Annotated in this window: 40 protein-coding genes (1 of these 40 cut by a window edge); 20 read left to right on the top strand and 20 right to left on the bottom strand. The window is 71.9% G+C overall.

The genetic code is table 11. The annotated features are described in order from the left end of the window. From ilvC to ABD883_RS13555, 3 genes are all read right to left on the bottom strand, one after another. A protein-coding gene (gene ilvC, locus ABD883_RS13545) for a ketol-acid reductoisomerase (RefSeq protein WP_137320196.1) crosses the window boundary here: on the bottom strand, positions 1 to 484 show its 5' end (the start). Its footprint begins 545 nt before the window's first position; 484 of the gene's 1,029 nt are visible here — the first part of the coding sequence; the start codon lies at positions 482 to 484; the stop codon falls past the left edge of the window. A 93-nt stretch (positions 485 to 577) separates the two neighbouring features. Then, positions 578 to 1,090 carry an acetolactate synthase small subunit gene (gene ilvN, locus ABD883_RS13550; RefSeq protein WP_137320197.1) on the bottom strand — a complete coding sequence of 171 codons (513 nt, stop codon included), beginning with the start codon at positions 1,088 to 1,090 and terminating at the stop codon, positions 578 to 580. Then, a complete protein-coding gene (locus tag ABD883_RS13555) occupies positions 1,090 to 2,973 on the bottom strand; it encodes an acetolactate synthase large subunit (RefSeq protein ID WP_345032794.1) in 1,884 nt (627 codons plus the stop codon). The genes ilvN and ABD883_RS13555 overlap by 1 nt, the downstream gene beginning before the upstream one ends. A gap of 356 nt (positions 2,974 to 3,329) precedes the next feature. Here ABD883_RS13555 and ABD883_RS13560 point away from each other — a divergent pair, with 356 nt between their 5' ends. From ABD883_RS13560 to ABD883_RS13595, 8 genes are all read left to right on the top strand, one after another. After that, positions 3,330 to 5,078, top strand: a complete 1,749-nt coding sequence (locus ABD883_RS13560; protein ID WP_295688804.1) for an ABC transporter ATP-binding protein — start codon at positions 3,330 to 3,332, stop codon at positions 5,076 to 5,078. After that, positions 5,075 to 6,892 (top strand): ABC transporter ATP-binding protein, encoded by a 1,818-nt coding sequence (locus tag ABD883_RS13565; protein ID WP_247423893.1) that lies wholly within the window; start codon positions 5,075 to 5,077, stop codon positions 6,890 to 6,892. The genes ABD883_RS13560 and ABD883_RS13565 overlap by 4 nt, the downstream gene beginning before the upstream one ends. Before the next feature lie 202 nt (positions 6,893 to 7,094). Beyond that, positions 7,095 to 9,221, top strand: a complete 2,127-nt coding sequence (locus tag ABD883_RS13570; protein WP_345032797.1) for a hydantoinase/oxoprolinase family protein — start codon at positions 7,095 to 7,097, stop codon at positions 9,219 to 9,221. Next, positions 9,218 to 11,266: a hydantoinase B/oxoprolinase family protein gene (locus tag ABD883_RS13575; RefSeq protein WP_345032800.1), complete on the top strand. Its 2,049-nt coding sequence runs from the start codon at positions 9,218 to 9,220 to the stop codon at positions 11,264 to 11,266. The genes ABD883_RS13570 and ABD883_RS13575 overlap by 4 nt, the downstream gene beginning before the upstream one ends. After that, positions 11,263 to 12,204, top strand: a complete 942-nt coding sequence (locus ABD883_RS13580) for a carbamate kinase (RefSeq protein ID WP_137320201.1) — start codon at positions 11,263 to 11,265, stop codon at positions 12,202 to 12,204. Before ABD883_RS13575 ends, ABD883_RS13580 begins: the two co-directional genes overlap by 4 nt. A gap of 77 nt (positions 12,205 to 12,281) precedes the next feature. Next, positions 12,282 to 13,847 carry an NTP transferase domain-containing protein gene (locus tag ABD883_RS13585; RefSeq protein WP_345032804.1) on the top strand — a complete coding sequence of 522 codons (1,566 nt, stop codon included), beginning with the start codon at positions 12,282 to 12,284 and terminating at the stop codon, positions 13,845 to 13,847. Further along, entirely contained in the window at positions 13,844 to 14,968 is a 1,125-nt protein-coding gene (locus ABD883_RS13590) for a VWA domain-containing protein (protein ID WP_345032807.1), read from the top strand. Before ABD883_RS13585 ends, ABD883_RS13590 begins: the two co-directional genes overlap by 4 nt. Next, positions 14,961 to 16,094, top strand: coding sequence for an XdhC family protein (locus ABD883_RS13595; RefSeq protein ID WP_345032810.1), 1,134 nt, complete (start codon positions 14,961 to 14,963; stop codon positions 16,092 to 16,094). Before ABD883_RS13590 ends, ABD883_RS13595 begins: the two co-directional genes overlap by 8 nt. A 7-nt stretch (positions 16,095 to 16,101) precedes the next feature. Here ABD883_RS13595 and ABD883_RS13600 read toward each other — a convergent pair whose 3' ends face one another. Next, entirely contained in the window at positions 16,102 to 19,083 is a 2,982-nt protein-coding gene (locus ABD883_RS13600; RefSeq protein ID WP_345032813.1) for a bifunctional FdrA/YlbE family protein, read from the bottom strand. Between the two features lie 11 nt (positions 19,084 to 19,094). Further along, entirely contained in the window at positions 19,095 to 20,027 is a 933-nt protein-coding gene (locus tag ABD883_RS13605; RefSeq protein WP_345032820.1) for an oxamate carbamoyltransferase subunit AllH family protein, read from the bottom strand. A 94-nt stretch (positions 20,028 to 20,121) separates the two neighbouring features. Here ABD883_RS13605 and ABD883_RS13610 point away from each other — a divergent pair, with 94 nt between their 5' ends. From ABD883_RS13610 to bar, 7 genes are all read left to right on the top strand, one after another. Next, on the top strand, positions 20,122 to 21,780 hold the full coding sequence (locus ABD883_RS13610) for a PucR family transcriptional regulator (RefSeq protein WP_345032822.1): 1,659 nt from the start codon (positions 20,122 to 20,124) through the stop codon (positions 21,778 to 21,780). A 177-nt stretch (positions 21,781 to 21,957) separates the two neighbouring features. Next, entirely contained in the window at positions 21,958 to 23,451 is a 1,494-nt protein-coding gene (locus tag ABD883_RS13615) for a uracil-xanthine permease family protein (RefSeq protein WP_345032825.1), read from the top strand. Further along, a complete protein-coding gene (locus ABD883_RS13620) occupies positions 23,448 to 24,353 on the top strand; it encodes an FAD binding domain-containing protein (protein WP_345032828.1) in 906 nt (301 codons plus the stop codon). Before ABD883_RS13615 ends, ABD883_RS13620 begins: the two co-directional genes overlap by 4 nt. Then, complete coding sequence (locus ABD883_RS13625; protein WP_295689583.1) at positions 24,350 to 24,850, top strand: (2Fe-2S)-binding protein; 501 nt, start codon at positions 24,350 to 24,352, stop codon at positions 24,848 to 24,850. Before ABD883_RS13620 ends, ABD883_RS13625 begins: the two co-directional genes overlap by 4 nt. Further along, a complete protein-coding gene (cutA, locus tag ABD883_RS13630; protein ID WP_345032832.1) occupies positions 24,847 to 27,237 on the top strand; it encodes an aerobic carbon-monoxide dehydrogenase large subunit in 2,391 nt (796 codons plus the stop codon). The genes ABD883_RS13625 and cutA overlap by 4 nt, the downstream gene beginning before the upstream one ends. Positions 27,238 to 27,286: 49 nt before the next feature. Continuing rightward, entirely contained in the window at positions 27,287 to 27,949 is a 663-nt protein-coding gene (locus tag ABD883_RS13635; protein WP_345032835.1) for an SRPBCC family protein, read from the top strand. A 160-nt stretch (positions 27,950 to 28,109) separates the two neighbouring features. Further along, entirely contained in the window at positions 28,110 to 29,243 is a 1,134-nt protein-coding gene (bar, locus tag ABD883_RS13640) for a barbiturase (protein ID WP_345032837.1), read from the top strand. A 73-nt stretch (positions 29,244 to 29,316) separates the two neighbouring features. On the opposite strand, the gene ABD883_RS13645 is transcribed toward bar, so the two are convergent. Together ABD883_RS13645 and ABD883_RS13650 are read right to left on the bottom strand one after the other, a co-directional pair. After that, positions 29,317 to 30,804, bottom strand: coding sequence for a uracil-xanthine permease family protein (locus tag ABD883_RS13645; protein ID WP_217494870.1), 1,488 nt, complete (start codon positions 30,802 to 30,804; stop codon positions 29,317 to 29,319). 194 nt (positions 30,805 to 30,998) lie between these two features. Then, positions 30,999 to 32,198 carry a bifunctional alpha/beta hydrolase/OsmC family protein gene (locus ABD883_RS13650; RefSeq protein ID WP_345032842.1) on the bottom strand — a complete coding sequence of 400 codons (1,200 nt, stop codon included), beginning with the start codon at positions 32,196 to 32,198 and terminating at the stop codon, positions 30,999 to 31,001. 258 nt (positions 32,199 to 32,456) lie between these two features. Between ABD883_RS13650 and ABD883_RS13655 the strand changes: the two genes are divergently transcribed. Both ABD883_RS13655 and ABD883_RS13660 read left to right on the top strand, forming a co-directional pair. Beyond that, a complete protein-coding gene (locus ABD883_RS13655; protein WP_137320214.1) occupies positions 32,457 to 32,681 on the top strand; it encodes a helix-turn-helix transcriptional regulator in 225 nt (74 codons plus the stop codon). Continuing rightward, positions 32,678 to 33,232: a hypothetical protein gene (locus tag ABD883_RS13660; protein ID WP_345032848.1), complete on the top strand. Its 555-nt coding sequence runs from the start codon at positions 32,678 to 32,680 to the stop codon at positions 33,230 to 33,232. Before ABD883_RS13655 ends, ABD883_RS13660 begins: the two co-directional genes overlap by 4 nt. A 20-nt stretch (positions 33,233 to 33,252) precedes the next feature. On the opposite strand, the gene ABD883_RS13665 is transcribed toward ABD883_RS13660, so the two are convergent. After that, on the bottom strand, positions 33,253 to 34,350 hold the full coding sequence (locus ABD883_RS13665; RefSeq protein WP_345032850.1) for a C39 family peptidase: 1,098 nt from the start codon (positions 34,348 to 34,350) through the stop codon (positions 33,253 to 33,255). Between the two features lie 64 nt (positions 34,351 to 34,414). Then, positions 34,415 to 36,133 (bottom strand): dihydroxy-acid dehydratase, encoded by a 1,719-nt coding sequence (gene ilvD / locus ABD883_RS13670; protein ID WP_137320218.1) that lies wholly within the window; start codon positions 36,131 to 36,133, stop codon positions 34,415 to 34,417. A 160-nt stretch (positions 36,134 to 36,293) separates the two neighbouring features. On the opposite strand from ilvD, the gene ABD883_RS13675 reads away from it, so the two are divergent. Together ABD883_RS13675 and ABD883_RS13680 are read left to right on the top strand one after the other, a co-directional pair. Continuing rightward, entirely contained in the window at positions 36,294 to 37,772 is a 1,479-nt protein-coding gene (locus ABD883_RS13675) for a hemolysin family protein (RefSeq protein ID WP_345032852.1), read from the top strand. Further along, on the top strand, positions 37,769 to 38,818 hold the full coding sequence (locus tag ABD883_RS13680; RefSeq protein ID WP_247423904.1) for a hemolysin family protein: 1,050 nt from the start codon (positions 37,769 to 37,771) through the stop codon (positions 38,816 to 38,818). The genes ABD883_RS13675 and ABD883_RS13680 overlap by 4 nt, the downstream gene beginning before the upstream one ends. Before the next feature lie 103 nt (positions 38,819 to 38,921). Here ABD883_RS13680 and ABD883_RS13685 read toward each other — a convergent pair whose 3' ends face one another. The 7 genes from ABD883_RS13685 to cysK all read right to left on the bottom strand — a co-directional run bounded on the left by ABD883_RS13685 (position 38,922) and on the right by cysK (position 44,546). After that, the gene (locus tag ABD883_RS13685; protein ID WP_137320221.1) at positions 38,922 to 39,875 is read right to left on the bottom strand and encodes a 2-hydroxyacid dehydrogenase; all 954 of its coding nucleotides are present in this window, start codon (positions 39,873 to 39,875) and stop codon (positions 38,922 to 38,924) included. A gap of 34 nt (positions 39,876 to 39,909) precedes the next feature. After that, positions 39,910 to 40,431: a MarR family winged helix-turn-helix transcriptional regulator gene (locus ABD883_RS13690; RefSeq protein ID WP_175406993.1), complete on the bottom strand. Its 522-nt coding sequence runs from the start codon at positions 40,429 to 40,431 to the stop codon at positions 39,910 to 39,912. After that, positions 40,424 to 40,756, bottom strand: a complete 333-nt coding sequence (locus ABD883_RS13695) for an NADPH-dependent FMN reductase (RefSeq protein WP_295689605.1) — start codon at positions 40,754 to 40,756, stop codon at positions 40,424 to 40,426. Before ABD883_RS13695 ends, ABD883_RS13690 begins: the two co-directional genes overlap by 8 nt. Beyond that, positions 40,753 to 41,958 (bottom strand): LLM class flavin-dependent oxidoreductase, encoded by a 1,206-nt coding sequence (locus tag ABD883_RS13700; protein ID WP_247423912.1) that lies wholly within the window; start codon positions 41,956 to 41,958, stop codon positions 40,753 to 40,755. The genes ABD883_RS13695 and ABD883_RS13700 overlap by 4 nt, the downstream gene beginning before the upstream one ends. A 160-nt stretch (positions 41,959 to 42,118) precedes the next feature. Further along, positions 42,119 to 42,937 carry a class I SAM-dependent methyltransferase gene (locus tag ABD883_RS13705; RefSeq protein WP_345032857.1) on the bottom strand — a complete coding sequence of 273 codons (819 nt, stop codon included), beginning with the start codon at positions 42,935 to 42,937 and terminating at the stop codon, positions 42,119 to 42,121. Positions 42,938 to 42,963: 26 nt separating this feature from the next. Beyond that, on the bottom strand, positions 42,964 to 43,617 hold the full coding sequence (gene cysE / locus ABD883_RS13710; RefSeq protein WP_425548451.1) for a serine O-acetyltransferase: 654 nt from the start codon (positions 43,615 to 43,617) through the stop codon (positions 42,964 to 42,966). After that, entirely contained in the window at positions 43,617 to 44,546 is a 930-nt protein-coding gene (gene cysK / locus ABD883_RS13715) for a cysteine synthase A (protein ID WP_137320227.1), read from the bottom strand. The genes cysE and cysK overlap by 1 nt, the downstream gene beginning before the upstream one ends. Before the next feature lie 260 nt (positions 44,547 to 44,806). On the opposite strand from cysK, the gene def reads away from it, so the two are divergent. After that, on the top strand, positions 44,807 to 45,382 hold the full coding sequence (gene def / locus ABD883_RS13720) for a peptide deformylase (protein WP_137320228.1): 576 nt from the start codon (positions 44,807 to 44,809) through the stop codon (positions 45,380 to 45,382). A 125-nt stretch (positions 45,383 to 45,507) separates the two neighbouring features. Here def and ABD883_RS13725 read toward each other — a convergent pair whose 3' ends face one another. The 4 genes from ABD883_RS13725 to gatC form a co-directional block, all read right to left on the bottom strand. Then, the gene (locus tag ABD883_RS13725) at positions 45,508 to 46,800 is read right to left on the bottom strand and encodes a hypothetical protein (RefSeq protein WP_345032862.1); all 1,293 of its coding nucleotides are present in this window, start codon (positions 46,798 to 46,800) and stop codon (positions 45,508 to 45,510) included. 330 nt (positions 46,801 to 47,130) lie between these two features. Then, on the bottom strand, positions 47,131 to 48,612 hold the full coding sequence (gene gatB / locus ABD883_RS13730; RefSeq protein WP_137320229.1) for an Asp-tRNA(Asn)/Glu-tRNA(Gln) amidotransferase subunit GatB: 1,482 nt from the start codon (positions 48,610 to 48,612) through the stop codon (positions 47,131 to 47,133). Between the two features lie 8 nt (positions 48,613 to 48,620). After that, positions 48,621 to 50,216, bottom strand: a complete 1,596-nt coding sequence (gene gatA / locus ABD883_RS13735; protein WP_345032865.1) for an Asp-tRNA(Asn)/Glu-tRNA(Gln) amidotransferase subunit GatA — start codon at positions 50,214 to 50,216, stop codon at positions 48,621 to 48,623. Position 50,217: 1 nt separating this feature from the next. Next, positions 50,218 to 50,523 carry an Asp-tRNA(Asn)/Glu-tRNA(Gln) amidotransferase subunit GatC gene (gene gatC, locus ABD883_RS13740; RefSeq protein ID WP_247423923.1) on the bottom strand — a complete coding sequence of 102 codons (306 nt, stop codon included), beginning with the start codon at positions 50,521 to 50,523 and terminating at the stop codon, positions 50,218 to 50,220. Positions 50,524 to 51,402: the final 879 nt, after the last annotated feature.

Consider the following 51,402-nt stretch of genomic DNA (forward strand, 5'->3'; position numbering starts at 1 on the left):
AGGCCTTGCCCGAGGCGTCCTTCTCCACGGCGACGAGCACCGGCACGCCGCGGCCGTCGACGTACTCGCGGCGCACGACGTGGCCGGGGCCCTTGGGGGCGACCATGATGACGTCGACGCCCTCGGGAGCCTGGATGTAGTCGAAGCGGATGTTGAAGCCGTGGGCGAACAGCAGGGTGTCGCCCTCGCCGAGGTGCTGCTTGATCTGCTCGTTGTAGATCTCCGCCTGCACCTGGTCGGGGGCGAGGATGACGATGAGGTCGGCCCACTCGGCGACCTCTGCGGGGGTGCCGACCTGCAGGCCCTGGGCCTCGGCCTTGTCGCGGCTCTTCGAGCCCTCGGCCAGGCCGATCCGGACGTCGACTCCGGAATCGCGCAGGCTCAGGGCGTGGGCGTGGCCCTGGCTGCCGAAGCCGATGACGGCGACCTTCTTGCCCTGGATGATCGACAGGTCGGCGGCATCGTCGTAGTAGCGCTCTGCCATGGGGTTCTCCTTCATTGGGGTTGTCTCGATACTAGATAGGGAATGCGGGACGCCGACAGCGGTGTCCGCATCGTGTCCTGCTCCGGGAGCGGCTCAGCCGGCGCGGGGCGCCTTGTCAGTGATGGACTTCGGACCGCGGGCGATCGCGACCGTGCCCGACTGCACGATCTCCTTGATCCCGAACGGCTCGAGCACGAGGCGCAGCGCGTCGAGCTTCGACTGCTCGCCGGTCGCCTCGATCGACACCGCATCGGGGGCGACGTCGATGATGTGGCCGCGGAACATCTCCACCGCGGCCGCGATCTGCGCCCGGGTCGCGGCGTCGGCGCGCACCTTGAAGATCATGTGCGCGCGCCGCACGGACACCTCGGGTTCGAGCTCGACGATCTTGATGACGTTGACGAGCTTGTTGAGCTGCTTGGTCACCTGCTCGAGCGGCACGTCGGCGACGTCGACGACCACGGTGATCCGCGAGAACGCCTCGATCTCCGTGGTGCCCACCGCGAGCGAGTGGATGTTGAAGCCGCGGCGCGCGATGAGTCCGGTGAGGCGGGCGAGCACGCCGGGCTTGTTCTCGACCAGGACCGACAGTGTGTGACGGCTCATCAGACGCCCTCCTCCAATTCCTCTCCGCCGAAGTCCGGGCGGATGTCGCGTGCGTACTGGATCTCGTCGTTGCTCACACCGGCGGCGACCATCGGCCACACCATGGCGTCGGCCGGCACGGTGAAGTCGATGACGACGGGTCGGTCGTCGATCTCGAGGGCGCGCTGCACGGCGGCATCGACGTCCTCGTTGCGCTCGACGCGGATGCCCTCGCAGCCGTAGGCCTCGGCGAGCTTGACGAAGTCGGGCACCCGCACCGAGTTGTGCCCGGTGTTGAGATCGGAGTGCGAGTAGCGGCCGTCGTAGAACAGCGTCTGCCACTGGCGCACCATGCCCAGGGAGGAGTTGTTGATGATGGCGACCTTGATCGGGATCCGGTTGATCACGCAGGTGGCGAGCTCCTGATTGGTCATCTGGAAGCAGCCGTCGCCGTCGATGGCCCACACGACGCGGTCGGGTTCGCCGACCTTCGCGCCCATCGCCGCCGGCACAGAGTAGCCCATGGTGCCGAGCCCGCCGGAGTTGAGCCAGGACCGCGGGCGCTCGTACTTCACGAACTGCGCGGCCCACATCTGGTGCTGCCCCACACCGGCGGCGTACACGCCCTCCGGCCCGGTCAGGGCGGAGATCCGGGAGATGACGTACTGCGGGTCGCACAGCCCGTCCTCGTTCTCCTCGTAGCCGAGCGGGAAGGTCTCCTTCCACTCGTCGAGCATCCGCCACCAGGCGGTGCGCTCGTCGGCGAGCACGGCCTCGTGCCGCGTCCGGAGCTCGGTGAGGAGCTCGGCCATGACCTCGGCGGCGTCCCCGACGATCGGCACGTCCGCGGTCCGGTTCTTCCCGATCTCCGCCGGGTCGATGTCGGCGTGGATGACCTTCGCCCGCGGGGCGAAGGAGTCGAGGTCGCCGGTCACGCGGTCGTCGAACCGGGCCCCCACCGCGATGAGGAGGTCGGCCTTCTGGAAGGACGCGACCGCCGGCACGGTGCCGTGCATGCCGGGCATCCCGAGGTGCTGCGGGTGCGAGTCGGGGAACGCGCCGCGGGCCATGAGGGTGGTGGCGACCGGGATGTGCGTCGCTTCGGCGAGCGCGAGCAGCTCCTCCTCCGCGCCGGAGCGGATGACGCCGCCGCCGATGTAGAGCACGGGCCGGCGGGCCTGCGCGATGAGCGCGGCGGCCTCGCGGATCTGCTTGGCATGCGGTTTGAGCACCGGGCGGTAGCCGGGCAGGTAGGGCTCCTCGGGCCAGACGAAGGGCGCCTCGGCCTGCTGCGCGTCCTTGGTGATGTCGACGAGCACCGGGCCGGGCCGTCCGGTGGTGGCGATCCGGTGGGCGCTCATCAGCGCCTGCGGGATGTCCTCGGCGCGGGTGACGAGGAAGCTGTGCTTGGTGATCGGCATCGTCATGCCGACGATGTCGGCCTCCTGGAAGGCATCCGTTCCGAGCAGCTTCGAGGACTGCTGACCGGTGATCGCGAGCAGCGGCACCGAATCCATGTGGGCGTCGGCGATCGCGGTGACGAGGTTCGTCGCGCCCGGGCCGGAGGTCGCCAAGCACACGCCGAGCTTCCCGGTCGCCGCGGCATAGCCCTCAGCGGCGTGGCCGGCGCCCTGCTCGTGGCGGACGAGGATGTGCGTGATCTTCTCGGAGTCGAGGAGCGGGTCGTAGGTCGGCAGGATGGTGCCGCCGGGGAGCCCGAAGACGGTGTCGATGCCGAGCAGCTCGAGGCTGCGGATGACGGCTTGCGCGCCGCTGAGGACCTCCGCGGTCGAGCGGTCCTGGCGGTGCGCCGGGGGCGCGGCGGTGGGGACGGGGGCGCCCGCGGAGGCGGGACCGGTCGGCTTGGCTGTCCGGCGGGACGCCGGGGCGGGGCCCGGCTTCACGGGCCCTCCCGGTCCGCCGGACGATGCTGAGGCTGCCAACTTGACTCCTTCATCGTGTACTGAACTGGTCCCCGCATGAGAAACGCCCCTGTCCGGTTTCCGGGAGGGGCGCGCGGGACGTCGTCGAAGCGACAGCTCTACGGGTTCACCGCGCGCTGCGTAATGACGACGACAAGGTTCTGCATGTGGCTGAGCATACCCGCGCCCCGGTGGTGCATGTCAAATGGCGGCCACTCCGTCTCGCATCGTGGATTCCGTGTCCGCGCTCACCGCCGCTCCGGTCACCGCCGCCGCAGGCCGCGCACCCGGCCGCCGCCCGGCGACAGCGGCGGGCCCGCGGAGTAGGCTTGACTGCCGTGCGCTCCCTCCTCCGCTTCTGGCCCGACATCCGGCGCAAGCTCCATGTCTACCTCACGATCATCGCGCTGACCTTCGCGGCGAACGCGATCTCGCTGCTCGTGCCCGCGCTCATGGGGCGGATCGTCGACGGGCCGATCGCGGAGCAGGACCTGTCCGCCCTGTGGCTGCCGATCGCGGCGGTGCTCGGCATCGGCGTCGTCGAGGCGGTGGCCCTGTGGGGACGGCGGATGATCGCGGCGAAGGTCGTCTCGCAGTGGGAGATCACCTGGCGGGCCCGGATCTACGACCGCCTCCAGTACCTGTCGATCGGCGTGCACGGCTCCTGGGAGTCCGGGCAGCTGCTGTCGCGCGCGATCAACGACATGACCCAGCTGCGCCGGTTCTTCGCGTTCGGCGCCCCGTTCATCGTCTCCACCCCGTTCGTCATCGTCACCGGCATCATCGTCCTCACGGTGATGGAGCCGGCGTTCGGGCTCATCGCGGTGCTCATGGCGATCCCCATGCTCGCCGGCGTCATCGTCTTCAACGCCCGCTACCAGCGGGAGTCCCGCGCCTCCCAGGACACCATGGGCGTGATCTCCACCCAGGTCGAGGAGTCCGTCCAGGGCATCCGGGTGATCAAGGCGTTCGGCCGTGCACCCTGGGTGACCGAGCGGTTCGAGGCGATCTCCGCCCACCTCCGCGCCATCGAGGTGCGGAAGGCCTACCTCGACTCGTGGATGTGGGCGGGCACGATGACCCTGCCGCGCCTCGCGATGGCCGCGGTCATCGCGGTGGGCTCCTGGGGCGTGCTCGCCGGCTGGACCACGGTGGGCACCGTCATCGCCGGCGTCACCCTGGTCATGGTGCTCCGCATCCCGGTGGAGATGCTCGGCTTCCTGCTGTCCGACGCGATCATGTCCGTCACCGCCGCCGCCCGCTACTGGGAGGTCATGGACACCGCCTTCGACATCACCGACGCCGACGGCGGCATCGATGACGCTCCCCCGTCCCGCGCATTCACCGGCGTCCTCGAGTTCGACGACGTCGCCTTCGGCTTCCCCGACACGGACCTCCTCACCCTGCGCGGGGTGAGCCTGCGGGTGGCCCCCGGTGAGACGCTGGCGCTCGTCGGTGCCACCGGCAGCGGCAAGACGGCGCTCGCCTCGCTCGTCCCGCGCCTCTACGACGTGAGCTCGGGGGCGATCCGGATCGACGGCACCGACATCCGCGAGCTCCCCCTCAACGAGCTCCGCCGGCTCGTCTCGGTGAGCTTCGAGGAGCCCATCCTGTTCTCCGCCACCGTGGCCGACAACGTCCGCATGGGCTCGCCGGGCGCAGGCGAGGCCGAGGTGTGGGAGGCCCTGGAGATCGCGCGGGCCGCCGATTTCGTGCGCGCCCTGCCCGCGGGCCTCGACACCGAGGTCGGCGAGCAGGGGCTGTCGCTGTCCGGCGGGCAGCGCCAGCGCCTCGCGCTCGCCCGTGCGGTGATCGGCAGGCCCCGGCTCCTCGTCCTCGACGATCCGCTGTCCGCCGTCGACGTCGACACCGAGGAGCGGGTGCAGCGCGCCCTGCGCGAGGTCCTCCACGCCTCGACGACCCTGATCATCGCCCACCGGCCCTCGACGACCGCGCTCGCCGACCGGGTCGCGGTGCTCGACGACGGCCGGATAGTCGCCACCGGCACGCACGAGGAGCTGCTCCGCACGAGCCGCACCTACCGCGACCTCATGGGCGCCTCCGCCCCCGAGGAGGTGCGCCGGTGACCCCCGCGATCCGCGCCGACGAGGACACCGAGGCCGAGGAGCTGCCGCCGGACATCGCGCGCCGCGCCCGGCGCCTCCTCGGCTCGCTCGCCCGCCCCTACCGCGGCGGGATCATCGCCTTCGCGGTCGTCGTCGCCCTGACGATCCTCGCCTCGGTCCTCGATCCGGTGTTCGTCGCGCTCGCGCTCGACGAGGGTCTCCCCCGCGCCGCGGACGGCGACGTCACCGCGCTCGGCTGGGCGATCGGCGGATTCGTCGGCGTCACCCTGCTCGGCGGTCTCGGGATGTGGCTGGCGAACCGGCTCGTCGGCGTGCTCGCGCAGAAGATCATGTTCGACCTGCGCACCCGCCTGTTCGTCCACACCCAGCGCCTCGACCTCGGCTACCACGAGAAGTCGACCTCGGGCCGGCTCGTGTCCCGGCAGACCTCGGACATGGAGTCGGTGCAGCAGTTCCTCGGCTACTCCCTCATGGATGCGCTGTCCGCGCTCGGGCAGATGACGTGCATCGCCGTCATCCTCGTCGTCCTCGACTGGCGGCTCGCGCTCGTCGTGTTCGCCGGGTTCATCCCGCTCGTGTTCACCACCCGCGCCGCCCAGCGCACCCAGCGGGCGGCCTTCCGCCGGACCCGCACCTCGATCGCGAAGGTCATCGTCCACTTCGTCGAGACGATGGGCGGGATCCGCGCGGTGCAGGCCTTCCGCCGCCAGCCGCACGGCCGGCAGCGGCTCGAGAGCGAGGACGAGCAGTACCGCGACGCCAACGTCCGGGCGCTGCGCGGGGTCGCGTGGTTCGCCGGCTCGACCCGGCTCATCGGCAACGTCACGCAGGCCGCGGTAATGGCCGTCGGCGCGTGGTTCGTCATCGAGGACTGGACGCAGATCGGTGTGCTCGCCGCGTTCGTCCTCTACCTGCGCCGGTTCTACGGCCCGCTCGACGAGCTCGTGCAGACCTTCAACCTCTACCAGTCGGCATCGGCCGCCCTGGAGAAGATCGCGGCGGTCCTCGACACCGAGCCCACGGTCGAGGAGCCGGACCACCCCGTCGCCCTGCCCGCGCGCCGGAGCGCGGACGCGGCCGGGCGGGAGCTCGCGTTCTCCGCCGTCCGGTTCTCCTACGGCGAGGGCCCGGACATCCTCCCGACCTTCGACCTGAGGATCCCGGCCGGCCAGACCGTCGCGCTCGTCGGGGCGACCGGCGCCGGGAAGTCCACGCTCGTCAAGCTCGTCACCCGCTTCTACGATCCGTCCGCCGGCACCGTGGCCGTCGACGGCGTCGATCTGCGCGATCTCGCCGACGCCGCGCTGCGCCGGTCAATCGTCATGGTGACCCAGGAGTCGTTCCTGCTCAGCGGCACGATCGCGGACAACATCCGGATCGGCCGCCCGGAGGCCACCGACGCCGAGGTCGAGGCGGCGGGTCGGGCCGTGGGCCTCGATGCCTACGTCGCCCGCCTGCCCGCCGGCTACGCCACCGACGTCCGCTCCCGCGGGGGCCGGCTGAGCTCCGGGCAGCGCCAGCTCGTGTCCTTCGCCCGGGCGTTCCTCGCCGATCCCGACGTCATCGTGCTCGACGAGGCGACGGCGCACCTCGACATCCCCTCCGAACGGCTCGTGCAGTCCGCGCTCGAGACCGTGCTCGCCGGCCGCACCGCGATCATCATCGCCCACCGCCTGTCCACGGTGGAGATCGCCGACCGGGTGCTCGTCATGGAGGCGGGCCGGATCATCGAGGACGGCGAGCCCGCCGCGCTCATCGCGGGCACCGGGCGGTTCGCCGCCCTCCACCGCGCCTGGCGCGACTCCCTGGCCTGAGGCGGGGGGCCGGGGACTGATCCGGGAGGCCGGCGAGCAGCCGCCCCGGTTCTTAAGAAAGCGGTGCTGATTCGGCAGAAGTTGCCGAAGGTGTGGCGTGCATCACCCGGGAGAATGAGAGCGCGAGCAGGCACGGACCCCTTCCGTGCCATGGGCGGTCCGGCCGCTCAGCACTCGAGCGAACGCATCCGGAAGGACTCCCATGACGACAGCGCAGCGGCGCATCCGCATCGGCATCGACACCGGCGGAACCTTCACCGACATCGTCGCCTTCGACGAGGACTCGGGAACTCTGACGACGACGAAGACCCCGTCGACCCCGGCGAACCCCGCCGACGGCTTCATCACCGGGATCGACAAGGTGCTCGCGGAGCTCTCGGCCACCGGCGCGGACATCGCCGCGGTGAGCCACGGCACGACGGTGGCGACGAACCAGCTCCTCGAGGGCAAGCTCGACCGCCTCGGATTCATCACCACGGAGGGCTACGAGTTCATCCTCGAGATCGCCCGCCAGGCCGTCCCCGACGGCTACGGCAACTCCTACTTCTGGGTCAAGCCCGGGCGCATCGTGCCCGCCGACCTCGTCAAGACGGTCGCCGGCCGGATGGACTTCGAGGGCAACGAGGTCCGCCCCTTCGACGAGGAGGGGGCCCGCGCCGCCGCCCGGTGGTTCCGGGAGCACGACGTCAACACCCTCGGGGTCAACTTCCTCCACGCCTATGCGAACCCCGACCACGAGCAGCGCATGCGCGCGATCCTCGCCGAGGAGCACCCGGACGCCGTCGTGTCCCTGAGCTCCGAGGTGCTCCGGGAGTACCGCGAGTACGAGCGGTCGATGACGACGCTCGTCGACGCGGCCGTCAAGCCCAAGGTGTCGCGCTATGTGACGAACATCCACGAGCGCCTCGACGCCTACACCGGTGCAGAGCACGGCGACCGCGGCTCGATCCCGTTCTACATCATGAAGTCCAACGGCGGAGTGCTGTCCGCCGACGAGGTCGTCCACCAGCCCATCACCACGGTCCTCTCCGGCCCCGCCGCCGGCGCCCTGGGGGCCGGACTCATCGCCCGGGAGGCCGGCTTCGAGAAGGTCCTCACCTGCGACGGCGGCGGGACCTCGACCGATGTCACCGTCGTCCTCGACGGAGAGCCGGCGCTCACCACCGAGGGAACCGTCGGCGCCTACCCGTCGAAGATCCCGATGATCGACGTCGTCACCGTCGGCGCCGGCGGCGGCTCGATCGCGTGGACCACCCCCGAGGGCCAGCTCAAGGTCGGCCCCCAGTCGGCAGGAGCGGATCCGGGTCCGCTGTGCTACGCGAAGGGCGGCACCGAACCCACGATCACCGATGCGCACGTGTTCCTCGGGCGCATCCCGGCCCACCTCCTCGGCGGGGAGATCCCCCTCGACGTCGAGGCGGCGCGCACCGGGATCGCCGCGCTCGCCGAGCGCCTGGGTCTGAGCCCGGAGCACGCCGCGGCCGGCATCCTCGAGATCAGCGCCTGGAACCAGGCGAACGCGCTGCGGCAGATCTCGGTCAAGCGCGGGCTCGACGTGCGCGACTTCATGCTCGCGACCTTCGGCGGCTCGGGCTCGCTGCTCGCCTGCCGGCTCGTCGACATCCTCGACCTCGCCGGGGTGCTCGTCCCGCTCAACCCCGGCAACGTCTCCGCCTTCGGACTCCTCACCGTCGACGTCCGCAACGACTACGTGCAGACCAACGTCGCGAAGGACATCGGTCTCGATCTCGAGGCGATCACCTCGATCTTCGACGCGCTCACCGCGCAGGCCGCGTCCGCACTCACGGACGAGGGCTTCGCGGCCGCCGACCACGAGTTCCAGCGCTCGGTCGACCTCCGCTACTTCGGTCAGGCCTTCGAGGTCCGGGTGCCCGCCCCGGCCGGTCCGGTGACCCGGGAATGGGCCGACTCCGTCACCGCCGCCTTCCATGCCGAGCACCGCAGCCTCTACGGCTACGACTTCGCCGGCGACGCCGAGCAGCAGGTCGAGTGGGTCAACCTCCGGGTGTCGGGCATCGGCCCCATCACCCGTCCGGAGATCCCGCAGATCGCCGCCGCAGCCGGCGCCCCCGACATCGACGAGCGCGCCCGCACCTCCGTCCGCGAGGTGTGCTTCGACGCCGACGCCGGGTTCGTCGAGGCTGGTGTCTACTGGCGGCCCGAGCTGCTCTCCGGCGACCGGATCACCGGCCCGGCGATCATCGAGGAGTTCGGCTCCACCGTCCCCGTCCATTCCGGATTCCGCGCCGACGTCGATTCCGCCGGCAACCTCGTCATCACCCGCACCACCACGGAGGCAGCGCAGTGACCACCACCGACTCCACACCCACCCGGCAGACGCCCCCTCAGGACTCCGGTTCGATGCTCGGCCTCGCGCCGCTCACCGGACAGGAGCTCGCGGACTACATCGCCGCCTCCCCGATCAACCCGGCCGGGCTCCCGACCGCGTACTCCCACGGAGGCCGGCTCACCCCGGACGGCACCGCCGTCGACCCCATCATCGTCGAGATCGTCGAGGGGACGCTGGCGAGCGTGGAGATGGAGGTCGAGACGGCGATCGCCCGCACCTCGCGCTCGCCGATGATCCGCGACGCCCACGACTTCCGGGCCGGCATCCACGACCGGCAGCTCCGCAAGCTCACCGGACGCTCGTACTCCGCACTCGTCCACCCGGTCGTCCGCGACTTCCCCATCGAGGAGATGCGCGAGGGGGACGTGTTCTTCCACAACGACGTCTACGCCTCCGAAGGCGGGATCGGACACCTGCCGGACATGTGCGTCACCGTCCCGGTGTTCGCCGACGGCGAGGTCGTGTGCTTCGTCCAGGCCTTCGGCCACCACGACGACATCGGCGGGGCCTGCCCGGGCTCCATGCCCTCGGGAGCGACGAGCGTCTTCGAGGAGGGCCTCATGATCCCGCCGATCAAGCTGTGGGACGCCGGTGTGCCGAACCGAGCCGCGCTGCGCATCATGACCCGGAACTCCCGCATGCCCGACTCGCTCGCCGCCGACCTCGACGCCGAGTGCTCGGCCTGCCTCATGGGAGCCCGGCGGCTCGCCGAGCTCTTCACCCGCTACGGGGTCGAGACCGTCGAGGTCGCCTTCGACACGATCCTCGACAACACCACCGACATCTACCGCCGTGAGATCCTCGCGAAGATCCCCGACGGGCAGTACGTGTGGGAGGACTACGCCGAGCACGACGGGGTCGCCGAGCCGCAGCTCCACACGCAGCGGATCACGCTGACGAAGACCTCGACCGGCGGCCCGGGTCCGGGCGACGGCGGACCGCGCCTCATCATCGACTTCACCGGCACCGCCGCCCAGGCGGCCGGGCCGATCAACCACTGCGGGGACTACGTCGGCGGCAACTTCCTCAAGAAGTGGCTCGCCCCGATCCTCCGCAACCTCGCCGACGGGCCCGAGCGGATGGCCGAGCTCGACGTCAACGAGGGCATCGTCCCGCTCATCGAGATGCGCTTCCCGGAGAAGGGCACCCTGCTCACCCCGATCTTCCCCGGCCCGACGAACGCCCGCACCTTCGTCATCCTGCGTCTGCTCGGAGTGCTCGCCGGGGTCGTCGCGAAGGCGGTCGACGGACAGATGCCGGCCGACCAGGAGACGATCCGCTACACCGGCGTCTACGGCAAGGACACCGACGGCAACGACTACCTCATGCGCGAAGTGCTCGGCGGCGGCTCGGGCGGGCGCTACTACGCCGACGGCGAGGACACGATCCACGTCGTGCCCGACTCCCGCAACCTCCCCACGGAGTTCACCGAGTCCCGGTTCCCCTTCCGGGTCGAGCGGCTCGGGCTCGCCGTCGACTCCGGTGGGGCCGGCCGCTACCGCGGCGGGCTCGGCTACGAGAAGCACATCAGGATGCTGCGCGAAGGCCACTTCATGTCGATCGCCGACCGCTCGATCCTCGCCTGCTGGGGCGTGCGCGGCGGGAAGGCGGGACGTCCGTTCCAGGTCACGATCGATCCGGGCGGTCCGAACGAGCGCGAGATCGACGCGCTCGCCGATGCCGAGCCGATCGCCGCCGGCGAGGTGGTGCGCATCCGCACCACCGGCGGCGGCGGCTGGGGCGATCCCCTCGACCGGCCCGCCGAGGAGGTCCTCCGCGACGTCTCCTGGGGCAAGGTCAGCGTCGAGGGCGCCCGCGCGGACTACGGGATCGTCGTCACCGGATCCGGCGACGAGCTCGCGGTGGACTCCGCGGCCTCCGACGCCGAGCGGGAGCGGCTGCGCTCCGCGCGCGACGGGGACGAGCCGTTCTTCGATCGCGGACCGGGATACGCCCGGCTCGCCGGGGACGGCACCCGGGCCGCGCAGGTGGACTGGCTGTGAGGATCCTCGTCGCCCTCGGCGGCAACGCGATGACCGCACCGGACGGCTCGGCCGCACCGGACGATCAGCGCCGAGCGATCGCCGGGGCGGCCGTCCATCTGGCCGACCTCGTCGCCGCCGGCCACGAGGTCATCGTCACCCACGGCAACGGCCCCCAGGTGGGCAACATCCTGCGGAAGAACGAGATCGCGGCCGGCGAGCTGCCTCCCGTCTCGCTCGACTGGTGCGGGGCGCAGACCCAGGGCACCCTCGGCTTCACGATCGTCGACCGGATCGAGAAGGAGCTCGGCGACAGGGGCCTCGCCCGGCCGGTCGTCGCGCTCGTCACACGCACGGCGGTCGACCCCGACGACCCCGCCTTCACCCACCCGGTCAAGCCGATCGGGGCCTACCACCCGCGCGCGCACGCCGCTCGGATGGAGCGCCACGGGCAGGTCTGGCGGGATTTCGGGGAGAAGGGCTGGCGCCGGGTGGTCGCGAGCCCCGACCCCGTCGAGGTGCTCGAGACCCGGACGATCGTCCACCTCGTCGACGCCGGCTGGATCGTCGTCGCCGCCGGCGGCGGCGGCATCCCCGTGGTCCCCGACGGGCACGGTCACAACGGGGTCTCCGCGGTGATCGACAAGGACCTCACGGCCGCTCGGCTGGCGGCGAGCGTCGGTGCCGACTGCCTCCTCATCGCCACCGACGTGCCCCATGCGGTATCCGGGTACGGTACCCCGGAGGCATGCGACATCGGCGCGGTGTCCGTCGCCGAGCTGCGCGAGATGCACCGGTCCGGCGAGTTCGGCTCCGGGTCCATGGGTCCGAAGATCGAAGCGGTCCTGCGCTTCGTCGAGGGCGGCGGGCGGCGCGGCGTGATCACCGCGCTGTCCTCCCTCGGGGCCGCGGCCGAGGGCGCTGTGGGCACCGTCGTCACCTCTGCCGGTCCCGCGTAGACTCGGGATTCGCCCCCGCGCTCCCCCGGACCGCGCGGGGACGAGCGACCCGGCCGGCTCCGATGAGGAGGAGAACAGTGGACGTGCAGGTCACCGGCGTGCTCCTGGCCGCAGGGGCCGGCACCCGCCTGGGCGGGCCCAAGGCCCTCCTGCGCACCTCCGACGGCGCACCGCTGCTCGCCCTCCAGGTCGACCGGCTCCGCGCGGCCGGATGCGACCGGGTGATCGTCGTGCTCGGATGCGCCGCCGACCGGGCGCGCCACCTCGTTCCGCCCGGTGCCGAGGCGGTGGTCGCCGACGACTGGCGCTCCGGCATGGGCGCCTCCCTGCGGGCCGGGCTCGATGCCGCGGACGCTCCGGGGCTCACCGCGGTGCTCGTCTCCCTCGTCGATCTCGCCGAGCTCCCGACCGAGGTGTGCGCCCGCCTCCTCGAGCACGCCCGTCCCGACGTCCTCGCCCGTGTGCAGTGGGACGGGGCGCCCGGTCACCCCGTGCTCATCGGCGCCGCGCACGTTCCGGCGGCACGCGCCGCGGCCACCGGGGACACGGGCGCCCGGGACCTCCTGGAGCACGCGGCCGCGAGCGGGACGCTCACCCTCGTCGACGGCGGTGATCCGCATCGCGGGGCCGACGTCGACACCCCGGAGGATTGCACGGCGGCCGGGCTCCGGCTCCCGCCCGATCCGCCGGACACCCCGGCCGCCCTCGCCGCAGCCCTGGCGCGCACCGGCTATCTCGCCTCGGACGACCTCGCGACCGCGGCCTGGCTCGCAGGCGAGCTCGGGCGCCCGCTCCTGTGCGAGGGTGCGCCGGGCGTGGGCAAGACGAGTCTCGCGGCGGCCCTCGCCGAGGTGTACGGCGGTCCCCTGTTCCGGCTCCAGTGCCACGAGGGGATCACGGCCGCCCACGCCCTGTACGACTGGGACTTCGCCGGCCAGATCCTCCATCTGCGCTCCCTCGAGGCCGAGGCCCGCACCACGGGCACCGTGCTCGCCTCGGATTCGGTCGAGGACGCGCTCCACTCCCGCCGGTTCCTGCTCACCCGGCCGGTCCTCCGCGCGCTCGAGGCGTCGACCGCGGACACCCCCGCCGTGCTCCTCATCGATGAGCTCGACCGCACGGACGACGAGTTCGAGGCGGTGCTCCTCGAGGTGCTCTCCGAGTGGACGGTGTCGGTGCCCGAGCTCGGGCGCGCCGAATCGACGATCGGCACATCCAGGCCCCCGATCGTCGTCCTCACCTCGAACCGCACGCGCGAGATCCACGATGCGCTGCGCCGCCGCTGCCTCTACCACTGGTTCGAGCAGCCGAGCCGGGCCCTCGAGGAGCGCATCCTGGCGGCGCGCGCACCCGAAGCGTCCGCAGATCTCCGCGCCGCCGTCGTCGCGGCCGCCGCACGGCTGCGCGAGCTGCCGCTCGTGCGGCCGCCCGGCACCGCGGAGACCCTCGACTGGCTGCGTGCCCTCGACCGGCTCGGCGTCGTCGAGCTCACCGAGCCGACGGTGCGGGCGACGCTGTCGACGGTGCTCAAGGACGCCGCGGACGTCCGCGGGTTCGACCCGGCCGCGGTGCTCGGCGACGGTACAGCACTCGGCGACGGCGCAGTGCTCGCAGAGGGCGCCGACCGGGAGCCCGGATCATGACGCCGCGCGCACCGGCCGCCGGGACGACGCAGGACCTCAGCGGGGTGCTGCTCGGTCTGGGCGGCGCCCTGCGGCGGGCCGGGCTCCCCGTGACCCCGCCGGAGATGCACCTGCTCGTCGCGGCCGCGGCGCGGCTCGACCCGCTCGACCCCCGGCAGGTGCGCGCGGCCTCACGGGCCATCTGCTGCCGGGAGGAATCGCAGATCGCCGTCCACGATGCGGTGTTCGCCCGCTATTTCGGGCTGCGTCCGTCGCGCGTCGAGCCCCCTGCCCCCGTCCCGGTGCGGACCCCGGACAGCTCCGGTGCCGGCGAGGCCCCGGGCACGGAGGCCGGGGTGCCCGAGGCCGCCGCGAGCCGCACGGAGCTGCTGCGCCGCACCGACCTCGGCGACGGCGCCGACCGGGAGGCGGCGGCCCGACTCATCGACGGCCTCACGGTGCAGCGGCCCGTGCGCATCGGTGCGCGCACCCGCCGCGCGGTGCACGGGCCGGTCGATCTCGAGCGCACGCTGCGCGCTCTGGCGCGCGCCGACGACCTCCCCCGGCTGCCGCGTCGACGCCCGCTCCCCCGGCCGCGCCGGGTCGTCCTCGTCCTCGACGTCTCGGCCTCGATGCGCCCCTGGCTCGACGCGATCATCCGCTTCGCCCGACGCTGGCGGATCGAGGCGGATGCCCGGGTGTTCACCGTCGGCACCCGGCTCACGCATGTCACCGCTGAGCTCGGCGAGGCGGATGCCGGGGCCGCCCTGGAGCGGATGCTCGACCACGTGCCCGATGCCGTCGGCGGGACACGGCTGGGGGATTCGCTGGGGACCCTGCTCGATTCGAATGCCCTCGCGGTGCGCGGCAGCGTCTGCGTGCTCGTGTCCGACGGCTGGGAGACGGGGTCGATGGACTCGCTGGATCACGCCTGCGAGCGGCTCACCCGGCTGTCGCGGCGCTTCCTCTGGGTGAACCCACGGGCCGGACGCCCGGGCTGGGAGCCGGCCACCCGCGCGATGGGGATCGCCGCCGCCCATGCCGAGCGGACCCTGCCGGGAACGACCGTCGCCGATTGGGAGCAGGTCGCCGCGACCATCGGACGGGCTCCCGCCCCGGGACGGGAGCCTGCCCGTGCGTGACATCTGCGAACCCCTGCTCGCGTGGCTCGAGGAGGGGCGGGAGTGCGCGGTCGCCGTCGTCGTCGACACGTGGTCCTCCGCGCCCCGCCCGGCCGGCACCATGATGGCCGTCGACCGCGCCGGCGAGGCGATCGGCAGCCTGTCGGGCGGCTGCATCGAGGGCGCCGTGCACGCCCTCGCGCTCGAGGTCATGGAATCGCGCTCGGCGCAGATCGCCCACTACGGCATCAGCGACGACGAGGCGTTCGGTGTGGGGCTGGCCTGCGGGGGGACGCTCGACGTGTGCGTCGTCCCGGTCACCGACCCCGCCGCGCTCATCGCATTCCTCCACGCGGTGCGCGCGGAATCACCGGCGGCCCTCGCCCTGCGCCTGCCCGCTGATCCGGCGGGGTCCGCGCCCGGCGACGCGCTCGGCGGGGGCTCCCCGTGGCTCGCGGTCCCCGTCGAGGATGCGACGGTCGGCGGCCTCGGCCATCCGCGCCTCGACGCGCATGTCGCCGAGGACGCCCGCGGCCTGCTCACCGCAGGGAGCACCCGGGTGCGGGAGTACGATTCGACCGGCCGGCGCCTCGGCGGCGGGACCCGGGTGCTCATCGTCGTCTCCGCCGCCCCGCCCCGGCTGCTCGTCTACGGGGCGATCGACTATGCGCGGGCGCTCGCCGGGCTCGGCCGCTTCCTGGGCTACCGGGTGACGGTGTGCGATGCCCGACCGGTGTTCGCCACGGCGGCCCGGTTCCCGGAGGCGCACGAGGTCATTGCCCGCTGGCCGCACGATCACCTCGCGGCGGAGATCGCCGCGAGGCGGGTGGACCCCTCGACGGTCGTCGCCGTGCTCACCCACGATCTCAAGTTCGACGTCCCCGTCCTCGCCGCCGCGCTCCGGGCCGATGTCGGCTACGTCGGGGCGCTCGGCAGCCGACGCACGCATGCGCTCCGGCTCGCCGGGCTGCGGGAGGCGGGGCTGAGCGAGGAGGAGCTCGGCAGGCTCCGCGCGCCGATCGGCCTCGACCTCGGGGCGCGCACCCCGGAGGCCACCGCGGTCTCGATCTTCGCCGAGGTGCTCCGCGACGCCTCCGGGGCCACCGGTCTGCCGCTGACATCCGGCGCAGGCCCCATCCACCGCTGAGCGGCGGTCACCCGGGGACGGTCTCCTCGAGCGCGGCGAGCGCGGCGGTGAAGCACTCCGCCGGCGGGGTGACGAGCCCGGCACCGACCTGCCCCACCCCTGCGATCTTCCCGGCCATGCCGGTGTTGATCTGCGGGAGCACCCCGGTCCGGACCACCTTGGTCGCGTCGATGCCGCTGGGCACGCCGCGGAACTCGAGCACCGGGACCTGGTGCACGGGGTGCTCGCCGAGCGTGATCTCGTACATCCGGAGAGTGGTCTCCACCGCGAACGCGACATCGCTGCCGACGAGGCGCACGATCGCCGGGGCGGCCGCCATCGCGAGCCCCCCGATCCCCGCGGTCTCGGTGATGGCGGAGTCCCCGATGTCCGGGTTGGCGTCGTCGGGCCCGTAGGAGCCGAGGAACAGCCCCTGCGGGAGCTGGGCGGGGCCGGTGTACCAGCGGTCCCCGGTGCCGGAGAGCTGGATGCCGAAGTCCGTGCCGTTGCGGGCCATCGTCACCACGAGGGTCGAGCCGGGGACGTCCTTCGCCGCGGCGAGGGCGAGCTTGCACGTGGGCATGACGATGTTGAGCGCGAAGTAGTCGTTCGAGCCGAGGAACCGCGCGCACTCGGCGAGATCCTCGCGCGACCAGCCGTCGAGGGAGAGGAGGTCGGGCATGATGTCCCGGAGGAAGAGCAGCGTGCCGGTGCGGTTGCGGTTGTGCCCCTCGTCGCCGGACTGGAGCATCTGGGAGACGTAGTTCTTCGTGTCGATCGGTCCGTGCGCGGCGAGCACCGCGGCGAGCACGGGCCCGAGCACGTCGCGCATCCAGCGCAGCCGCTCGAGCACCTCCGGGCCGTTCGCCCCGTAGCGCAGCACCTTGCCCAGGCCCTCGTTGAGCGAGCAGTAGGCGCGGTTGCCGTGGACCGGGTCGACGAACTCCATCATCCACATGCTCGGAGAGACCACACCGGCCATCGGACCCACCGCGTCCCGGCTGTGGCAGGGAGCGAACGAGAAGCGACCGGCGGCGAGCCCCTCCTCCGCCTCGTCGAGGGAATCCGCCAGGCCCTCGAACACGACCGCGCCGGCGAGCGCTCCGCGCATCGGGCCGGAGGCGCGCTCCCAGTCCAGCGGCGGGCCGGAGTGGAGAAGCTCGGTCTCGGCCAGGCCCAGGCACTCGCGCGCCGGCCGCAGGCCGACGAGCTCGGCGCCGGCGGCGAGCATCCGCTCCAGGGCCTGCGCATTGGCGGCCTCCCGGCGCTCGTCGGCCATGACGGCGGTGAGCGCGCGGATGTCGCCGGCCGGCGGCTGCCAGGCCACTTCCGTGACGGCCACGGCCTGGGCGCGCAGGGCCTCGGCGAACAGGGACACCCCGGAGGTGACGACCACCGGGTCGCGGTCGAGGAGTCCGCGCAGCGGGCTGCTCGCGGGATCGGATGCGCCCGTGCTCCCGGCGCCGGCGCCCCCGGTCCCGTCCGCGGACCGCACCGGCGACGCCGTGGGCACCGCGTGGCCGAGGTGGGCGAGCGCCCGCCCCACCGCTCGGGCATGGGAGCTGAAGACCTCGGCCCCGGCGGCGACGAGCGCCTCGGCGGCGGCCGCGCGCCCCTGGGGGTCCGCCTCGGTGCCGACGAGGCCGACGACGACGGGCAGGGTGCGCCCGGCGGCCGCCGCGGTCTCGCGGGCCTCTGCGATCGCCGCTGCGAGTTCGGCGGCCGGGTCCGGGTGGGAGGCGTGTCCGAGGACGAGATCGAGGAGGAGCACCCCTGCTGTCCCGCCCGCGCTCCGGATCGCCCTGTGGCGCAGCTCCGGGTCGATCATCGGGTGGGCACGGCCGCGGGTCATCGCATCGTCGCCGAAGTCGAGCACGCGGTGGCCGGAGGCCGGCAGGCTGTGGCCGTCGATCTCCGGTGCTCCGTCGAGCGGGATGTTCGACGGGATCGGTCCGAGCACCGTCGAGGCGATGAGCATCGCCTCGTCGGCGAGTGTCCCGCCCACGTACAGTCCGTGCAGGTCCCCGCCGGCGCCGGTCGCCGCGGCCGGCGGCTCCCCCGCTCCCCAGGACCGCCACTGGGGGACGGTGCGCCCGGTGGCGGCGAGGGCGGCCTCGACCCCGGCGGTGAGATCCGGGCTGTCCGGTCCGAGGACCGCCCAGGAGACCGGCAGGCCGAGCTCGCCGGCGAGCGATTCGACCTCGCGCACGACCGCGGGGTCCGCGGGCTTCGACACGATGATGACGTGCTCGGTGCCCGGGTCCGCGGCGAGAGCGCGCAGCGCCTGCTTCGTCGTCCGTCCGGCCACGGCGGACCCGAGGTCGCGGCCGCCGGTGCCGAGGACGTGGCTCACCCCGGCCCCGGCCTCGTCGAGCAGCGTCATGACCTGCTGCGCACCGGTGCCCGAGGCGGCGACGATCCCGAAGGTCCCCGACCGCACGGTGTTGGCGAAACCGAGTCCGACCCCGCCGATCGCGGCGGTCCCGCAGTCGGGGCCCATGACGAGGAGGTCGCGGGCGGCGGCGGCGTCCTTGAGCGCGATCTCCGTCTCAACCGGGACGTTGTCGCTGAAGAGCATTACCGAGCAGCCGGCCTCGAGCGCATCGTGGACCTCGACGGCGGCGTACTCGCCGGGCACGGAGACGACGGCGAGGCCCGCTCCGGCCCGGCGCGCGGCCGAACCCAGCGTGAGCGGCGGGCTGTCCCCGCCGAGCGGCCCACCGGCGGCCGCCGCGGCGGCCGCGAGCTCGGCGAACGCCGCATCGAGTGCGGATCGCGCGGCCTCCAGCGCCTCCTCGGTCTCGCCGCGCACGGCGATGACGAGGTCGGTGGGTGCCGCTCCGTCCGCGACGTCGAACCCGACCTCCCGCATGAGGTCGAGGTTGAGCGGGGTGCCCATGCCGATGAGGGCATCGCTGATCCCCGGGGTGCTCTTCACCCGTGCGGACACCTGCATGAGGGCCACGGAGTCGAAGTAGACTCCGCTGCGGATCTCGATCGAATCGGTCATCGGGGTTCCTTTCAGGAGGACGGTGCGACGGGCGAGGCGGACGGCGGGACAGCTGCGGGACCGCTGTCGGGTGCGGTCGCGTCGGTGAGGTGGACGGCTGCGGCGCCGCACAGGATGTCGGCTCCCGAGCTCGTCCCGACCGCGGCGACGGCGCGTGCGATCGGGCCGGCCGGCGCGCCGGAGACGAGGAGTTCCAGGGCCGCGCGCACCTCGGGCACGCAGGCGCCGGCGGCGGCGGCGTCGAGGAGCGAGGCCGACAGCCCGCCGGTGGGGGCAGGTCGGGCGGCGAGGGCCGCGCGGAGCCGGTTCCGGAGGAGGTCGAGCGCGGGCACGGCGCGGACCTGCCGGAGCGCGAGCAGCACGCCGCACACGGCGTCGTCGCCGGACGGGGTGGAGCCGGGGCCGAGGCCGAGCAGCGCGGCGAGCGCGGAGTCGACGGCCCCGGGGTCGAGGGCGCGTCCGGCATGGACGAGTCGTGCGGCACGGTGGGCCAGATCCTCGATGCCCGTCTCCGGCCACGCGGGGTGGGCGATCGAGGCGGAGACGGCTGCGGCCGAGGCGCGGCGTGCGGGATCGCACGGCCGGATGCGCGTGGGATTCCAGCGGCGCCGGACAGCGCAGTGGAAGTGCTCGGTCACGATGCGTCCCGCCTCGACCCGGAGGGCTCCGCCCATCTGCAGGGAGCCCAGGCGTTCGCCGGTGAGCTCGGGGACGAGGACAGCCGTCGGCAGGCGCAGCGCCGTGGGGCCGAGGACCGGCAGCACCGCGCCGGTCTCCGAGGCCGCGTAGAAGCCGTGGCGCATGATGCCGACGACCTGCCAGGGGCCCGGCCCGGCCGCCGGCGTCAGGGTCGACGCCGCGGCCGCCAGCTGTGCGGGCGCGGGCCGGCGCGCGGTCGTCGGGTTCCGGGGAGGAGCGGTCGATGCGACGGGCGCTGTGGTCATCCACTCAGCCTATGCCCGCCTGGTATGGTGCAGGTCACGGCGAATCATGCCGAACCAGCCGGTGCGATCCGGCAGAACATGCTACGCCCATGCCGTGTCCCGAGAGGAGCCCGCGATCACCGAGCTCGACCCCGCCGCTCTCCCGCTCTCCGAGGTCCTCACCCTCCCCTCGCTGCTCGGCTCCCGGCTCGTCGCCGGCGGCACCCGGCTCGACCGGACGGTGCGGAGGGTGAACATCATGGAGGTGCCGGACATCCTCCCCTGGGTGCGCCCGCACGAGCTCCTGCTCACCACCGGGTACCCGCTCCGCGACGACCCCGGGCGGCTGACGGAGCTCGTCTCCGAGTTCTCCGCGCACGGACTCTCCGGCCTCGGCATCAAGATGAGCCGGTACCTCGAGGAGATCCCGGAGGAGGCGATCGCACGCGCCGACGACCTCGGCCTGCCGATCATCGCACTGCCCGCGGACACCGGGTTCGACGACATCATCAACGAGGTCCTCGCCGAGGTGCTCGGCCGCAGCGCCGACTCCCTCCACCGCAGCGAACGCGTGATGCGCGAGCTCGTCGACGCCGTCGTCACGGGAGGCGACCTCGACGACGTGTGCGCGCGCCTCGCCCACGAGATCGGGATCCACGTCGTCGTCACCACGATGGACGGCCGGGTCCGCGCCGAGGTCCCCGATCCCCGCGCGGTCGCCGACCCCCCACGGCCGCGCGAGCTGCCGTGCTTCGATCCGACGGGCCGCTTCCGCGTGGAGAGCGAGCCCACGGGCGTCGACCTCGCGCAGGACGGGATGCACCGGATGAGCACCAGGATCCTCGGCGGGTCCCGCGATCTCGGGCGGCTCGTCGTGTTCTCCGAGCGGGGGCTGGGCCCGGCCCACCTGGGAGTCCTCGAGCAGTCGGCCGCGGCCGCCGCCCTCGTCATCACCAAGCAGCAGGCGATCTCCGCGGTGGAGAGCAAGTACCGGACCGATTTCATCCACGAGGTCATGCGCGGCCGCATCACCTCGACGGACCGGATCCTGTCCCATGCGGAGTCGCTCGGCTGGGACCTCGACCGGCCGCTGTCCGTCGTCGTGGCCGAGGTCGACGCCGATGCCGACGCCTCCGAGGGCGACGAGAAGCGCACGCTCCAGGAGCTGTTCGCCACCGCGTGGACCGCCGCGGTGAAGCGGCTCGACGAGAAGGCCGCCGTGGTGGGGGCCGGCGACGAGGTCATCGCGCTGCTGCCCGCGGCCGACACCGAACGCCAGTCCGCGGCGGTGGAGGAGTGCATCCGGGAGGTCCGGGGCATGGGCGGCGGCGGCCGACGGGCCTTCTCCACCGGGATCTCCCGCCCGGCGGCGACCGTCCACGATCTGCCGACCGCCTACGTCGAGGCCACCCGGGCGGTCGAGATCGGCCGCCGGATCCACGGCGGCAGCGCACTGAGCCACTTCGACACCCTCGGCGTCCACCGGCTCCTCCTCCAGGTGGCCGACACCGAGGAGCTGCGCGCCTTCGCCGAGGACACCCTCGGCCCGCTGGCCGGGGACGCGAAGACCGAGTACGCCGACCTGCGGGAGACCCTGCAGGTGCTCCTCGACCACAATCTCAACGTCGCCGAGACCGCCCGCGCGCTGTTCTTCCACTACAACTCGCTGCGCTATCGGATCACGAAGCTCGAGCGGATGCTCGGCCCCTTCACCACCGACCCGCACCTGCGGCTCGCGATCACCTTGGCCCTGCAGATCGTCCGGCTCCCGTGACGACGGCGCGCGACCCCGGCCCCGCCGACTGGCGGAAACCTCCAGTGCGCACCGAGCCGGTTCGTCAGATGCTGACGTGACCTGCGCCTCATCGCCCTTCTAGGGTGTACACAGCGGCGAGTGACCGGGAGCGGTTCCCGAGCACCATCGCCACCGCCCGCGACCCGAGGAGCAGTCATGTCGGCATTCGGATGGAAACTCCACGGCGACGGCAAGGACGTCCTGCCCGGTCGCGCCGTCGCCCCGGACGAGCGGTTGAGCTGGGGGCGCACCGCGGGGCTCGGCGCCCAGCACGTCGTCGCGATGTTCGGCGCGACCTTCGTCTTCCCCATCGTCATGGGCCTCAACCCGCAGCTCGCCGTGATGGTCAGCGGATTCTCGACGATCGTCTTCCTCCTCATCGTCAACGGGAAGGTGCCGAGCTACCTCGGCACCTCTGCCGCGTTCGTCGGAGGCGTCGCCGCCGTCACCGCCCAGGGCGGCACCATCCAGGAGGTGTCCGGATCGATCCTCGTCGCCGGGCTCGTCCTCGCGGTCGCCGGCGTCTTCATCCACTTCATCGGCGCACGCATCCTCACCCGGATCCTCCCGCCCGTGGTCACCGGCGCCGTCGTCATGCTCATCGGGTTCAACCTCGCCCCGGTCGTGGCGAACGTCTACTGGCCGCAGGACCAGTGGGTCGCCCTCATCGTCATGGTCGCCGTCATCCTCATGTCGGTGGGCCTGCGCGGGTTCCTCGGCCGCGTCTCCGTGTTCATCGGCCTCGTCTTCGGCTACGTGCTCTCCTGGGTCTTCGACCTCGTGTTCGGCCAGATCACGTCCTACGACGCCGCGGTCGACGACATCACCACCCGCTTCCGCGTCAACTGGTCCGGCGTCGAGGCCGCCGCGTGGATCGGGTTCCCGCCCTTCACCGACGAGGCCGCCGGCGTCGTCGGCATCCACCTGCCCGCCTTCAACGCCGGGTTCATCGTCCTCATGCTCCCCGCGGTCATCGCGCTCGTCGCGGAGAACGTCGGCCACGTCAAGGCCGTCGAGGAGATGACGCGCGTCGATCTCGACCCCTTTGTGGGACGCGCGGTGTTCGCCGACGGCGTCGCCACCGCGATGGCCTCGAGCATCGGCGGCTCGCCGACCACCACCTACGCGGAGAACATCGGCGTCATGGCCGCCACCCGCGTGTACTCGACCGCGGCCTACTACGTCGCCGCGCTCGTCGCGATCGGGTTCGGCCTCTCCCCCAAGTTCGGCGCGGTCATCGCAGCGGTCCCCGGCGGCGTCCTCGCCGGCATCACGGTCGTGCTCTACGGCATGATCGGCATGCTCGGCGCGAAGATCTGGAAGGAGAACCGGGTCGACTTCGCCAATCCGCTCAACCTCGCCCCGGTCGCGGCGGGCATCATCATCGCGATCGGCGACGTCGGTCTGACGGTGACCGAGAACTTCACCCTCTCCGGCATCGCATTCGGTACCATCGTCACCCTGGTCATGTACCACCTCGCCCGGCTCGTCGCCCCCCGCTCGATGCGCGATGCCGCGGCCGCAGAGGCCGTCGAGCCCGGCGGCACGGCGATCACCATCGGGTCCACCGGATCGGAGGGCCGGATCGGCGAGGAGCTCACCGAGGACTACGGTGCCCGTCGGGCACGCGAGAAGAGGACCGATACGTGAAGCCCGCCCCCTTCACCCTGCACCGTCCGCGCACCCTCGCGGCCGCACTCGAGCTGCTGGCCGAGCTCGGCCCCGACGCCAAGGTGCTCGCCGGCGGACAGAGCCTCGTACCGGTGCTCAACATGCGCCTGGCGGCACCCGCCCACCTCGTCGACATCACCGCGCTGCCCGACCTCGACCGCGTCGAGTCGAGCGGGGCCGGCGTGACGGTCGGCGCGCTCGCCACCCATCGCGCAGTGGAGCACGATGCCGGCGCGCACGAGCACCAGCCGCTCCTCCGCCAGGCCCTCACCCATGTGGCCCACCCGGCGATCCGCAATCGCGGCACCGTCGTCGGATCGCTCGCCCACGCCGACCCCAACGGCGAGATGCCGATGATCCTCGCGCTGACCGAGGGGCACGTGCGCGCCGTGAGCAGCCGCGGCGAGCGCGAGATCCCGGCCGCGGAGCTGTTCGTCGGCCCGCTCGAGACCTGCCTGGAGCCCGACGAGATCCTCGTCTCGGCGACCTTCGGCGCAGCCAGGGCCGGGGCGCGCACGGGCTTCGACGAGCTGGCACGCCGATCCGGCGACTACGCGCTCGCCGGGGTCGGGATGGTGCTCGCGACCGACGGGGACGGCGCCGCGGAGACCATCACCGGGCTCAGCGCCGGATTCGTCTCCGTGACCGACCTCCCCGAGCGGCTCGTGCTCGACGAGCACGTGGCGGGCACCCCCACCGCCGAGGCCCGGGAGGTCGCCGAGGCGGTCGCCGCCGCCGTGCGCGAGCACATCGACCCGATCGACGACATCCACGCCACCGCCGACTACCGCCGGCACCTCGCCGGCGTCATCGCCCGCCGCACGTTCACCCGGCTGGCCCGCACGAACGACCGGCCCCGGATCCAGGAGGCGCACGCATGAGCAGCGAACCGACGAGCACCGTGAGACTGAGCGTCAACGGCGTGGACCGCACGGTCGACGTCCCCGACCGGCAGCTCCTCTCCGACGCCCTCCGCCACACCCTCGGGCTCACCGGCACGCACGTGGGCTGCGAGCACGGCGTGTGCGGAGCGTGCACCGTCCAGCTCGACGGTCGGCCGGTGCGCTCGTGCCTGATGTTCGCCGCCTCGGCGGAGGGCCATGAGATCACCACCGTCGAAGGGCTGGGCAACGGCCCGGACGACCCCGGACCGGTGCAGCAGGCCTTCATCGACTGCCACGGCCTCCAGTGCGGCTTCTGCACCCCGGGCTTCGTCACGACCATCGATGCCTACGTCCGCGAGAACCCCGATCCGAGCGAGGAGGAGGCGCGCGAGGCGATCTCCGGCAACCTGTGCCGGTGCACCGGGTACCAGAACATCGTGCGCTCGGTGTGCCGGGCCGCCGAGCTCGTGCGCGAGCGGGAGGAGGACGCATGACGACGCGGATGTTCGGACAGTCGATCACCCGGCGGGAGGACCCCCGCCTCGTCACCGGCGCCGGAGCCTACCTCGACGACCTCGCCCCCGGGGCCCTCGCCGCTGCGTTCGTCCGCAGCCCGCACGCCCATGCCCGGATCCGCGACATCGACGTCGCCGGCACCCTCGACGTCCCCGGGGTCGTCGCGGTGTGGACGCACGAGGACCTGCCCGGCGCGGCGGCGGAGCGCCTGCCCATGCTCCTGCCGCACCCCTCGATCAGCTCCCCCCACACCGGGTTCGCGCTCGCGCGCGATCACGTCAACCACGTGGGCGAGCCCGTGGCGATGGTCGTCGCCGAGAACCGGTACATCGCCGAGGACGCGTGCGGGCGCATCGAGGTCGACTACGAGCTCCTCCCGCCGGTCGTCGGGCTCCCCGCCGCACGTGAGGCCGCCCGGGCCGTCCACGACGAGACCCCGGACAACGTCGCCGCCCACCACGTGCAGACCGTCGGCGACGCCGCCGCGGCGATCGACTCCGCCCCGTACGTGCTCGATCTCGAGCTCGAGATCGAGCGCAGCGCGTGCATCCCGATGGAGGGCAAGGGCGTCATCGCGCGGTGGAACTCCGAGGACCGGACGATGGTCGTCCACTCCTCCACCCAGACGAGCACCGGCCTGCGGGCGGCACTGGCCGCCAAGCTCGGCTTGGCGCTCACCGACATCGAGGTCATCACCCCGGACGTCGGCGGCGCCTTCGGGGTGAAGATCAACCACCCCTGGCCGGAGGAGGTCGCCGTGGCCTGCGCCGCCCGGGCGCTGTCGACGACGGTGAAATGGACCGAGGACCGGCGCGAGCACTTCATCTCCTCCGCCCACGAGCGCGGGCAGCTCCAGCGGGTGCGGGTCGGATTCGACGACTCCGGTCGCATCCGCGGGCTCGATGTGCAGTTCTGGCACGACAACGGCGCCTACCTCCCCTACGGCGTCATCTGCCCGCTCAACACCTCGACCCACGTCCTCGGGCCCTACCTGGTGCCGGACTACCGGGTGGAGTTCTGGTCGATGTACACGAACACCGTCATCGTCACCCCGTACCGGGGTGCCGGCCGCCCGCAGGGCGTGTACATCATGGAACGCACCATGGATGCGATCGCCGAACGCCTCGGGATGGACCGCACCGAGGTGCGGATGAACAACTTCGTCCGCGAGTTCCCGCATCCGCTCGGCGTCATCATGCAGGACGGCGCAGAGGGCGTGCTCGACTCCGGCGACTACGTCGCCTCGATGGACAAGCTGCGCGCGCTCGTCGGCTGGGAGGACTTCGTCGAGTTCCGTGAGCAGGCACGGGCCGAGGGCCGCAGGGTCGGGATCGGCGTGGCCTGCTACGTCGAATCCACCGGGGCCGGCCCGTACGAGGGCGGTCACATCGAGGTCGAGACCTCCGGCCGGGTCAACGTCTTCACGGGGCTCACGACGCAGGGCCAGGCCCACGCCACGGTGTTCGCCCAGATCGTCGCCGACGAGCTCGGCGTGCCCATCGACCAGGTGCACGTGACGACCGGGGACACGCGGAAGATGGCGTACTCGGTGGGCACCTGGGGCTCCCGCGGAGCGGTGATGAGCGGCAACGCCGTGCATCTCGCGGCGCGGAAGGTCAAGGAGAAGGCGCTCGCGATCGCCGGCGACAGCCTCGAGGTGGACCCCGGCGACCTCGAGATCGTCGACGGGACCGTCCGCGTCAAGGGCGACCCGAGCGCCTCCATGCCGCTGTCGGCCGTGTCCGTGCTGTCGAACCCGCTGCGCTACGCCTTCGACGAATCGGCGAAGGCCGCGACCCAGTTCGCTCGGCCGCCCGCTCCCGGGGCCCCGCCGGTCACCCCGGGCCGTGCCCCGGGTCTCGAGGACCAGGACTTCTTCTCCCCGGTGCGCTCGACCTTCGCCTCCGGGATGCACGCGGCGATCGTCGAGACCGACCCGGACACCGCCGACATCCGGATCCTGCGCTACTGCGTCGTCCACGACTGCGGGCCGATGATCAACCCGCTCGTCGTCGAGGGCCAGGTGCACGGCGGAGTCGCGCAGGGAGTCGGCGGCGCCCTGTACGAGCGGATGGCCTACGACGACATGGGGCAGCTCCTCAATGCCTCCTTCATGGACTTCCTCATGCCCTTCGCCTCCGAGGTGCCCCACATCGAGACCGACCACCTGGAGACCCCGAGCCCGCTGAACCCGCTCGGCATCAAGGGCGCCGGCGAGGCGGGCACGATCCCGGGCACCGCGGTGATCGCCGCGGCGATCGAGGACGCCGAGGGCATCCCGATCCGCCGGATGCCGATCTCACCCTCCGAGCTCTGGCAGCTGCGGCGCGAGACCGCCGACGCACCCGCGCCCACCACCCTTTGACACCCCGGACCATCCACCCGACCATCCACCCGACCACGGAGGACACCACGTGCAGATCTCATCGACGGCCCATATGCAGGCGGATCCTGCGACCGCCTGGCAGGCGTTCCACGACACCGGGGTCCTGTCCCGCACGATCCCGGGCGTCGAGTCGCTGACCCCCACCGCCCCGGGCACCTATGCGGTGGTCCTCACCATGGGGGTCGCGGCGATCAAGGGGACGTACAAGGGCACGGTGGCGTTCTCCCAGGAGGTCGAGAACGAGTCCTTCGTCCTCACCGCCACCGGCAGCGGAGGTCCCGGCACGATCGGCGCGGACATCACCGTGCACCTGGCTCCGGAAGCCGAATCCGGGACCGACATCGCATGGGAGGCCTCCGCAGTGCTCGGCGGCCCGATCGGCGGCGTCGGACAGCGCATGCTCTCCGGGGTCGCCAAGCGCATCGCCACGAAGTTCTTCGCCGACATCGATGCCGACATCGCAGCCGGCGGCGCCGCCCAGGAGGCCTCCCCCGCCGGAACCGCGCCCGGGGACGCGCTCGCCGACGCCGCACCGGCGCCGGCGACGGTCCCGGCGGAGCGTCGCAGCCCACCGGCGGCCGCCTCGGGTCCGGCTCCGCGGGGCGGCGGTGATCTCCTCACCGGCCTGCTCGCCGGGGCCGGGATCGCGCTGGCCGGGGTGATCGTCGGCGTCCTCGCCGGGCGCCGCTGAGGGCGGGCGCCCCGCGCCCTTCCGGCCAGATGTGCCACTTCCGTTCCGTGCCGATCAGCAGTTCCTGACGTGTCGCTGATCACAGTCCGGTCCGTAGAGTGAACGCACCGTGCGCGTCCGGCACGGCGACACTCAGCCACCGAGGCCGAAGGAGCCGAACATGCCCGATCCGATCGAAGTCCGCAAGGTCCCTCTCCACAGCGTCACCGACGCCTCCGAGCTCACCGCACTCATCGACGCCGGCACCCTGTCCGCCGACCGCGTGATCGCCATCATCGGCAAGACCGAGGGCAACGGCGGGGTCAACGACTACACCCGGATCATCGCCGACCGCGCCTTCCGTGAAGCACTCGTCGACGCCGGGGCGCCCGCCGATCAGGTGAGCCGGATCCCGATCGTGTGGTCCGGCGGCACGGACGGGGTGATCAGCCCGCACGCGACGATCTTCGCCACCGTCGACCCGGCCGAGGTGGAACCGACGGAGGAGAAGCGCCTGTCGGTGGGATTCGCGCTGAGCGAGCCGATCCTGCCCGAGGAGATCGGCCGGATGGGCATGGTCGACAAGGTCGCCGTCGCCGTGCAGGAGGCGAAGGAGCGGGCCGGGATCACCGACGACGCGGACGTCCACTACGTGCAGACGAAGACCCCGCTGCTCACCATCGACACGATCCGCGACGCCCGCTCCCGCGGCAACGACGTCGTCACCGAGGACACCCTGGCGTCGATGGACGTCTCGAACGGCACCACCGGGCTCGGGATCGCGAAGGCACTCGGCGAGGTCGCCGAGATCCGCGACGAGGACATCATGGCCGACCGGTCGAAGTACTCCGCCGTGGCCTCGTGCTCCTCCGGGGTCGAGCTCGACCGGGCGCAGGTCGTCGTCGTCGGGAATGCGAGCGGGATCGGCGGCCGGTACCGGATCGGCCATTCCGTCATGCGCCACGCCCTCGACGCCGACGGGATCTGGGAGGCGATCGCCGACGCCGGCCTCGACCTGCCCGAGCGCCCGCACCGCGACGATCTCGCCGGTCGGCTCGTCAACGTCTTCCTCAAGTGCGAGACGAGCCAGGACGGCTCCGTGCTCGGCCGGCGCAACGCCATGCTCGACGATTCCGACGTGCACTGGCACCGGCAGATCAAGGCGGCCGTCGGCGGGGTCACCGCCCAGGTGACCGGCGATCCCGCCGTCTTCGTCTCCGTCTCCGCCGCCCACCAGGGGCCGGACGGCGGCGGCCCGGTGGCCGCGATCGTCGACCTCGGCGAGGATCCGACCGGATACACCTTCAGCGGCTGAGGGCAGCGCCGCACGACGCGACGGCCGGGCGATCTCCTATCGCCCGGCCGTCGCGCGCCGCCCGCCGGAATCCTCAGCCCGGATCGCCGTGCCCCCGGCGACCGGGCTGCCGCGCGTCGGGGTGCCCGGGCTCGTCAGGATGCCCGGGCTCGGCGGGGCGCCCGGGCTCGGCGAGGGGCTGCTCGAGCGGCACATCGATATCGAGGACCGCGCCCTGTGCAGGGCCGGGCCGGGAGAGGTTCATGACGACGGCGAAGAGGGCCGCCGGCACGATTCCGGAGACGAGGAGGACCTCGAGGGTCTCGGGCATCCCGCCGACCGCCGCGGGCACCGCGGCGAATCCCTGGCCGACGCCGATCGACACCGCGATGACGAGCATGTCGTGGCGGTCGAGCGCGGTCTCGGCGAGGAGCTTGATCCCGGCGCCGATGAGCATCCCGAACATCACGACGGCGGCTCCGCCGATCACCGCCGAGGGCATGACGGCGATGACTGCGGCGAACTTGGGGAGCAGGCCGAGGAGGATGAGGAACCCCGCTCCGATCGACACGACATGCCGGCTCATTACACCGGTGAACGCGACGAGACCGACGTTCTGACCGAACGACGTGTTCGGCAGGGCGCTGAAGATCGATGCGAAGGCGGTGGCGACGCCGTCGGCGATGACTCCCCCGGACAGCTCGCGGTCGGTGACCTCTCGGCCCGCGCCGCTCTTGGTGATGGCGGACAGGTCGCCGATCGTCTCCACGGAGGTGGCGATCGCCATCGCCCCCATGCCGATGATCGCGGCGGACGGGAAGTCGAGACCGAACCGGAGAGGCATCGGGATCGCGAACCAGTCCGCCTCGGCCACCTGCGAGAAGTCCACGAGGCCGAGGGGGATGGCCACGAGGTATCCGACGACGAGTGCGATGAGCACGGAGGCCGCGCCGATGATCCCCTTGCCGAACCGGTACAGGACGAGCATGACGACGAGCACGAGCGTCGCGAGGCCGAGGTTCGTCCAGGATCCGAAGTCCTCGGCTCCGTTGCCCCCGGCATAGAGCGCCATCCCGGTGGGGAGCAGCCCGATCCCGATGACGAGGACGACGATGCCGGACACGAGCGGCGGGAACAGCGCTCGCAGCCATCTCAGGCTGAACCCGAGGACGACCTGGACCAGGCCTGCGAAGATCGCCCCTCCGAGCACCGCGGCGATCCCGTACTGCTGGGCCAGGGGGATGGCGACGACGAGGAACCCGAAGCTCGTGCCCTGGACGATCGGCAGGCGCGAACCGACCGGCCCGAAGCCGATGGTCTGCATGAGGGTGGTGATCCCGGCGACGAGGAGGGCGACCTGGACGAGGAAGGCGGTCTCCCCGGTCGTCGCGCCGATCGCCGTGGCGAGGATGATCGGGATCGTGACATTGCTCGCCATCATCACGAGGACGTGCTGGATGCCCAGCACGATCGCGGTCCCGAGCGGCGGCATCTCGTCGATGCCGTAGCGCGGTGTCACACCTTCCGGCGGGGGTCGGTTCGCGCTCGGCGGCTGCGGTGCGGTCTCTCGTTCTCCGGTCATAGGATCCACTCCCCTCCGGGCCTGCGCCCAGCGGCTCCGGCGTGCAGATGCGGCCCTGCACTGTGCCCTGGATCACAATCCTAGAGAACCCACCCCGGGCAGCCGTCGGCAGGTCCTGCCGAAGCGACGCCGGCGACAGCGGGCAGATCTGCCCGCGCCGCCCCACCGGCCCCCGGGTCGCCCCGGTGGTCGGGTCAGGCCTCCGCCGTCGAGATCTCGAAGCGCCCCTCGAGCGCCCGGTGCACCGGGCAGCGGTCCGCGATCCGCAGCAGTGCGCGGCGCTGATCGGTGCTCAGCTCCGCGTCGAAGACGATGCTCCGCTCGATCCGGGTGACGAGGTCGCCGTCGCGCTTGACCTGCCGGAAGGTGAGGTCGGTGCGGGTGTCCCCGAGTTCGTAGCCCTTGCGGCGGGCGTACATCCCCATGGTCATCGAGGTGCACGCACCGAGCGCGGCGAGCAGCAGGTCGAAGGGGTTGGGGCCGGCGTCGTGGCCGCCCTCCACCGAGCGCGGCTCGTCGGCGAGCCAGGTGTGGGAGGCGGTCGCGAGCACCGTGCCGAAGTCCGTCCGGCCGTCGGGGTTCACGCGCACCCGGCCCGGCGGCAGGTCGGCGTGGGGTGCCTCGGCGTCCCCGGGGGCATCGATGTACCGTGCGGCCCATGCGGCGATGACCCCGGCCGTGTAGGTTCCCTGCCCGGGCCCGGTGAGCAGGTGGTCCGCACCGTCGAGGGCGATGAAGCTCTTGGGCTGGTGCGCGGTGCGGTAGATCGCCTGCGCGTTGTGGACGTCGACGATCTCGTCCGTCGGCGAGTGCAGGATGAGCAACGGGGTGCGCAGTGCCTCGATGCGCCGGGTCTGCTCGACGCCGCAGATGTCGTCGACGAGCGCCTCGCCGATGACGACCGGGCGCCCGCCGATCATCACCTCCGCCGAGCCCTCCTGCCGGATGGTCTCGATCTCGGAGGCGAACAGCCCGGTGACGTGGCCGGGGTCGAAGGGAGCGGCGATCGTCGCGACCGCATCGAGCCCCTCGACCTCGGCGGCGACGGACAGCACCGCGGCCCCGCCGAGCGAGTGCCCGATGAGCAGCCGCGGCGCGGCGTGGTGCGCGCCGAGCCAGGCGATGACCTCGAGCAGATCCGCGCGATCGGAGGAGAAGGTCGACTCCGCGAAGTCCCCCTCCGAACCGCCGAGGCCTGCGAAGTCGAAGCGGAGGACGGCGAACCCCTCGTCGGTGAGCGCCCGGGAGACGCGCGAGGCGGCCGGGGACTTCGCCGAGCAGGTGAAGCAGTGGGCGAACACCGCGTAGGCGAGCGGGGTCCCCGCGGGCCGGTCGAGGAAGCCGCGGAGCTCCGTGCCGCGGGCTGTCGGGATGGTGATCTCTTCAGTGCTCATGCATGCCTTCCGATTCGACGCTTCCGATCGATCGCCCGGCGACGCACGGCGCCCGTCGATCGCACTTCCGAGGAGAACGCTACCCGCTCGCTCCCCCGGCCCTGTCTCCTCGGCCCCGTTCCCCCGCCTCGGCCCCGCTCCCCCGCCGCAGGAGGCCCCGGGGTGTCAACGATTCTTGACACCACATGTCAAGGATGTTTGGCTTGCAGTGTCAAGAGAACTTCACATACCGATGGCACCGCCCCGGAAGGAGGACCGATGCCCGAACTCGACGTCGGCGAGGTCACCCTCAAGGACCGCCGGAAGCGCGCCGGGCTCACCCAGGCGCAGCTCGCCGGACTCGTCGAGGTGTCCCGCCAGACGATCATCGCGATCGAGCGCGGCGACTACTCGCCCAGCGTCTACCTCGCCCTGCGGATCGCCCGCGCCCTCGACACGACTGTCGAGGAGCTGTTCCCCCTCGACCGGAAGGACCACTCATGAGCACCTCCCACCCGCAGTCCCGCTTCACCGAGATCGCCGATTCCATCAGCGGCGTGAGAGACCCCTCGATGGGCGACGAGCGCGAGCGCGACGTCATCCTCCGCGCCTACACCTTCTCCTCCGTCGTCGCGACGTATGCCGCGTTCGCCGTCGCGATCCTCCTCGCCGTCATCGGCGTGGGCCTGTGGTCGGTCCTCGTCGTCCTCGCCGCCGGCCTGTCCGGCTGGGGTGCGATCTGGTACTGCGCGCGCAACGATGTCGACCTCCCCGCGATGACCGAGCGGACGACCGGGCGTCGCAGGAGGGTGACCTACTCCTCGATGGCGGTGCTCTCCGTCCTCTGGGTCGCGGCCCTCCTGTTCCACGTGCTCACCGGGGCACCGCTCGTCCCCGTCGACCTCGGGTTCCCCGGACCCTCGGACAACGGCTTCGCGACTGTGGCCGGCGCCCTCGTCGGCGGTGCGGGCGGCATCGCCGCGGTGATCGTGGCGTTCAAGCTCACGAGCCGCTCGATCAGGAAGCGCGAGCAGGCCGCTGAGGACGAGGACTGAGCCTCCGCCGTCCCACCTCGTCAGCGCCGCCGGCGGACCCGGTAGACCAGGCCCCCGCTGCCCTCGCGGGACAGCCAGGCGCGCTCGAAGGCGGCGCGCGGATAGATGCGCCGCACTGCGGCGGCGGTCGGAGCCGCGGGGTCGTGCACGCGCACGTCGCCGCCCGCGGTGACCCCGGAGACGACGAGCAGATGGCCGCCGGTCTCGTAGCCGGCCTCCGGCAGCTCGGCGGCGTCGAAGGTCACCGAGGCGATGAAGGGTTCGCCGGCGGCGAGGAGCTCCTCGCCGGCGCGCAGATCCGGCAGGGTGTCGAGGAAGGCGTCGTAGCCCCGGGCGGCGGCCCATGCGGTGTTGAAGGCCCAGTTGCCCGCCCCGTCGTAGGCGTGGTCCCACACCCCGCGCAGGGTGGTGCGGACCGCGGGCGAGCCGCCCTCGTCCTCCGGACCCGACGCTGAGGTCGCAGGAGCAGCAGCGGCCGCATCGTCCGCTCCCGGGTCCGCCGGCCCCGACCGTCGGTCCGCCCGGTCGAGGAAGTCCAGCAGCATGGTGAGCGAGGTCGGCGAGCACCACACGTCACCGGCGCCGTAGCCGGGCAGCTCCCCCTGCTGCCGCTGCGAGATCGGCGGCAGGAGCAGTTCGAGGTTCGTGCCGCGCGGCACCGAGTGCGCGAGTTCGGGGCGCCGGGGCGCCGGGCCGCGGGTGAGCACGGAGACGCGCTCGAGCACGGGGACCGCTCCCGACGGTGCTGCGTGGAGGAGCGCCTCGACCTCGACGAGGTCCGCCGCACCACCGAGCACCGCGGTGTCGACGACAGCGGTGTCGGCATCGACCCGGATGCCGTGCAGTGCCTGCCCGGGCACGGTGGTCGAGCAGAACCCGGGATCGGTCGACCAGCGCGCGAGCACCGCCCAGTCCGACCAGCGCGAGCCGCCCGAGGGCTCCGCCTCGGCACTGCGGCCCACCCGCAGGCGGATCTCGATCGACGTGCCCGGCGGGGTGCGCGCGGTCCAGGTGGGGATCGCCTCGGTGAACACGCGCAGGTGCACCGGTGGCGCCTGCCACCGGTGCACCTGCGCATCGAGGGCGCGGGACTCCCCGCGCACATGGGTCACCGTCATCGTCGCTGCACCGTCAGCGCGCGGCTCGGCCGGCGCCTCGATCCGTGTCTCCTCGGTCCGCGCCTCAGTCCGTCGTCACCGCACCGGTCGACGCCGAGCCGACGAGCTTGGCGTACTTGCCCAGGGTGCCGTGCAGGCGGTGGTTCTCCGGCACGGTCCAGTTCCTCCGGCGCTCCTCGAGCACCTCGGCGGGGACGTCGAGGTCGATCGAGCGACCGGCGATGTCCACGCGGATCCGGTCGCCGTCCTCGACGAGGGCGATCGGCCCGCCGTCGACGGCCTCGGGCGCGACGTGGCCGATGCACAGGCCGGTCGAGCCGCCGGAGAACCGGCCGTCGGTGATGAGGAGCACGTCCTTGCCGATCCCGGCGCCCTTGATCGCACCGGTGATCGCGAGCATCTCGCGCATGCCCGGTCCGCCCTTGGGACCCTCGTAGCGGATGACGACGACGTCGCCGGGCTTGAGCTCGCCGCCGAGCACGGCATCCATCGCCGGCTGCTCCTGGTCGAACACCCGCGCGGTGCCCTCGAACACGTCGGCGTCGAAGCCGGCGGACTTGACGACCGCGCCCTCCGGGGCGAGCGAGCCGTGGAGCACGGTGAGCCCGCCGGTGGCGTGGATCGGGTTGTCGAGCGCGCGCAGGATCTTGCCGTCGGGGTCCGGCGGATTGATCTTCTCGAGGTTCTCCGCGACGGTCTTCCCCGTCACGGTGAGGCAGTCGCCGTTGAGCAGCCCGGCGTCGAGGAGCGCCTTCATGACCACCGGCACGCCGCCGATCTTGAACACGTCATTCATGACGTAGTCGCCGAAGGGCTTGACATTGCCGAGGTGCGGGACCCGGTCGCCGACCCGGTTGAAGTCGTCGAGGGTGAGCTCGACCTCGGCCTCGTGGGCGATCGCCATGAGGTGGAGGACGGCGTTCGTCGACCCGCCGAACGCCATCACCACGGCGATCGCGTTGAGCAGCGACTCGCGGGTGATGATGTCGCGGGCGGTGATGCCCTGCTTGAGGAGTTCGACCACGGCTTCGCCTGACCGGCGGGCGTAGAGCGTGCGGTTGCGGTGGATCGCCGGCGGGGCGGCGGAGCCGGGCAGGGACATGCCCATCGCCTCTGCGGCCGAGGCCATGGTGTTCGCGGTGTACATGCCGCCGCAGGCGCCCTCGCCCGGGCACACCGCGCGCTCGATCGCGTCGACATCGGCCTCCGTCATCTTGCCGGCGCGGCAGGCGCCGACCGCCTCGAAGGCGTCGATGAGGGTGACCTCCTTCTCCGTGCCGTCGGAGAGCTTCGCGGTGCCGGGCATGATCGAGCCGTTGTAGAGGAACACGCTGGACAGGCCCAGGCGGGCGGCGGCCATGAGCATGCCGGGGATGGACTTGTCGCAGCCGGCGAGCAGCACGGAGCCGTCGAGGCGCTCGGCATTCATCACGGTCTCCACCGAGTCGGTGATGATCTCGCGCGACACGAGCGAATAGTGCATGCCCTCGTGCCCCATGGAGATGCCGTCGGACACGGAGATCGTCCCGAACTCGAGCGGGTAGCCGCCGGCGTTGTGGACGCCTTCCTTGGCGAACGCGGCGAGCTTCTCGAGCGTGAGGTTGCAGGGCGTGATCTCGTTCCACGAGGAGGCCACGCCGATCTGCGGCTTGACCCAGTCGCCGTCGTCCATGCCGACGGCGCGGAGCATGCCGCGCGCGGCGGCCTTCTCCAGTCCGTCGGTCACGTCGCGCGAGCGCGGCTTGATATCGATCCCGGGCTTGACATCCGATTCTGTGCTCATGCTCGCAGTCTAGGACCGGGGGTCGGTTCTGTCTCCACCCGACACATGATGGACTCCCGGCACCTTGACCGGGGCCACCGGCGCCCCGGCCCGGTCGGCCGGTGCTCGACTCGTTCACGACAGGGCGAGCTGGGTAGGATTCCCGCATGGTGATTCCCACATGACGGCCGCCTGGCTGGTCCTCCTCGCCGTCGTCGTCCTCATCCTCGCCAACGCCCTCTTCGTGGCGGTCGAGTTCGCCTATCTCACGGTCAACAAGACCGAGGTGCGCCGCGCCGCATCCGACGGGGACCGCACGATGCAGGCGGTGTCCGACTCGCTCACGAAGACCTCGAGCAATCTGTCCGGGGCGCAGCTCGGCATCACGGTGACGAGCCTCGTCGTCGGGTTCCTCACCGGCCCGTCCCTGGGCGTCCTCCTCACCGAGGGCCTCGGCTGGGCCGGGCTGGCGCCGGCCGCCGCGACCGGGATCGCCACCACCGCGGCCTTCATCATCGCGACCTTCTCGCAGATGGTGTTCGGAGAGCTCGTCCCGAAGAACTGGGCGATCGCCGAGCCCGCGCTCGTCTCGCGGCTCGTCGTGTACCCGCAGAAGGTCTTCATGACGGTCTTCGGCTGGCTCGTGTGGGTGCTCAACTCCGCGGCCAACGTCGTCCTCCGGCTCCTCGGGTTCACTCCCGAGGAGGAGGTCGCGAGCGCCCGCACCGCCCAGGAGCTGCGCGCCGTCGTGTCGCAGTCGGGGCGGCAGGGCACGCTCGACCGGACCACGGCGGAGCTCGCCGCCCGCTCGATCGAGTTCGGGCAGCGCACCGCCGCCGACGTCATGCAGCCCCGGCCGCAGGTGACCTTCCTCGAGGACGAGTCCGCCCAGGACCTCCTCGACCTCGTCGCCGACACCGGGCACTCGCGCTTCCCCGTCATCGGCGAGACCGTCGACGAGGTCGTCGGCGTCGTCCACTTCAAGCACGCCCTCGCTGTGCCGTTCGAGGAGCGGGACTCCACCCCGGTCCGCGACATCGCCGTCGAGGCGCCCCACGTCGTCGAGTCGATGACGCTCGATCCGCTGCTCGCACAGCTCCGCGAGCCGGGCCTCCAGATCGCGATCGTCGCCGACGAGTACGGCGGCACGGCCGGCATCGTCACGCTCGAGGACCTGCTCGAGGAGATCGTCGGCGAGATCGACGACGAGCAGGACTCCGGCGAGGACAAGCACCGCAGGCTCCCCGACGGCGGGCTCGCCGTGTCCGGGCTGCTCCGCCCCGACGAGCTCGGCGAGATCATGCGCCTGCGGCTGCCCGAGGGCGAGGAGTCCGACACGCTCGGCGGGCTCATCGCCGAACGGCTCAACCAGATGCCCGAGGCCGGGGACCGGATCGAGGTCGACGGCGCCGATCTCGCGGTCACCGACGAGGACGACCTGCCCACCCCGGCCAGGATCGCCCTCACCGTGGGGGCGATGGACGGCCAGCGCGTCGACGAGGTCGTCGTCCACCGCCTCACGGTGCCGGGCGACGATGACGACGATGACGACAGCGATGACGCCGACGGCGGATCCGATGACCGCACCGGAGCCGAGGAGCCGGCCGACCGTGCGGCAGACCGCACCGGCTCCACCGCAGCAGAAGGAGACCGCCCATGAGCGACGGAGTCGCGATCCTCGTCCTGATCCTCCTGCTCGCCGGCAACGCGTTCTTCGTCGGCGCGGAGTTCGCCATGGTGTCCGCGCGCCGCGATCAGATCGAGCCCAAGGCCGCCGAGGGCAGCCAGTCCGCCCGGTGGACGCTGCGCGGCATCACCGACGTCTCGGTCTCGCTCGCCGCCACCCAGCTCGGCATCACCGCCTGCTCGCTCCTCATCGGCGCGGTCGGCGAACCGGCGATCGCCCACCTCATCGAGGGTCCGCTCGAGTCCTGGGGCGTGCCCGGGGGGCTCGTCCATCCGATCGCCCTCGTCATCGCGCTGCTCATCGTCACCTTCCTCCACATGGTGCTCGGCGAGATGGTGCCGAAGAACATGGCGATCGCGAAGCCCGCCGCCGCAGCACTCCTGCTCGGGCCGGTGCTGCGGGTGTTCGTCGTCGTGTTCCGGCCCTTCATCTGGCTCATGAACACTGCGGCGAACCTCGTCGTCACGCACGTGCTCCGGGCCGAGCCGAAGGACGAGGTGTCCTCGTCCTTCTCCTCCGGCGAGGTGCTCGAGTTCGTCGCGGAGTCGGGCCGCGAGGGCCTGCTCGGCGAGGAGGAGATCCGACTCCTCACCGGCGCGCTGAAGTTCGAGGAGCTCACCGCCGCCGATGTCGCCCTGGCACCGGGCACCGTCCGCACGATCCCGCGCACCGCGACGGTCGCCGAGGTCGAGCAGCTGTGCATCGAGACCGGGTTCTCCCGGTTCCCGGTCACCGACGGATCGGGCGGGCTCGTGGGCTACGTGCACGCGAAGGATCTGCTCGTCCTGGGCCCGGAGGAACGTCTCGCAGCACTCCCGGACACGGTGATCCGCGAGCTCGGCGCGGTGCCCGGCGACGCCAAGCTGCGCCGCGTCATGGTGGCCATGCAGCGGACGAACTCCCACATGGCGCTCATCGACGGCGGGCCGCGCTCCGCGGACGAGGTCGCCGTGGTCGCGCTCGAGGACGTGCTCGAGGAGCTCGTCGGCGAGGTGCGCGACGCCACGAGCCCGGTCTGAGCCGCCCGGCCCGAGTCGTTTCAGCCGCCGTTCCGCTGCCCCCGGGTAACCGCCACCCGGGGGCAGCGGTCATCCGGCGACGGAAGTCACCCGGAAGCGGCGGTCATTCGGTGATGATATTGGCGGGCGTCTCGCCGGCCTGGATGTGGCGCAGCTGCTCGGCGAGCAGCACTTCGATGCGCGGCACGAATGCCGTCGTGTCCCCGCCGACGTGCGGCGTCAGCAGCGTGTTCGGGGTGCCCCACAGCGGGTGGTTCTCCGGCAGCGGCTCGGGGTCGACGACGTCGAGGGCGGCGTGGAGGCGACCGGAGCGCAGCTCCTCGACGAGGGCCGCGGTGTCGACGACCGGCCCGCGCGCGACGTTGACGACGAGGGCGTTGTCGGGCAGCTGGGCGAGGAACTCCGCGTCGACGAGGTGGTGGGTCGATTCGGTCAGCGGCGTGATGAGGATGACGACCTCGGCGTGCGGGAGGAGCTTCGGCAGCTCCTCGGTGGCGTGCACCTGCCCGAACTCGTCGGTCCGGGCCCGGGTGCCGACCCGGGTGATCTCGACCTCGAACGGGGCCAGGCGCCGGCAGATCTCCGCGCCGATCCCGCCGACGCCGACGACGAGCACCCGCCGGTCGGCGAGCGAGCGCCGGCGACGGTGGTTCCACGTCCGCGACACCATGTCCCGGGCGGCGTCGTCGATGCCGCGCAGGCTGCCCAGGGTGAGCGCGATCGCCATCTCCGCGGTGGCCGCGGCATGCACCCCGGAGGCCGTGGCGATGGCGACGTCGGTGCCGACCCGGTCGGCGACGATGTCGTAGCCGGTGGTCTGGAGCTGGATGAGCTTGAGGTTCGGGAGCTCGTCGAGGAGCTCCACGGTCGGTCCGGCGTCGATGTAGGGCAGGACGATCGCGTCGATCGATTCGCGGCTCACCCCGGCCTCCTGGTCCTCCGCGGACCACACGACGAGCTTGAGATCGGCGCGCTGGTGGTTGGGGATCCGGGAGTCGACGCGGTCGCGCAGCTCGGCGTCGGGAAAGGCGATGGTGCGGATGTCGAGAGTCGTCATGCCCTCATTCTGGCAGATGCCCCGGCGCCCGGTCTCAGGGCAGCCGGTCCGCGATCGCGCGGGTGATCCGGAGGAGGACCGCCGCATCGCCGGGGGCGAGAGCGTCCTCGAACACCTCGCCGATGTGGGCGCGGTGCACCCGGCCGGCGGCCCGGAACTCGTCCCAGCCGGCATCGGTCAGGGTGATGAGGTGCGCACGGCCGTCCTGCGGGCAGGCGCTCTTGACCACCCACCCCTTCTTCTCGAGCACCCCGATCCGGTAGTTGAGCCGGGGGGCGGAGAACACGAGGCGCTCGGCGAGGACGCTCATCCGCAGGGTGCGGGCGGGCGCCTCGACGAGGAGGAGCAGGAGGTTGTAGTCGCTGAGCCCGAGCCCGGTGGCGGAGCGGAGCTCGGTGTCGAGGTGGCCGATGAGCCGCTGCGAGGTCTCGAGGTAGCTGCGCCAGGCGTCGAGCACCCCGGCCTCCGCGAGCAGGTTCGGCCCCGCCCCGGGGACCTCACCGGCGGATGGGGCGCCGCCGGCCGGCGTGCCGGGAGGCGCGCCGGGTTCAGGCACCGAGGAGCTGGTCAAAGGGGGTCACCGCCTCCGGGTCGAGGTCGTCGAAGACGCTGCGGGTCTCCGCCGGCTGGGCGGCGACGACGAGCCCGTGCGAGGTGCGGATCCGGTCGAATGCCGTCTCGAGTGCCTCGGACGCGATGCCGGTGAGCGTCATGTCGACGAGGTCGTGGGCGAGCGGGCGGAGCTCGATCACCTCGACCTCGGCGTCCACGCCGCCGAGCCGCAGCTGTTCGCGCGCGGCGGCGAGGATGCGCTCGGCGAGCGCGGTCGAGTTCGACGGGTCGCCGATGCCGCCGGAGACGGCGATGATGCGGTAGGTCATCGCGCACCTCCTGCACTGCTTGCGGCGCCGGTGGACGCGCTCTCCGCGGACTCCCGCTCGGCGCGCGCGGCCCGGTCCTGGAAGGCGCGGGACTCCGGGCTGCCCCCGGCCACCGGGTCGAGTCCGGCACGGTGGCGCTCGACGAGCCACTCGTGGGTGGGGGCGTCGGGCACATCGGCCGGGCGGAGGACGTCCATCTCCTTGCGGAGGACGGGCAGCACCTCGGCACCGAAGATATCCATCTGCTCGAGCACGGTGTCGGTGGGCAGTCCGGCGTGGTCGATGAGGAACATCAGCCGCTGGTAGTCACCGGCCCAGTCGCGCATCGACAGGTAGCGCTCGATGACCTGCTGCGGGCTGCCGACGGTGAGCGGCGTCTGCGCGGTGAAGTCCTCGAGGCTCGGCCCGTGGCCGTAGACCGGGGCGTTGTCGAAGTACGGGCGGAACTGCTTGACGGCGTCCTGCGAGTTCTTCGCCATGAATACCTGCCCGCCGAGGCCCACGAAGGCCTGGTCGGCGCGGCCGTGGCCGTAGTACTCGTAGCGCTGGCGGTAGAGCTTGACCATCCGCGCGGTGTGGGAGGCCGGCCAGAAGATGTTGTTGTGGAAGAAGCCGTCGCCGTAGTAGGCGGCCTGCTCGGCGATCTCGGGGCTGCGGATCGAGCCGTGCCACACGAACGGGGGCACCTCGTCGAGCGGGAAGGGGGTGACGGTGAACCCGTTGAGCGGGGTCCGCAGATTGCCCTCCCAGTCGATGTTCTTCTCCCGCCACAGGCGGTGGAGGAGGTTGTAGTTCTCGATCGCGAGCGGGATGCCCTGGCGGATGTCCTTGCCGAACCACGGGTAGACCGGGCCGGTGTTGCCGCGGCCCATCATGAGCGACACGCGGCCGTCGGACAGGTGCTGGAGGTAGCTGTAGTCCTCCGCGATCCGCACCGGGTCGTTCGTCGTGATGAGAGTGGTCGCCGTCGACAGGCGCAGGCGCTCGGTGGTCGCCGCGATGTGCGAGAGCAGGACCGGCGGGTCGGCGGGGGCGACGAAGGGCGGGTTGTGGTGCTCGCCGGTGGCGAACACGTCGAAGCCGACCTCTTCGGCCTTCTGCGCGATCCGCAGGGTGGACTTGATGCGCTCGTGCTCGGTCGGGGTGGTGCCGGTGGTCGGATCAGTGGTGACGTCGCCGATCGTGAAGATTCCGATCTCCATGATGCCTCTTTTCATTGAAGCCTCAACTACTTAGTTAAAACTTTAACATACTTTCGGGTGCAGGTATTCCCGGTGAAGTGAGGGGTGCGGACGGTCGGTGCAGCCGCGCTGGGGGGCACGCCGTTGGGAGGGGCCGGACGCGCAGGAGAGGTGGAGGAATTCAGACGGTCCCGAGGCGGCCGCTGATCGGCCAGCGCACGGTGCGGGTGCGTGCAGGGTCGCCCCAGAGCGCACGCAGGTCTGCGGCGAAGTCGCGGAGGAGCGCCTCGCGGCCGGCCTCGTGCGCGGCGCGCACCGCTGACCACGTCGACACGTAGCCGAGCAGCTCCGCGCAGGTGAGCTCGCCGGTGATCGCGAGCGGCGGCAGGGGCACCTCGGCGAAGGGGAAGTCCAGGGTCCGGTAGCCGGCATCGACGTGGTGCCGCTCCGGCGGCCAGAAGCGGCCGATCTCCGCGGAGTAGAAGCGGTCGACCCGGGCGGCGATGTCCGGATCGGTCTCGATGACGCCGTAGGTGATGAGCGCGAGCAGCGCCCCGGGCGCGGCGATGCGGCGCACCTCGGCGTAGAAGGCCGGGAGGTCGAACCAGTGGGCGGCCTGGGCGGCGGTGACGAGGTGGACGGAGGCGTCCGGAGCCGGGAGCCGCTCGGCAGGCGCCTGCACGTAGTCGATGCGCGGGTGGGCTGCGGCCCGGGAGAGCTGATCGGCGCTCGGGTCCGCACCGATGACGCGCGGCAGGTGCGCGGCGAGGGCGACGGTGAGCTGGCCGGTCCCGCAGCCGACGTCGAGCGCGCAGAGCCCACGGGTGTCGGCGGAGCCCGCACTGCGCTCCCCCGCACCTGCGGAACCTGCGGACGAGGTGCCTGCGGCGGCGACGGAGCGGCGGGTCGCCTCGGCGAGGTGGGATGCGAGGGCGGGAGGGTACGAAGGCCGGAACCGAGAGTATCCCTCGGCTCCGGCCTCGAACCAGTTGCGGCTCATCGCGCGCCCCGTGCTCGGCGGATCCCTCAGATCCAGATCGCAGGGTCGACGAGCTCGTACTCCCCGCCGTGCGGGTGAGCCACCCCGGCGGGGCGCTTGATCGTCGCGGGCACGCCGACCGCGATCGAGTCCGGCGGCACGTCCTTGACGACGACCGCGTTCGCCCCGACCGAGGCGCCGTCCCCCACCGTCACCGGGCCGATGACCTTGGCGCCGGCGCCGATGAGCACGTCGTTGCCGATCGTGGGGTGGCGCTTCTCCTGCTCCATCGAGGTGCCGCCGAGGGTGACCTGCTGGTAGAGCATGACGTCGTCGCCGATCTCCGCGGTCTCACCGACGACGATGCCGTTGGCGTGATCGATGAAGAAGCGGCGGCCGATCGTCGCCCCCGGGTGGATCTCCACCCCGGTGAGCGTCCGCACGATCTGGGACAGCAGCCGTGCGGGCACCTTCCCGGACGGGCGCTGCCACAGCTTGTGCAGCCCGCGGTGCGCCCAGATCGCGTGCAGTCCCGGATAGCTGACGAGAGTGACGAGGTCGCTGTGCACCGCGGGATCGCGGCGGCGGGCGGTCTCGAGGTCCTCGCGCACCGCGGCGCGCACCGCCCGCCGGGTCGCGACGAAGGCTGCGGCCGTGACGGCGGTCCCGGCGGCGATTCGGGTGAGGAGGGCCATCTCGATCAGTCCATGTACTCGGCGAACAGGGGCGTGGTGAGGTAGCGCTCGCCGAAGCTCGGGATGATGACGACGACGCGCTTGCCCTGGAACTCCGGCCGCGCGGCGACCTTCTCCGCTGCGGTGATCGCGGCACCTGAGGAGATGCCCACGAGCAGGCCCTCCTCGGTGGCGACCTGCCGCGCCTTGGCGAAGGAGTCGTCGTTCGACACCGCGACGACCTCGTCGTAGACGTCCGTGTCGAGGATGTCGGGGACGAAGTTCGCGCCGATGCCCTGGATCATGTGCGGGCCGGCCTCGCCGGTGCTGAGCAGGGCGGATGCCTCGGGCTCGACGGCGACGATGTGGACGCCCGGGTTCTTCTCCTTGAGGAGGCGGCCGGCACCGGTGATGGTGCCGCCGGTGCCGATCCCGGCGACGAACACGTCGACCTGGCCGTCGGTGTCGGCGAGGATCTCCTCACCGGTGGTCTCGCGGTGGACCTGCGGGTTCGCGGCGTTGGAGAACTGGCGGACGAGGACGGCGTCGTCCTGCGCGCCGATCTCCTCGGCCTTCGCGACCGCGCCCTTCATGCCCTCGGCCTTGGGGGTGAGGAGGAGTTCGGCGCCGAACGCGCGGAGCAGCGCCCGGCGCTCCTTCGACATCGACTCCGGCATGGTGAGGACGACCCTGTAGCCGCGCGAGGCGCCGATCATCGCCAGCGCGATACCGGTGTTGCCCGAGGTCGCCTCGACGATGGTGCCGCCGGGCTTGAGTTCGCCGGAGGCCTCGGCGGCGTCGATCATCGCCACGCCGATCCGGTCCTTGACCGAGTTGGCCGGGTTGTAGAACTCGAGCTTGCCGACGATCTCCGCGCCGGTGCGCTCGCTCGCACGGCCCAGCTTGACCAGCGGCGTCCGGCCGACGAGCTCGGAGACGTTGTTGTAGATCTTCACAGTGTGTCCTTCCATTCGTATACAGGGAGACGGGGGTCCGCTGCACGAAGAGCTCGGACCTGGGGTATGGGAGGGCCGTGCTCTTCGCCCACACACCAGCCAATGGCTTCAGCTGCTGGAACCCGGTGCTGCCTCAGCGGCCGCACGGGTATCACGATGTCTCGTTCAACGACAGTCGTGAGGACATTATTCCAAACCGTCACAGGGTGCGCGCACCGGGTCCGACCTCCGGGAACGCCGGCTCGATTAGACTCCTGGGCATGACCATCCATCCCATCGTCGTGTACGGCGAGCCGGTCCTCCACCGCCGGGCCGAGCCCGTCGCCGAATTCGACTCCGCCCTGCACACCCTCATCGACGACATGTTCGAGACCCTCGCCGCATCGAAGGGCGTCGGGCTCGCCGCGCCGCAGATCGGCGTCGGGCAGCAGATCTTCGTCTACGACGCCGACGACGAGGTCGCCGAGGTGCGCCGGCGCGGCGTGTTCGTCAATCCCGTGCTCGTCGCCTCGAAGATCGAGGACGTCAGGCCCGATCCGGACACCGAGTCGGAGGGCTGCCTGTCCGTGCCCGGTCTCGACTTCCCGATCAAGCGCGCCCACCGGGTCACGGTGAGCGGGAAGGACGCAGACGGGCAGCCGATCAGCCTCACCGTCGAGGGCTGGTTCGCGCGCATCATGCAGCACGAGTTCGACCACCTGCAGGGCACGCTCTACGTCGACAAGCTCGACAAGCGCTGGTCGAAGAAGTGGAAGCGGGCCCAGGAGGAATGCGGCTACGACGAGCCGGGCATCTCCTGGATGCCGGGCACCGACCCGGACCCCTTCGGGCACTGATCACGCGCTGAGCCCGGTCGAGCAGCCCCGGTCGAGCACTGGGGCGGGCACTGGGGCGAGCAGCAGGGCCGGGGCCGGTCTCCGCGGCCGATCGGGCATTCGCGCCGGCCTCACGGACGCCGACCTCAGTCGCGCGGCTCGCGATGGAGGTCGCCGGCCTGGCGACGCAGCTCGGCACTGAGATCGAACACCGGTTCCGCGCCCGGTTCGAGCGCGGCCGGGCCGCGGTCGGAGCGATCGGCGGTGTGCTGGACAGAGTGATGCCGGCCGCCGTCGACCCCGTCGGCGTGGTCCCGGCCGGTGTGGTCCCGGTCGGCGGCCCGCGCCTCGGCGGTGGACGACCCGCTCCCCCGCGCGGGCCCGGCGCCGACCGGGGCCGCCTCGGACTGCTGCGCCCCGGACTTCTGCGCCTGGGCGAGCCTGCGGTCGAGGTCGTCGAGGTCGTCGAACTCCTCGGCGGTCTCCTCGAGCTCGGACAGCAGTCCCTTGATGACGTCGGCGTGGGATTCGGCCTCGATGTTGAGCTCGCGGAAGCGCCAGTCGGCGGATTCGTCGTCGGCGGTGCGGGAGAGCACGTCGAGCACCCGGTCGCCGAGCACCTTGGACTGCTCGGTGTGGGCGAGGACGGTGAGCTGGCGGTCGAGATCGAGGAGGTGCTCGTAGTACTCGTGCATCGCGACCACCCGGTCGGCCATCGAGCGGAATGCGGTCGCGAGCTTGGTCAGGTAGGTGTCGATGCGGGCGCTCGTCTGCGGTTCGCGCACCGATTCGAGCTCGCTGCGGAGCTCGACGAGCTCCTGCAGGCGGGTGCCGATCGAGGCGACGGCGTGGTCGAGGTCGACGCGGGCCACGTGGTCCTGCAGGATCGGGTGGGTCCACGCCCGCGTCTGCGCGATCCGGCGGGCGGTGGTGACAGCGAGGTGGAAGAGGCGCTGCTCGTCGGTGTCCTGGCCGGAGGTGAGGCCGGGGATCCAACCGAGGTCGGTGGGGGTGATCCAGCGGGCGGCGGCCGCGGCCTCCTTGTCCTTCTTCGACAGGCGCTTGGGGTCGCGGCGGTACTTGAGCCCGGTCCAGCCCGCGCTCACCGCGGTGATCGCGCCGAACACTCCCGTGGTGACGACCCCGGCGGCGACGATGTCACCGGCGAGCGCGATGACGGCGGTGGGGAGCGCGGCGAGCCCGGTCGCGGTGAGTCCGGCGCCGGCGGTCGTGCGGTAGATGAAGTTCGAGCGGATGAGATTGCGGTTCATGGCCGGGGACACGAAGGTCGGGGCCGGGGAGCCGACCGAGACGCGGTATCCGCGGGCCAGCCAGGTGCTCACGACGCTCGAGGGTACGCTGTCGGGGACGAGGATCCGGTACACCGGCGGGGTCGCACCGCACTCCTCGCGCCACAGCGATTTCCAGGTTCTGCTCACCGTCCACCTTCCGCGTCTCGCCACTGCTGTCCGGGTCTCACCACTGCTGTCCGGCGCGGCCGCGTCGCGCGGCAGGAAACCACCCGCAGGCATGGCGGCGGCACCGGATCGTGGCCTCCAGTGTAGGACCGGGAACTGACACATCGCTGTGTATCCGGGGATGCAGACGGCTCCCGGGATGAAGTCGGGGGTTTTCCCCACCTCGTCCCGGGAGCCGTGTGCGCGGTGCGACCGGCGGGCGATCCGATGCGCGACCAACCGCCGTTCCGCGGCCCCGACTGTCCGCCGACAGGGCGGCAGCCGTTCGACGGTGTCGGCCGACCAGCGGTGTCAGCCGCCGATCTTCGCCATGATCATCTCGCGCGCCTTGCCTGCGTCGGCCTGACCGCGGGTGGCCTTCATGATCGGCCCCATGAGCGCGCCGATCGCCTGCATCTTGCCGCCCTTGATCTTCTCGACCACATCCGGGTTGTCGGCGAGCGCCTGGTCCACAGCGGCCTCGAGCGCGCCGGTGTCCTCGACGATCTCGAGTCCGCGCGCGGACATGACGTCGCTCGGGGAGCCCTCGCCCGCGGCGACGCCGGCGAGCACCTTCCGGGCGAGCTTGTCGTTGAGCTTCCCGGCCTCGACGAGACCGGCGAGCTCGGCGACCTGCGCCGGGGTGGCGAGCTGCGTCGGCTCGGCCTCGTCCTGCTTGGCCAGACGAGCGATCTCCCCGGTCCACCACTTGCGCGCAGCGGCCGGCGAGGCGCCCAGGGTGACGGTCTCCTCGATCGGGTCGAGCAGGCCGGCATTGATGACATCGCGCATCTCGAGCTCGGAGAAGCCCCATTCGCCGAGCAGCCGGCGGCGGCGCTGGGCGGGGAGCTCCGGCAGAGTGCTGCGGATCTCCTCGACCCAGGCGCGGGCGGGCTCGACCGGAACGAGGTCGGGCTCGGGGAAGTACCGGTAGTCGTCGGCGTCGGACTTCACACGCCCGGACGAGGTCTCCCCCGTGTCCTCGTGGAAGTGGCGGGTCTCCTGCAGGACCGACCCGCCGGCTTCGAGGATCGCGGCCTGGCGGCTGATCTCGAAGCGGACGGCGCGCTCGATCGAGCGGAAGGAGTTGACGTTCTTCGTCTCCGTGCGGGTGCCCAGCGGCGCCTCGGGCGAGGTGCGCAGGGAGACGTTGATGTCGGCGCGGACGTTGCCCTGCTCCATGCGCGCCTCCGACACGTCGAGGGCCTTGAAGATGTCACGGAGCGTGCGGACGTAGGCGGAGGCCACCTCGGGAGCGCGCTCCCCGGTGCCGACGATCGGGTGGGTGACGATCTCGACGAGCGGCACGCCGGCCCGGTTGTAGTCGACGAGCGAGTGCTGGGCGCCGTGGATGCGCCCGTCCGAGCCTCCCACGTGAGTGTTCTTGCCGGCGTCCTCCTCCATGTGGGCGCGCTCGATCGGGACGGTGACGATCTCGCCGTCCGCGAGCTCGACCTCGACGGAGCCGTCGAAGGCGATCGGCTCGTCGTACTGGGATGTCTGGAAGTTCTTCGGCACGTCCGGGTAAAAGTAGTTCTTCCGGGCGAAGCGGCAGGATTCGGCGATCTCGCAGCCGAGTGCGAGACCGATCTTCACCGCATATTCCACGGCCTTCCCGTTGACGGCCGGCAGCGCCCCGGGGAGTCCGAGCGAGACCGGGGTGACGTTGGTGTTCGGACCGCCGCCGAAGGTGTTGGGCGCGGCGTCGAACATCTTCGTGGCGGTGCCGAGCTCGACGTGCACCTCGATGCCGATGACCGGATCATACTTCGCGATTGCGTCTTCGTACTTCATCGTGTTCCTCACAGTTCCGGTGCCTGCGCGAGCAGCGAGTGGCCGCGGGCGGAGTCGAGTGCGGATTCGAGGCCGGCGCCGATCCGATAGAGGCGCGCGTCCTCATGGGCCGGGGCGAGCAGCTGGAAGCCCACGGGCAGGCCCTCGGACAGTCCGGCGGGCAGCGACATCCCGGGGATGCCGGCGAGGTTGGCCGGGATCGTGGCGACGTCGCCCAGGTAGAGCGCCATCGGGTCGGAGCTCTTCTCCGCGCCGAACCCGAACGCCGTGGTGGGGGCGGTGGGCGAGACCAGGACGTCGGCCTGTTCGAAGGCGGCGGCGAAGTCGCGCTGCACGAGGGTGCGGACCTTCTGCGCCGAGCCGTAGTAGGCGTCGTAGTAGCCGGCCGACAGCGCGTAGGTGCCGAGGATGATGCGGCGCTTGACCTCCGCGCCGAAGCCGGCGGCGCGGGTGGCGGCCATGACGGTCTCCGCGGTGACGGGACCGTCCTCCGGTTCGACCCGCAGGCCGAACCGCATGCCGTCGTAGCGTGCGAGGTTCGAGGACACCTCGGAGGGCATGATGAGGTAGTACGCGTCGAGCGCGTAGCCGAGCGACGGGCAGTCGACCTCGACGATCTCCGCGCCCTGGGCGGCCGCGAGGTCGAGAGCGGAGCGGAAGGCGGCGCTCACGCCGTCCTCGTAGCCCTCCCCCGCGAGCTGCTTGACGACTCCCAGGCGGACGCCCTCGAGCGCGCCGCCGGACGCGCCCTGCTGGGCGGCGGCGAGGAAGTCGGGCACCTCACCGGGCAGCGAGGTCGAGTCGTGCGGGTCGTGGCCGGCGAGGATCTGGTGGAGGGCCGCGGCATCGATGACGGAGCGGGCGACGGGTCCGACCTGGTCGAGGCTCGAGGCCATTGCGATGACGCCGTAGCGGGAGACCGAGCCGTAGGTCGGCTTGACGCCCACCGTACCGGTGAAGGCGGCGGGCTGGCGGACCGATCCGCCGGTGTCCGTGCCGACGGAGAACGGGCTCTCGAACGCCGCGACCGAGGCGGCGGCACCGCCGGACGAACCGCCGGGCACCTTGGTCGTGTCCCAGGGGTTCGTCGTATTGCCGAACGCGGAGTGCTCCGTCGAGGAGCCCATGGCGAACTCGTCGAGATTGGTCTTGCCCAGGAGCGGAAGTCCGGCGGCCTTCGTCCGGCGGTAGACCGTGCCGTCGTAGGGCGGGACCCAGTCGGCGAGGATCTTCGAGCCGGCGGTCGTGGTGATGCCGGAGGTGACGACGAGGTCCTTGTGGGTGACGGGGACACCGGCGAACGGGTGGAGGTCCTCGCCGGCAGCCCGCTTGCGGTCCACCTCGGCAGCGGTCGCCAGCGCGACGTCACCGGTCACGGTGATGAAGGCGTTGACCGTGCCCTCGACCTGCTCGATCCGATCGAGGTGGGCGCGCGTGACCTCGGTCGCGGAGAAGTCCCCGGCGCGCAGGCCGGCGGAGAGCTCGACGGCGGTGAGCCGGGTGAGGTCGGAGGTCTGCTGAGCGCTGGAGCTCTGGGGAGTGTCGGTGTTCTGCGGGGCGTCGGCGTTCTGCGAGGTGCCCCGATTCTGCGGAGTGTCGGTCATGTCAGTCCTCCCCCAGGATCTGCGGGACGAGGAACTTGGCATCCTCGGACTGCGGGGCGCCGGACAGCGCCTGCTCGTTCGTCAGGGTCTCACCGACGACGTCCTCACGCATGACGTTGGAGAGCGGGATGGGGTGGGACGTCGCGGGGACCTCGTCCGTGGCGACCTCGGCCACACGGGCCACGTTGGCGAGGATCGAGCTGAGGTCGCCGGCCGTACGAGCGAGTTCCTCCTCGCTCATGGCGATCCGGGCGAGGTCGGCCAGGTGGGCGACCTCCGCGGACGTGAGAGCGGATTTCTCCGACATCTTCACCCTTTCGTTGACGGTGTTCGGTGGCAATGTTCCGCGCCGTGCCTGCGTCGGTGCGTTCGGCAGTGCTGGTGGCAGCGCCTGTGGCAGTGTGCGCGGCAGCGGTCGGTCTACGTCGGTCAGTCTAGTGTCTGGCCCTGACACAGTCGTCCGAGCACCGCCGCCCGGGCGCAGCCGCGTGAGTTGAGCGGGGTGCGTGGGCAGTGTGAGTTGGGTGAGCAGGGCGAGCTGCGCGAGCGGGGTGAGCGGGGCGAGCGGGGTGAGCGGGGCGAGCGGGGTGAGCGGGGCGAGCGGGGTGAGCGGGGCGAGCGGGGTGAGCAGGGTGAACAGGGTGAGTTGCGCAAGCGAGACGGGCGGGGGTGGTTGAGCAGGCGAGACGGGGGTGGTTGAGCAAGACGAAGCCGACTGAGCAGGGCGGAGCAGCGCCAGCAGGAACGAGCCGCATGAGCAACCGCGGCGAACGGCTGGGTGGCGCTGGAACGGACAGTGTCAAAGTGAATGACTGAGCGGTGCTGGAACGGACTGCGTCACGGCAGAGGCGGGCCCTACCTGAGCGAGGCCCGGTACAGAGATCAGTGACCCCCGAGCCGCGGGTCTGCCTCGCGCCGGCGCAGGAACCGATTGCGCCGAGGCACGGTCACATCCGGCGGATGGGTGGCGACCGGCAGGTGGCCGGCAGGGGGCTGGCAGGGGGTCGGCAGGGCTCGAGCTGCAGTCGTGGAGAGATGCGAGAGAGGCGGTACGCGCACGGGGCGCGGAAACCCATCCCTGCGCAGAGCGGGGTAGATTTCCCCAATCGATGGTGCAGACGAAAGAATATTCAGATCAATATCGAACACCCTGTGGATAACACGGTTTTTCGGTGCTTTACGCGCA

It is taken from the genome of Brevibacterium pityocampae, assembly GCF_039541555.1.
Lineage (GTDB): Bacteria > Actinomycetota > Actinomycetes > Actinomycetales > Brevibacteriaceae > Brevibacterium > Brevibacterium pityocampae.

Coding starts and splice junctions, on each gene's coding strand:
- ABD883_RS13660 (WP_345032848.1), top strand. CDS start 32,678: ATGAGCACCTCCCACCCGCAGTCCCGCTTCACCGAGATCGCCGATTCC.
- ABD883_RS13700 (WP_247423912.1), bottom strand. CDS start 41,958: ATGGAGATCGGAATCTTCACGATCGGCGACGTCACCACTGATCCGACC.
- gatA (WP_345032865.1), bottom strand. CDS start 50,216: ATGACCGACACTCCGCAGAATCGGGGCACCTCGCAGAACGCCGACGCC.
- def (WP_137320228.1), top strand. CDS start 44,807: ATGACCATCCATCCCATCGTCGTGTACGGCGAGCCGGTCCTCCACCGC.
- ABD883_RS13650 (WP_345032842.1), bottom strand. CDS start 32,198: ATGAGCACTGAAGAGATCACCATCCCGACAGCCCGCGGCACGGAGCTC.
- gatB (WP_137320229.1), bottom strand. CDS start 48,612: ATGAAGTACGAAGACGCAATCGCGAAGTATGATCCGGTCATCGGCATC.
- gatC (WP_247423923.1), bottom strand. CDS start 50,523: ATGTCGGAGAAATCCGCTCTCACGTCCGCGGAGGTCGCCCACCTGGCC.
- ABD883_RS13685 (WP_137320221.1), bottom strand. CDS start 39,875: ATGACGACTCTCGACATCCGCACCATCGCCTTTCCCGACGCCGAGCTG.
- ABD883_RS13680 (WP_247423904.1), top strand. CDS start 37,769: ATGAGCGACGGAGTCGCGATCCTCGTCCTGATCCTCCTGCTCGCCGGC.
- ABD883_RS13590 (WP_345032807.1), top strand. CDS start 13,844: ATGACGCCGCGCGCACCGGCCGCCGGGACGACGCAGGACCTCAGCGGG.
- ABD883_RS13615 (WP_345032825.1), top strand. CDS start 21,958: ATGTCGGCATTCGGATGGAAACTCCACGGCGACGGCAAGGACGTCCTG.
- ABD883_RS13655 (WP_137320214.1), top strand. CDS start 32,457: ATGCCCGAACTCGACGTCGGCGAGGTCACCCTCAAGGACCGCCGGAAG.
- ABD883_RS13645 (WP_217494870.1), bottom strand. CDS start 30,804: ATGACCGGAGAACGAGAGACCGCACCGCAGCCGCCGAGCGCGAACCGA.
- ABD883_RS13625 (WP_295689583.1), top strand. CDS start 24,350: ATGAGCAGCGAACCGACGAGCACCGTGAGACTGAGCGTCAACGGCGTG.
- ABD883_RS13600 (WP_345032813.1), bottom strand. CDS start 19,083: ATGACCGATTCGATCGAGATCCGCAGCGGAGTCTACTTCGACTCCGTG.
- ABD883_RS13570 (WP_345032797.1), top strand. CDS start 7,095: ATGACGACAGCGCAGCGGCGCATCCGCATCGGCATCGACACCGGCGGA.
- ABD883_RS13695 (WP_295689605.1), bottom strand. CDS start 40,756: ATGACCTACCGCATCATCGCCGTCTCCGGCGGCATCGGCGACCCGTCG.
- ABD883_RS13675 (WP_345032852.1), top strand. CDS start 36,294: ATGACGGCCGCCTGGCTGGTCCTCCTCGCCGTCGTCGTCCTCATCCTC.
- bar (WP_345032837.1), top strand. CDS start 28,110: ATGCCCGATCCGATCGAAGTCCGCAAGGTCCCTCTCCACAGCGTCACC.
- ABD883_RS13665 (WP_345032850.1), bottom strand. CDS start 34,350: ATGACGGTGACCCATGTGCGCGGGGAGTCCCGCGCCCTCGATGCGCAG.
- ilvD (WP_137320218.1), bottom strand. CDS start 36,133: ATGAGCACAGAATCGGATGTCAAGCCCGGGATCGATATCAAGCCGCGC.
- ABD883_RS13705 (WP_345032857.1), bottom strand. CDS start 42,937: ATGAGCCGCAACTGGTTCGAGGCCGGAGCCGAGGGATACTCTCGGTTC.
- ABD883_RS13605 (WP_345032820.1), bottom strand. CDS start 20,027: ATGACCACAGCGCCCGTCGCATCGACCGCTCCTCCCCGGAACCCGACG.
- ilvN (WP_137320197.1), bottom strand. CDS start 1,090: ATGAGCCGTCACACACTGTCGGTCCTGGTCGAGAACAAGCCCGGCGTG.
- cutA (WP_345032832.1), top strand. CDS start 24,847: ATGACGACGCGGATGTTCGGACAGTCGATCACCCGGCGGGAGGACCCC.